Origin of the sequence: Embleya sp. NPDC050493, assembly GCF_044458105.1 — a bacterium.
Classification (GTDB): domain Bacteria; phylum Actinomycetota; class Actinomycetes; order Streptomycetales; family Streptomycetaceae; genus Embleya.
On the sequence record NZ_JBITHP010000004.1, the window covers coordinates 163,241 to 213,597 of the forward strand.

Here is a 50,357-nt window from a genome sequence, read left to right on the forward strand (position 1 = left end):
CGGTCAAGGTGTTACTGAAGCGCTCACTGGATCAGGCGGCGGAAGCGGATGCTGCCTTGAGGGCAATCGTCGGAGGGATCTCATCTTCGCCGAGCAACGCGACGTTGCTGACGTCAACGCCCGCAGAGCCTCGTCAATCGGATGAACCGGGCACATTGACGAGTGCGTGTTACACGCATCAGAACGTGCCGCTCACCGAGGGTGCGACGGGAGATGCGGGAGATCACCTTCCGGGTATAGCGTGCTGCTCAGTCGAAAGTTCTTGCGGAACCTGCAAGTGTTTGCGAAAGGCGCAGCCATGTTCGGACACCAGTTGCTCGAGCTCCTCGGTCGCCCGGAAGCCCTCCCGGCCACCTTCATGATGGGTGCCGGCGAGTTCTGGGCAGCCGTGGGCCCCTGGTTCTTCCCCGGTCTCGTGTAGGTCAGCCTCCGGGGCCGTCGGGGTCGGCGAGCGCGTTGTGCGCCTCCTCGGCCTCGGCGGCGCCCAGTCGTTCGTAGAGGGCCAGTGCCGACGACCAGAACGGGCGGGCGGCGAGGGCGCCGTCGAGGGTCTCGGTGGTCCGGGCCAGGCCGGCGAGCGCGTGGGCTTCCTCCAGCTCGGTGCCCATCTCGTGGGCCAGTTCGGCGCTCGTGCGGTACGCGGCCCGGGCGCCCGCCGGATCGCCCAGGTCGAGGTGGGCCCGGGCGAAGCCGGCGGCGGCACGTTGTCGGTGCAGCACGTCGCCGATGCGCTCGGCGATCGCCCGGCCCTGGACGAAGTGCGAGAGCGCCTCGCGGGGAGCGCCCATCGCCAACCGGGCCAGGCCGCTGTTGATTTGCGTGTCGGCCTCGCAGCGCAGATCGCTGATCTCTCGGTAGATGTCCAGCGCCTGCGCGTAGCGCTCCAGTGCGCCGACGGGATCCCCGCGTGCCAGCAGAACCTGGCCGAGATTGTTCGTGAGTATCGCGAATTCGGCGCGGCTGTTGCTGCGGCGGGCCACCTCGAGGGATTCCAGGTAGTACCGCTCCGCGTTGTCGAAGTCGTTCTGCAGGAAATATAATTCGCCGATATTGTTGAGGATTTTGGCCAGTTCGCGGCGCTCGCCCAGGGATTCGTAGATATCCCGTGCGGTGAACAACCGGCTGGTGGCCTGATCGTATTTCCGCAGGTGCCCGAGGGCGACCGCGAGATGCAACAGAATACCGGCCCGACCGTGTGGATTGTCGATCTCGCGGTGCACCGCGAGCGCACGATCCAGGTGATGCAACGCGGCCGTGAAACGGCCCGCGCGCACGTGCGTGGCACCGAGTTCGGCGAGTGCCTCGGCCTGGCCGCGCAGATCCTTGGCGTCCTCGGCCAGTGCCAGGGCCTCGGCCCCGTCCGCGAAGGCCGCTTCGTGCGCGCCCAGGCGCCACTGGATCGACGCGCGCTCGATCAGCAGATGTGTCTCCGCCCCGGGCTCGCGGGTGCCGGCACGGCGCCACGCCGCCAGCGAGGTGGTGTACAGGTCACGCGCGATCTCCCACGATCCCCATTGCAGCAGCGACCGGGTCAACACCTCCGGCAGGAACCGGATGTGCTCGGGCGACTCGGTGCCGGCCAGTCGCGTGGCGGCCACCAGGTTCGAGCGTTCGCGGCCGAGCCACTCCTCGGCCTCCTCGGCCGTGGTGAACGGGGCCTGCGCCCGATGCGCGGGCACCGGTACCAGCCCCGAGCGTCGCCCGTGCGGATAGGCGAGCCGGTCGGCCTGATCGGCCAGATCCAGATACAGGTCGAGTACCCGCCCTACCGCGTCGGCGCGTTCGCGATCCGGCTCCTCGCGGTGTGCCGTGTGGAGCGCGAAGTCGTGCACCAGGTCGTGGAAGCGGTAGCGGTCGTGGGCGGGTTCGTCCAGGAGATGCGCCTCCACCAACTCGTCGATGCCGCGTCGGGTTTCGTCAGCCCCCAGGCCACACACCGCCACCGCCGCGGGCCAGGACGGGTCGGGGCCGGGATGCAGGGCGAGTCGGCGGAAGACCGATCGGGCGGCCGGTCCCAACTCCGCGTAGGACAGGTCGAACGCCATCGAGATGCCCGGCGGCGCGTCGATCACGTCCAGCCGCCGGGCTGCCTCGGCCAGGCGCGCGGCCAGATCGCGCACTCGCCAGGCACGATGGCGGAAACGATTTGCCGTGAGTTGCACCGCCAACGGGTGATTTCCGCATCGGTTCACGATCTCGTCGACCAGCGCGCGGTCCGCGTCGTCCAGCCTGCGCGACTCCTCCGCGATCCGGGTGAACAGCGCCGCGGCGTCCGCGGTGTCGGGCACGTCCAGGGACAGGGAGCCGGCGCCTTCGAGGTCGGTGAGTCGGCGCCGGCTGGTCACCAGGACCCGGCAACTGGGGCTGCCCGGCAGCAGCAGGCGCACCTGCGCGGCGTCGCGGACGTCGTCGAGCACGATCAACGCCCGTCGGTCGGCCATCTCCCGCCGCCACTGCGCCGCCCGCAGGTCCCGGGTGAGCGCCAGGTGTTGCGCCGGCATGCCCATCGAGATCAGCAGCGACCCGAGCGCCTCGGTCGGTTCGATCGGCGACTCGTGCGGGTCGTGGGCATGCAGGTTCAGATACAACCGGCCGTCGGGATAACTCGCCCGCATCCGGTGCGCGGCGTGGATCGCCAGACAGGTCTTGCCCACCCCGGCCAGACCGGAAATGACCGTGATCGGCAGCGCGGTACCGATGTCGTCCTCGCGGAGCAGCCGGGCCAGTTCGGCGGTACGGCCGATGAAGTGGCGGGTGTCGCGCAACAGTGTGTCGGGCGCCGTCGCGGGCGCCGGCCCCGCCGGCAGCGCCCGGACCCGTGGTTCCCGACGAGCCTGCGCGGGCACCGACAACGCCGGGTCGCGGTGCAGCAATCGGGTGTGCAGTCGCTGCAGGTCCGGGCCCGGATCCGCGCCCAACTCGGTGCTCAGTCGGGCCCGGGTTCGCCGGTAGGTCTCCAGTGCCTCGCTGTAGCGCCCGCACCGATACAGCGCGAGCATCAAATCGGCCACCACCGGCTCGGCGACGGGGTGCCGCGCGGCCAGGTCCCGTAACTCGCCCACGACTTCGGCATGGCGGCCCAGACCGAGTTCGAGGTGGATGCGCCGCTCGCGGATCTGTCTGCGCTGCTCCTTGAGCTTGCCTCGCACGGACTCCAGCCACAGGCCCGGCAACCCCGCGAACGGCTGGCCGCGCCACAGTTGTTCGGCCGCGCGCAACAGGTCGGCCGCCACTGCCGGATCCTCGGTGGCGCCGGCCTGTTCGGACAATCGGCGAACGCGGCGGAAGTCCACCGCATCGGCATCGACCAGCAGCCGATAGGTCCGCGAATCCGAGGACAACCGCACGCCGTCGCCCGCGGCGCGCAGTCGGTTGCGTAATCGGGAAACGTAGCTGCGCAGGGTCTCGACCGAGGTGATCGGCGGCTCGTCGTCCCACACCCGACTGATCATCGTGTCCGTGGAGACCGCGGCGCCTTCCGCGCTCAACAGAACGGCCAGCACGCACCGTTCCTTGACCGATCCCAAGGAGTGCTGTGTGCCGTCCACCCAGAATTCCATCGGGCCCAGCACATGGATCGACAGCACCGCGTCATCCCCCCACCCCAGTTCTCCTGGCCGACGCGCCCCCGGTGCCGAGGTGTCGTCCAACCACTGTGGCACGTTCTGCCACAGCGCCACCAGAAGCGACACCCGCAATTCGACCGGAAATCGCCTATGCGTGACGGCTCATTCCGCTTGGCCGTGGGTGCACCGAGCCATTGCAGAGTCATTGCAGTGGGCCTGCAAGGAATTCATCCGGTGAGTCGGGGATGTCCATGTTGTCGACGGTGATTCACCGTATCGACGGTATCGGCTCGATCCACGGTATCGACCGAACCGACCGAACCGACCGAACCGACCGAACCGGAAGAACCAGCCGAACCAGCCGAACCAGCCGCCCGGCCACGGGGGAACGGGGCCCGTCCGGTGGTGACGACGCTCATGGAGGCATGGATGACGATCATGGCAGGCGACAGGAGACCCGTACCCGTCCGACCGGACGCGGCGCGGTGGACGACCCGATCGGCGGTGCGAGGGGTGCTCGTCGTGGTGCACAACGTCACGTCGGGCCAACGCTTGATCGAGGCCGTTTCGCTCCTGGAAGGGGATTTGCGCGTAGAGGTGTTCTTCACCATGGCGCCCACCGTGTTCTCCGCGGGCGTCGAGGAATTCCTGGACCGGCTCGGGGCCACCACGTTGCCGTGGCAGCGCGCGGTGGACATGCGGTTCGACCTCGCGTTGGCCGCCGGGCACGGTGGCTTGCACGAACTGAACGCGCCGGTGGTGGTGATGGCGCACGGCGCGGGGCACAACAAACTGGTCTCCGCCCCGCGCCGTGGGCGAGCGGTGGCCGCCCGCGGCACCTACGGGCTGTCCGCGCAATGGCTGATCCGGGACGGCCGGTTGGTGCCGGCCACCATCATGCTCGCGCACACCGAGGAGCTGACCCGGCTCGGCACGACCTGCCCGGAGGCGGTGTCCGCGGCCGTGGTCGCCGGCGATCCCAACTACGACTGCCTGGTGGCGAGTCGCCCGGATCGGGCGCGCTATCGCGACGCGCTGCGGATCGGCGCCCGACAACGACACATCGTGGTCACCTCGACCTGGGGCGGCAACTCGCTGCTCGGCCGCACTCCCGAACTGTTGCATCGCATGACCACGGAACTGCCTCGCGACGCCTACCGGGTGACGGCGCTGATGCATCCGAACGTGTGGAGCGGGCACGGCGGCTGGCAGGTGCGCTCCTGGCTCGCCGACTCGTTGCGCGAGGGCCTGACGCTGATCCCGCCGGAGGACGACTGGCGGGGTGTGCTGGTCTCGGCGGACTGCGTGGTCGGCGACCACGGCTCGCTGAGTCTGTACGGAACGGCCACCGGGGCACCGGTGGCGCTGGCGACCTACCCGGAGGCGGACATCGATCCGGCCTCGCCCCTGGGCGAGCTGGCCGAGTTCGCGCCGCGGATCCGGCATCGCCGATCGATGCTCGCGCAACTGGCACGGATCCCGGAGGAGTTCCGCCGGGCGGACTACGCCCGGGTGGCCGCTCGGATCACCTCCCAACCGGGTGCGTTCGCGCGGAACACGCGCGGCCTGATGTACCGCCACCTCAAGCTGAAGGCGCCTGCGAGCCGACCCTTCGCCCGGGTCGCCGATCTGCCCGGACCGCTCCGATGACGCGGCCCGCCGGATGCCCGGGGGAGGCGGGATCGGTCGATCGTGACGTGCTCTCGGTCACCGTGCTGATCCGTTCCGGCGACGGCCGAGTCACCCTGGACGAACACACCCGGACCGAACTGCCCGGTAGCGACGCGGCGTTGGCCGACGTGGTGGTGGTTGCCGAGGACGGCCCGCCATCCTGCACCCGATTGCTCGACCTGGACCGCGAGTTGGCCTCGGCGCATCCCGGCGCCCTGGTCACGGTGATCGCCTGCGGGCCGGATCTGGCCCTGGTGCGGCTCGGCTCCTCGGCACCGGGTGCGGCCCGGCGCACGAACACCGCCGCGGTGTGGCCGGTCTGCGCATCGATCCTGCACGCATTGACCGTATGGGAGGTGGCCCCGCGCTGAATCGCGGATCACCCCGGCGGCCCGAGATCGCGCAGCCGCGCGCGAACGACCTCGGCCGCCGGGGTCCGCACCGTGCCGTACGACTCCAGGGCCTCGGCGTACAACTCCCGTGCCCGATCGAGGCGCTCGCGCCGCTCGGCCGATTCGGCCAGCGCGGACAACACATGGGCCGCCTCCACCCGGGCCCGGTGCCGGCGAAGCACCTCCAGGGCGGCGCTCAGCCGCACCTCCGCCTCGTCGTACCGGGCCGAAGCCGACAGCGCGCGGCCGATCAGCGCCTGCGCCCGAGCGGCGTTGTACTCGTCGCCCACCCGAACCAGTTCGGACCGGGCCGCCTCGGCATACTCCACGGCCCGGTCCGGCAGTCCCGAGCGCAGCGCCACGTCCGCCCGATTGAACCGGGCCAGTGCGGCCGGGCGATCGTCGCCCAGCGCCCGACACCGCTCCTCGGCCTCGCGGAACGCCTCCGCCGCCTCGTCCAGTCGACCCAGGCGAAGCAGCGCCAGACCCGTGTAGTTGCGGGTGCGAGCGGCTCCGACCGCGTCCCCGGAATCCACGCACACCCGGCTCGCCTCGGTGAACATCCGCAGCGCCGCTTCGTGGCCGCCGGCGCTCAGTTCGCACAGTCCCCCCGAGGTCGACATCCGCGACTCGGCCGCCGGATCGGCACACTCGCGCGCCGCGCGCAGACCGATCTCGTGCGCCGTGCGGGCCTCGTCGAAGTACTTGCCGCGCAGGAACAGCGGCCACAGCGCATCGGTCAACTGCCACGCGACGTCCGGAAGGTGCGCGCCCGCGGCGCTGCGAATCGCGGCCAGCAGGGTGACCCGATGCCGCTCCAACCAGAGCAATGCGGCGCTCTGATCGGCGAATTCCACCCGCGGCACGTCGGCGCGGGCATAGGTGCGCGTCAGTGAGGCGTGCTGGGGTTCGAGCAGCACCTCCGCGCCGGTGGCCGTGGCGAGGTAGTGATCGAGTATCGCGCGCAGCGCTTCGGCGCGCTCGGGGGCCGGGCGCTCGCACATCTTGGCGATCGCGTGCAGTCGGATCAGATCGTGGAACCGATAGCGTCCGTCGGCGGCCTCGGTGAGCAGGTTGCGATCGACGAGGGCCTCCAGCACGAGTTCCGCGGCATCGGGGTCGCCGTGCTCGCCGGCGCCGAGCACGGCGGTGGCGACGATCGGCTCGAAGTCCGGCCCGGGATGCACCCCGAGCCCCCGGTAGAGCACGGCCGCGGCCTCGGGCAGATCCCGATAGGAGACATCCAGCGCGGCCCGGACGGTGTGGTCCCCGTCCAACGCGAGCGCGTCCAACCGACCCCGCTCGTCGGCCAGCGCCCGCACCATTGTGGTGATCGGCCGGTTGGGCCGCGCCGCCAGCCGCGCCGCGGCCACCTGGACGGCGAGCGGGAGTCGCGCGCACAGGTCGACCAGCTCACCGGCCTGGACCGGCTCCTCGCCGACCCGGTGGTCGTTCATCGTCGCCGCGAGGAGATCCACCGCGGCCTGCCGATCGAGCGGTTCGAGGTGCACCGGCACGCCGCCGTTCACCAGCAGCCCGGACAGCCTGCTGCGGCTGGTCACCACCGTCACATTGGAACCGGCCGGCAACAGCGGTCTGACCTGGGCCGCGGTGGCCGCGTCGTCCAGCAGTACGCCCAACCGGCGCTGCGCGGTCAACGACCGGTACAGGCCCAACTGTTCGCCGGGATCCCGCGGCACCTCGCCCGCCGGCACACCGAGTCCGCGCAAGAAGCCGCCGACGATCTCGGTCCACTGCGCCGGCGGGCCACCGCCGTGCCCGCGCAGGTCGGCGTACAAGCGGCCGTCGGGGAACTCCTCGCCCAGGTCGCGCAGTCCGGCGAGGGCCAGCGTCGTCTTGCCCACTCCGGGCATGCCGCTGAGCAACACGATCGGGCCGCCGTCGACGCGGAGCAGGCGGCGCAACTCGCCCAGTTCGCGGAGCCGGGCGATCATCGGCGGCCCGGGCGGCAGTTGCCAGGGCACGACCGCGACGTCCGGACGCTGTACCGAGAAGTGAATGCCGCCGTGCACGGTCCGGGCCTGCACACTCGGGCCGTACACGGTGCCGCCGAGTTCGTTGTGACCCGTATCCGAGGGACGAACCGGCCCGCCGGCGCGCCCGTCGTCGATCTCCGACACGTGCGCCCCCGTCCGTCGCGGTCGGAACCGCCCTCGCGCGTGGCCGAACCCGACCCGGTGGCCGCAAGGGCATTTTGGATGTTTGTCGCGTAGGGGGGTCCGCGAAACCTCCCGAGGGTGTGGAGCGGCGCCGGCCCGGCCGAACCGACGCCTACCCGGCCTTACGGGGTTCCCCCGGAACGACCATCGGCGCACCGGTGACCGGGCACGGGATGACCACACACGCCAGACCGAAGACGTCGTGCACCAGGTCGGCCGTGACGATCTCGGCGGGGGCGCCCTGCGCGACGATCGAGCCGTCGCGCATCGCGATCAGGTGGTCCGCGTAGCGGCACGCCTGGTTCAGGTCGTGCAGCACGGCGACCACGGTGCGTTCGCGGGTGACGTTCAGCTCGCGGACCAGGTCCAACACTTCGACCTGGTGTGCGATGTCCAGGAACGTGGTCGGCTCGTCCAGGAGCAGGATGCCGGTGCCCTGCGCGAGCGCCATGGCGATCCACACCCGTTGCCGCTGGCCGCCGGAGAGCTCGTCCACGTAGCGGTCGGCGAGTTCGACCACGTCGGTGCGCCGCATCGCGTCGGCGACCACCTCCTCGTCCTCGTCGGACCACTGCTGCCACCAGCGCTGGTACGGCTGCCGGCCACGCGCCACCAGGTCGGCGACGGTGATGCCCTCCGGCGGTACCGGGCTTTGCGGCAGCACGCCGATCCGCCGGGCGATCTCGCGCGTGGGCAGGTCGCGCAGCGCCGCGCCGTCGAGCAGCACGCTGCCGGAGACCGGCTTGAGCAACCGGCCCAGCGAGCGCAACAGGGTGGACTTGCCGCACGCGTTCGGGCCGACCACGACGGTGACCCGGCCGGCGGGTACCTCCAGGTCCAGATCGCGCACCACGATCCGGTCCTCGTAGCCGAGGGTCAGGTCGCGAGCGGCGAGCCGATGGGTGGTCACGAGGCGCCTCCGGCACGGGAACGGGTCAACATCCACAGCAGGTACGGGCCGCCGACGGCGGCGGTGAGCACGCCCACCGGCAGCTCGGCGTTCGAGATCAGCATGCGTGCGCCGATGTCCGCCGAGACCACGATCAGCGCGCCCAGCAGGGCCGAGCACACCAGCGGCACCTGCGGGGTCCGGGCCAGCCGGCGGGCCACCTGCGGCGCCACCAGGGCGACGAAGTCCACCGGCCCGGCCGCCCCCGTCGCCACCGACGCGAGCAGCACGCCGACCACGACCAGGCCCAGCCGGATCCGGCCGAGCCGCAGCCCGAGGGCGATCGCGGTGTCGTCGTCGAAGCCGGCCGAACGGGCCGCCCGCGCCGCCCACACGATCGCCGGGACGAGCGCGAGCAGCACCCAGAACAGCGGCTCGCCCTGGGACCAGCCGCGCCCGTTCAGGCTGCCCGACATCCACACCTTGGCCTGCTGGGCGAGGGTGATGTCGGCCTTGGTCAGGAGCAGGTTGGTGACCGCGGTCAGGGCCACCGAGATGCCGACGCCGATCAGGACGAACCGCTGCGCGTTCAGGCCGCGGCGCCAGGCCAGTACGTAGACCAGGAAGGCCGCGATGCTGCCGCCGGCGACCGCGGTGAGCGGTGTCGCGGTGGGTCCGCCGAGGCCGAAGACCAGGCCGAACACCACGGCCGCCGCGGCGCCGTGCGAGACGCCGATCACGTCCGGGCTGGCCAGCGGGTTGCGGGCGACGGTCTGGATCAGCGCGCCGGCGATGCCGAAGGCCACCCCGACCAGCAGCCCGACCGTCGTGCGCGGCAGTCGCAGCGTCTCGACCACGATGCTCTCGTCGGCACCCGACAGCACGTCGAGCACCTCGCCGGGCGGGATGAACCGCACCCCCACGCACAGGCTGAGCAGGAAGACGGCCGCGAGCAGGACGGCCAGCACGCCCGCGAGCACCGCGGAGCGGCGATGCACGAGGAACGAGAAGCGCGGGCGGCGAACCAGGAGATGGCCGTACGGGCGGTTGCTCATCCGGACACCACCGGCTTGCGGCGCACCAGCACCACCAGGATCGGCACCCCGATCAGCGCGGTCATCGCGCCCACCTCGACCTCGGCGGGCGGGAAGACGATCCGGCCCAGGACGTCGGCGACCAACAACAGGATCGGCGCGAGCAGCGCCGACATGGCCAGCACCCAGCGGTGATCGGTGCCCACCAGAGCGCGCGCGGCATGCGGGACGGCCAGGCCGACGAAGGAGATCGGGCCGGTCGCGGCCACCGCGACGCCGGTCAGTACGGTCGCCCCCAGGCCGCCGATCACCCGGATCCGGTTCACCTTGTGCCCCAGCCCCTTGGCCACGTCGTCGCCCAGCGCGAGCGCGTCCAGGCCGCGTGCGGTGGAGGCCACCAGGAGCAGGCCCACACCGACGAACGGCAACATCTGCCAGGCCACTTCGTCGGTGCGTCCGGACAACGAGCCGACCAGCCAGAACCGGTACTGGTCCAGCGTGCCCTGGTCGGTGGTGAGCACCAGCGTGATCACCGCGCCGAGCGTGGCCGCCAGGGCCTGCCCGGACAGGGCGAGCTTGACCGGGGTGGCCCCGCCGCGCCCGCGCGCCGCGACCGCGTACACCAGCACTCCCGTGCACAGCGCGCCGACGAAGCCGAACCACACGTATCCGGTCAGGCTGCTCACGCCGAAGACCGAGATCGCGGTCACCACGCCGGTGGCGGCGCCGTTGCTGATGCCCAGGACGCCGGGCTCGGCGATCGGATTGCGGGTCAGCCCCTGCATGCAGGCGCCGGCGATGCCCAGCGATGCGCCGACCAGGAGGGCGACGGCGGTACGCGGCAGGCGCATGGAGTTGACCACGATCGCGTCGGTGGAGTCGCCGCCGTGCACGAGGGCGTCCAGGACGACGCTCGGTGCGATGGCTCGGCTGCCCACGGCGAGGCTGAGCAGACACGCGGCGGCGAGCACGAACAGGGCCGAGACCAGGTAGAGGACTCGGCGCTCGATCGGGCGACCCCGCGTCGGGAGGACATTCACTGGAGAAGGCTAGGCTGGCCTAATATGTCCGGCTCAGCCGGGGGCCCGACGTCACCCAGGGTCGCCGGACGACTGCGCCCGCCGCCGACGCGTCCCCGTCGACCGTGCACGCGGCCTCGACCCGGGTGGCTCGTGCCGTGCTCTTCGGCGAGGGTTCGACACCTTCGGCGGTCCTCGGGTGCATATCAATCGGTGGGCAACTCCGGTCAAGGTGTGCGTATTTGACGGTAGCTCTACCCTTTCGAGTGAATCCGGTAGAGATTCGGGTCAAAGCCATCAATGCTGCCGGATGATCGTTCTCATGAGCGCATGGGGTCGGGCGCGCCGGTGGGGGTGCGTGGTCGGGGCGGGGGCCTTGTTGGCTGCTCCGGCCGGTGTGGCGTGGGCGGGGTCGAGCGCCGGCGGCGGCCACACGCCGGGCACGAGTGTGGATGTGTGCGTCTCGATCGGCAGTTCTCCCGGGGCGAGCGTGCGGGTCGACGTGATTCCGGCCACCGGGCCGCCGACCGGCGGGATCGGGCTGAAGGTCGATTTCCGGCTGGTGCGGGACGGCTCGTGCCGGCCCACGTCCAAGCCCTCGCCGTCGCCGACCAAACCCAGGCCCACGCCGTCCACGCGACCGCCGACCACGGCACCGCCGAAGCCCGCGCCGGTGCGTACGCCGCCGCCCTCGGTCCGGTCCACGCCGGTCGCGGTCGCGGTGCCCGAGTCGACCCCGCCGGTGCGGCCGACCCCGCCGGCCCCGAAGCCGCCGAGTACACCGCCGCCGACGACTCCGCCGGTCGTGACTCCGCCGCCGCTGCAACCGATCGCGGTCCGGCGTCCGGTGGCCCGCCCGCCCGCGGCGGCACCTCCGGTGCGCGGGACGTCGATCGTCACCACGACGCTGCTGATCACCGCGCCCGCGGTCCTGGCGGGCGCCGCGCTCAAGCCGCGTGGACGAGCCGGCGCCCGCGGTTCCGGCGGCGGTTCGCGCTGAGGCCCGGCATACCGAACTCCTGCGGTTTCCGCAGCGGTTCCGCCCGCCCGCTTCGTCGCCGGCGGGCGGCTGCTCGGTTCTCGTCCGGGCGCTGTGGACCGCACTCCTTCCGTCCATGCGCTCGGCTCCATCGGAATCCTCGATCCGGAGGTCACCCATGACCCATTGGGTTGTACTGGCGCTCGCGATGGCCGCGGTGTGCGCGGTCGTCTTGGCGGTCGTCGTGCTCAAGTCGCGCCGGTTGCCGGACGACGACGATCCGTCGGCAACCCCGGACGTACTCGAATACATGACGATGATGATCGGCGTCGTCTACGCGATCGTGCTCGGCCTGGCGATCGCCGGTGTGTGGGAGGGGCGGGGCGCGGCCGAGGACGAGGTGCGGCACGAGGCGCAGGCGCTGCACGAGGTCAGCGAGCGGGTCCGGGTCTATCCGCCGCCGGTGCGCGACCAGATCCGGGCGGACATCGACGCCTATGTGAAGTACGTGGTCCGGAAGGAGTGGTCCTACATGGCCGACCACGGCGAACTCTCCGACCGAGGCTCGCAGTTGTTCGAGACGGTGCGGCACAGGGCCACCGATTTCGTGCCGCAGGGCGACCAGGAAATGCAGATGTACCAGCCGATCCTGGACCAGATCGCGATCGCGGACGACGCCCGTCAGGCGCGGGGCGGGCAAGCCGGTTCATCGATGCCGGGGCTGGTGTGGTTCGGCCTGATCGTCGGTGCCGTGGTCACCGTCGGCATGATCTTCACGCTGCAGATCCGCAGATCCGCACCGGAGTTGATCGTGGCCGGGCTGTTCAGTGCGCTGATCGCGTTCCTGCTGTTCCTGATCTGGGACCTGGATGCGCCGTTCGGCCAGGGCATGACGGCGGCTTCGGACGCGTTCGTATCGCTGTTCCCCGGAGCCGGATAGCGGGCCGCCGGCGGACGCGTGGCGCCGGCCGGGCGCCGACGAGAAGGCGCCGCCCGGCCGGCACTCGGAACATGGAGGGCTCTGATAACGGGCCTGGGAGGATGGCCTCCAGCCGGCAGGCCGGGCCTGGCCGAGTCGGGTCCGTGCCGCAACCGGCGCCGCGGTCGTCCCGTGCGCCGCCGGCTCAGGTGTCGGAGGCGTCGTGCACGAGGAGGGCGATCTGCACGCGGTTGTTCAGGTCGAGCTTGGTCAGCAGGCGGGATACGTATGCCTTGACGGTTGCGATGCTGATCGAGAGTTCCTTGCCGATCTCGGCATTGGTGTGGCCCTTGCCGACGAGCGCGGCCACGGCGCGTTCGCCCTCGCTGAGGCGGTCGAGTGCCGCCCGGGCGCGGGCTCGGCGCGGGTCGAGGCCGGCCGCGGCCACGTAGGTCATCATGCGGCGCATCACGTCGGGGGAGAGCATCGGTTCGCCGCCGGCGACGCGGCGGATCGCCTCGATGATGTCCGGCGGCGGGGTGTGCTTGAGCAGGAAGCCGCTCGCGCCCGCGCGCATCGCCTTGAGGATGTGGTCGTCGGTGTCGAAGGTGGTCATCACGATCACCTCCGGCGCCTCGGGCCTGGCCCGCACCGCGGCGGTGGCGGCCAGGCCGTCCACCCGGGGCATGCGGATGTCCATCAGCACCACGTCGGGGCGATGCGCGTCGACCGCGCCGAGCACGTCGGCACCGTCGGCCACCTCCGCCACCACGCGCACGTCGGGCAGCCCGGAGAGCATCATCGAGAGTCCGGCCCGCACGAGCGCGTCGTCGTCGACGACGAGGACCCGTACACAGCCGTCGGCGGTAGTCATTTGGCCAACGGTAGCCAGACCCGGAGTCGGAAGTCACCGTCACCGGTGCGCCCGTGCTCCAGTCGGCCGCCGATCAGCGCCACCCGCTCGCGCAGCCCGATCAGTCCGGCGCCTGCACCGGGAATGCCGCTGCTCGTGGGGCCGAGCGGCAACCGGTTGACCACTTCGATGGCGAGGCCGTCCTCGGGGGCCGGTGCGACCAGCACGTGCACGTGTGCGCCGGGAGCATGCTTGCGGGCGTTGGTCAGACCCTCCTGGACGATCCGGTAGGCATGCCGGCCGGTGCGCCCGGACACCGAGGGGAGGTCGGCCAGGTCGAGTTGCACGGTCGTACCGGCCTGTCGGGACTCCTCGATCAGCGCGGGCAGGTCGCTGAGCACCGGTTGCGGGCGCTCGGGCTCGTTGCCCTCGGTTTCGTCGGGGTGGGCGCGCAGTACGCCGATCACCTCGCGCAGGTCTTCCAGCGCCTCGAACGCGCACTGGCGGATGACCTCGGCGGCGCGTGCCTCCTCGGGTGTCGCACCGGCCCGGTATTCGAGTGCGCCCGCGTGAATCGCGAGCAGTGAGATCCGGTGCGCGAGCACGTCGTGCATTTCCCGGGCGAGCCGCTCGCGTTCGAGGTGGCGGGCCTCCTCCACGCGCAGCCGCTGGCCCTCCTCGGCCTGCCGGGCGCGCTCGCGCCAGGACGCGGTGAGCTGCCGCTGGGACCGGATGAGCATGCCGGTGACCACGGCGATGGTGATCAGCAGGAGCATCGCCAGGACGCCTGTCCAGTAGGAGCGTACGGAGTCCGCGCCGACCCAGAACGTGCCTGAGATCAGCGCGACCTGGAACGCGGCGACGGACACGCTGATTCGCCATGGTCGATGGATCGCCAGGTTGAGCAGGACCACCGGGCCCGAGCCGGTGACGGCCGCCGAGAAGAATCCGACGACCACCCAGACCACGGCGAGCCGGGTCGGTCGACTGCGGCGATACAGCAGCAGGGCCGCGAACATGATGCCGCCGAGGACCGCCTCGACCCAGACGTTCGGCGCCTGGTCCTCCTCCTCGAGCGCGGTTGCGAGGATCATCGAGCCGAACACGAGCGCGCCGAGGGCGTAGCCGAGGTCGGCGGCCCATTCGCGGCGGGTCCGCGCCGGGCGATCTGCCGGGCGCGTGGGGGCGACCGGCTCGGCTGCCTGGTCGTCGGGGCGGGTGCGGATCTTGAACACGTTCGCAGCCTAGGCAGTGCCACCCCGGCTTCGGCAGTGACCGGGAGTCGACGCCGTCATCGACTTTGGTCTGCGTTCGCGAGCCGGGCGGCGCGTGCTCTCGTGCGCGGGGCGGGGCCGATCCGGGCCACCCGCCAGGCGCACCGGCCCACCACCGGACCGGGCCGACGTAGCGCCCACGCGACGGCCCCGCCCGCCGCGCCGTACCGCGCGTCGCTCAGCCGATCTCGGAGAGGCAGTACGTGCTTCCGTAGGTCGGGACCCCGTTGCGCGTCCAGTAGCTGGAGTACGTGTAGTCCGCGCCGCTGACGTTCTCGCACGGCCTGCCGGCCGTCGTGTAGGGGAACACGCGCAGGACCTTGAAGTTGGCCTTGGGGTCGGAGCACCCGACCGATTGCAGTTGCTCCTGGTTCCCGCTCGTGTTGATCCTGCCGCTGAGGCATTCGCCCTTGTCGTACGCGGTCTTGGTGCTCTCCGGGGTCGCCGGTGACTGGGCGGTCCTGGTGGCCCGGCTCGTGGCCGACGGGTACTCGCCTGCCCGGGTCGTGGTCGAGACGGGCGTCGTCGGCGCGTAGCGCGGGACGAACAGCGCGGACGCGGAAGCGGAAGCCGTACTCGTGGCCGAGGCGGAGACGTGCGCGGTGTTCTTGCCGTCCCCGTCGCAGGCCCCGACCAGGAGGAGTACGGCCGACACGGCCACGATCACCCCGAACGGTGTGCGCCCGCCGATCGACCCGATCCGATGGTTCATGACGATGCCCTTTCCGTGCCGTGCCATCCACTCGGCGACACCGCAGAACCATGGCCGCCCCCGATTCGCCTCGGCAACCGAATCGCGCGCAATCAAGGGGTCTCCCTCAACCGCCACACCCGACGACCACCACCCGGGCGAGGCATCGGAGCAGGCGCGGGTCAGTCCACCGCGACGGTCCTGACGTCGCGCTGCCGCGGCTCCTTGCATACGTCCGCCACCGTCGCGAAGTCGTTGTCGACGTGCAGCACGACGAGGTCATGGTGGACGGCGGTTGCACAGATCAGGAGATCCAACGGTCCCGCCGCACGATGCCGGCCATGCTGGGTGAGTTTGTATTGCGCGGTCTCCACCCAGCGCCAAGCATTCTTCGGGACTTGTACCGGGCTGCACAGGTCGTCGATCAGGTCGGCCAACTCGTCACGATGGGCAGGGCCGATTGCGGAGTACAAGAACTCGACGCGGGTCGGTTCGCAGATGTGCAGCGCTCCCGCCGCGGCGTGGCCCTCCCATGCGCGACCGGCTCCGGGAGTGCGGAACAGGTGCCAAAGTGCGGAAGTGTCAAGGAGATATCGGATCACTCGAAGGCCGCCCGCCGGGCCTTCTTTGCCGCGGCGTGCGCCTCCGCTGCCTGATCGAACTCACCACCCATGCCCCGCTCGACCAGATTCTCCAGCGCTTCGAGGCGCTTGACGCGGGCCACATAGTCGCGAAGCGCAGCGTTGACCGTTTCCTTTTTGGTCGTCGTGCCCATGAGCCGCATTGCCTCGGCAAGAGCTTCGTCATCGAGATCTATCTGGGTGACCGACATCCGTCCCTCCCGATATTGGTTATGTGGGTAATCAGTGTACATGACCCACATCGACCGAGTCAGGGCGTAGTTCCGTGTTGCAGGCGTTGCAGGTCCAGCGGGGGATCAGTGGGTTGTCGCAGGTGACGTGGGTGATGCGGACGCCGGCGAGGCCGTCGGCGGTGAAGCGTTGTTCGGACCAGGCGATCAGGAAGGCGAAGGTCGGGAAGAAGTCGTGGCCCTTGGGGGTCAGTCGGTAACCGGTGCGCCGGGCGCCTTCCTGGAGCGGGACGCGGGTCAGGATGCCCTCGTCGGTGAGCAGGCCCAGGCGGGTGGTCAGGGTATGCGGGGCGGTGTCGGGCAGCAGGCGTTGGAAGTCGCCGAAGCGGTGCACGCCCAGGAACGCGGCGGCCAGGATCGCCGTAGAGGTGCGATCGGCCAGGACGGCCGCCGCGGCGATCGGGGAGTGCTCGCCGGTCGCGGCGGCCGAGCGGTGGTAGCGCCGCCTCGGGTTGGTGGCCGCGGCCGGTACCGCCGGGTCGCGCACCGCGGCGGTGTCCCGTGCGCTCACCCCGATCGCCCCGCACGCGCCGCAGCCGAAGATCGGATCGAAGGCGTGTCCGCAGGTCAGGTGGCGTGGGCGGGCCCGGACCCGAAGCGGCGAGGTGGGCGCCCAGCGGCGGTCCCAGGCGTTGATCGCCACGAACGCCGGCCACAGGTCCTCGCCCGCGTCGGTCAGCCGGTACTCCTGGCGCGGCCCGGCGACGGCCAGTACACCGTCGGCCAGCAGATCGCGCAGCCGTCGGGTGAGCACCGGGTCGGAGATGGCCAGCGCCGACTTGAGGTCGCCGAACCGCACCGGGCCGGCCAGTGCGGCCCGCACGATCAGCAGATTCCACAGGTCGCCCATCACCAGCAGGCCGTGACCCAGCGAGGTGGGGGCGGGGGGCGGGGCGGGGGCAGTCTCCATGGGCGAAGTATTCCTTCGGTCGCATGCACGGGCGCGACGAGGCTCCGGAACCGGCCGCGGCCGGCGATCCCGGGAGCCTCGAATGCTTCGAGAGCACTCGATCCGGCTACTTCCACTCTAGAAGTATTCGATCCCTCGGGTTAGCCTCCCGGCATACGCGCGTCCCCGTCCGGCGAGTTCGAACCGATCTCGGAGTGGCCATGAACGACGAACCCAGCGTGGTGATCAAGCCGGTCGAAGACGGCGAGGAGAATCCCTACCTGCTCGGGGTGTATGCGCCCGTCGTGGACGAGATCTCCGCCGACGATCTGGAAGTGATCGGCTCGATCCCGACCGACCTCAATGGTGTGTACCTGCGCAACGGCCCGAACCGCCGGTTCCCGGTGACCGGCCGGTACCACTGGTTCGACGGCGACGGCATGATTCACGGGCTGCACTTCGAGAACGGTCGGGCGCGGTACGTGAACCGCTGGGTGCGCACCGAGGCGTTCGAGGCGGAGAGCCGGGCCGGCCGCGGGTTGTGGACCGGCGTCATGGAGGACCCCGCAGGCAACCCGTTCGGCAACGGACACGGCCTGGGGCTGAAGGACTCCGCGAACACCGACGTCACCTTCTTCAACGGCCGGCTGCTGGCGAGTTGGTACCTGTGCGGCAGCCCGCGCGCGCTGGATCCGCTGTCGCTGGCCACGCTCGGCCCGGAAACCTTCCTGGGCACGCTCACCGGGGATTTCATGGCCCACCCCAAGGTCGACGAGGCGACCGGGGAACTCTTCTGGTTCGACTACGGCCCCGAACCGCCGTACCTGCGCTATGGCGTGGTCGGCGCGGACGGCAAGGTCGCACACACCACGACCGTCGACCTGCCCGGCCCGCGTCTGCCGCACGACATGGCGATCACCGAGAACCACGCGATCCTGATGGACCTGCCGCTGATCCAGGACCAGGAGGCGCGCCGACAGGGCCGGTACAAGCTGCACTTCGATCGCATGCTGCCGTCCCGGTTCGCCGTTCTGCCCCGGTACGGGGACGGCTCGCGGGTGCGCTGGTTCGAGGCGGCGCCCGGGTACATCTACCACGTCGTCAACTCCTGGGAGGAGCCCGGCGAGATCGTGCTGGACGTGTGCCGGGTCAAGGACCCACAGCACCAGCCGCGGATCGACCACCCGCTCGCCCGGATGCTCGCCTATCTGCGGCTGGACGCCCAACTGTGGCGCTACCGCTTCGACTTGGCCACCGGACGCACCACCGAGGGCCCGCGCGACGACGACAACACCGAGTTCCCCTCTATCGACTCGCGCCTGGTGGGCCGGCGCAACCGCTACGCCTACAACGTGCACATCGCGCGCGAGGACACCCTGCTCTTCGACGGCATCGTGCGCTACGACCTGCATACCGGCGAACGCCTGGACCACCGCTTCGGCCCCGGGCGGTGGGGTTCCGAGGCGCCGTTCGCCGCGCGTGACGGCAGTACCGGCGAGGACGACGGATACCTGGTGTCGTTCGTGACCGACGAGCGCGAAGGCCGATCCGAGGTCGTCGTGTTGGACGCGGCCGACCTGACGGCGGGGCCGGTGTGCCGGATCCTGCTCCCGGTCCGGGTGCCGGTCGGCTTCCACGCCACCTGGGTGCGGGCCGATCAGCTCGGAGGTCGAGGATGAGACTGCACACCGCCGAACAGGCCGCGCGCTACGCGCCGTGGTGGGGCGGTCCGACCTGGGACCGGATCTTCCGCGACCGGGTGGCCGAACACCCGAACCGCACCGCGATCGTCGACCCGCCCAACCGCGACACCCTGATGGACGGCGCGCCGAAACGCCTGACCTGGGCCGAACTCGACGCCTACGTCGACGCGTTGGCCGCCGTCCTGCTCGATCGCGGCGTGGTGCGCGACACCGTGGTCGGCGTGCAACTGCCCAACTCGGTCGAACTCGCCGCCGCCTACCTGGCGATCACCCGGCTCGGCGCGATCGCGACCCCGTTCCCGGTGCAGTACCGCGAGTTCGAGCTGGAGGAGTTGGCCCGACTCGCCGACGTCCGGGTGTTCGTCACCGCCACCCGGGCGGGCTCGTGGCCTGCGGCGGAGGCGATCGTGGGGCTGCCGCTGTCCGGACTGCGGGCGGTGCTGGCCTTCGGCGACGACGTGCCCGAGGGCGTCACCGCGCTCGACGTCGCGTGCGCCACGGCCTCCACCCGGCTGCTCGACCGGTATCCGAACGGCCTGGACACCGACTCCGGCGACTGCGTGACGATCTGTTGGACCTCGGGAACCGAGGCCGTGCCCAAGGGTGTTCCGCGCTGCCCGGACGATTGGGCGCCGATGGCTCTGGGCAGCATCGACGCTGCCGAGCTGACCGACCGGGACGTGTTGCTCAATCCCTTCCCGATGGTCAACATGGCGGGCATCGCCGGGATGTTCCTGCCCTGGCTGATGACCGGCGCGGTGCTCGTGCAGCACCACCCGTTCGATCCGGGCGTGTTCCTGGGCCAACTCGTCGCCGAGCAGGTCACCTACACGGTGGTACCGCCCGCGCTGCTGACGACGATGTTGCGCCGCGACGACCTGCCGATCGGGGCACTCGCGTCGCTGCGCGTGGTCGGTTCGGGATCGGCGCCGCTGACCGAGGAGATGACCGCCGGCTGGGCCGAACGGTTCGGCATCGAGGTGATCAACTACTTCGGCTCCAACGAGGGCGCGAGCCTGGCGGCGGACCCGGGCACGGTGCCCGATCACCGCGACCGTGCGCACTACTTCCCGCGCTTCGGCTCACCCGGGCACACCTGGTCCAACCGCGCCTCGCACGGCATGCGCAGCCGGTTGGTGGACCTCGCCACCGAGCTGGAGATCACCGAGGTCGGGGTGCCGGGGGAGTTGCGCCTGAAGGGGCCCGGGGTGTTCTCCGGATACGTCACACGTGATCCCCAGGCCCGCATGGCCGCCTTCGACGAGGACGGCTGGTTCCGTACCGGGGACATGTTCGCGTATGCGGCCGACGCCTCGGGGGACCCGTGCTGGTTGCGCTACGTCGATCGGGCCAAGGACATCGTGGTGCGCGGCGGGATGAACATCTCCGCGGCCGAGGTGGAGGGCCACCTGGTGGCCCATCCGGCGATCGCCGAGGCCGCGATCGTCGCGCTGCCGGACGCCGTGCTGGGCGAACGGGCGTGCGCGGTCGTGGTGGTCGCACCCGGTGAGCGTACGCCGACCCTGGCCGAACTGACCGCGTTCCTGAGGGGGCGTCACATCGCGGTGTACAAGCTGCCGGAGCGGCTCGAAGCGGTCGAGGCGTTGCCCCGCAACCCGGTCGGCAAGGTCCGCAAGGCGCAATTGCGCGCCCGCTTCGCGGAATCCGCGGCGGGCCCGGCCTCGGCACCTGCCGGCTCGGCGGCGGGTCCGGGTGCGTCCACCGTGCCCGCCGTGGAGGACCGCCCGGAAGGAGGCGACTCATGAGCCCCACGCCCCTCTACATCCTCGGCGGCGCGCAGACCGACTTTGCCCGAAACTGGACCAAGGAGGGCCTGGGCCTGGTCGACATGCTGCGCGAGGTCGCACTCGCCGCGGCGGCGGACGCGCGGGTGGATCCCGGTGCGATCGAGGTCGTGCACGTGGGCAATCTGGCGGGCGAACTGTTCGCGGGGCAGGCGCACCTGGGCGGCCTGATGGTCACCGCCGTACCAGAGTTGGCGGGCCGGCCGAGCATGCGGCACGAGGCGGCCTGCGCGTCGGGAAGTTGTGCGGTGCTCGCGGCGGGCGCCGACCTCCAGGCCGGACGGTACGATCTCGCGCTCGTGGTCGGCGTCGAGCTGATGCGCAATGTGCCCGCGAACGTGGGCGCGAGCCATCTCGGTTCCGCCGCGTGGGTCGGACACGAGGCGCCGGGCGCGGAGTTCCCGTGGCCGACGTTGTTCGCCGAGATCGCCGACGCCTACGCCGCCCGGTACGGCCTGGACCCGGCCCATCCGGGCGCCTTCGCGGCAGGCGCGTTCGCGAACGCCGCACGCAATCCGCTCGCCCAGGCCCGGGACTGGGACTTCGCGCCGGCGGCCTTCACCGCCGACGACACGGCCAATCCGCCGGTCGCCGGCCGGCTGCGGCGCACCGACTGCGGTCGGATCACCGACGGCGCCGCCGCCGTGGTCCTGGCCTCGCCCGCATGGATGGCCGAACACGGCCCGGACCCGGCCGGGGCGGCGTGTGTGCGCGGCTTCGGGCACCGCACCGACACGTTGTCCCTGGCCGCCAAGCTGGCCCGGACCGACGAGGCGGCGATGTTCCCGCAGTTGGCCGGCGCGGTCGCGGACGCCTACCGGCGCGCCGGGCTGCGCGGCGCCGGCGAGGTGGACGTGGCCGAACTGCACGACTGCTTCAGCATCACCGGCCTGGTGGCCCTGGAACACCTGGGCGTGTGTGGCCCGGGGGAAGCCGGACGCCTGGTCGCCGACGGGGTGTTCGGGCCGGGCGGTCGGTTGCCGGTCAACCCGGGCGGCGGACTGCTGGCGCTGGGCCATCCGGTCGGCGCCACCGGAGTGCGGATGGTGCTCGACGCGGCGCGGCAGGTGACCGGTCGGGCCGGGCCGATCCAGGTCGAGGGGGCGCGCACCGCGCTGACCGTCAATGTCGGCGGCTCCTTCACGACGGTCGTCACCACGATCGTGGGCCGGGGCGCGGACGAGTGACCGGGGACGTGTACATCCTCGACGCGGTGCGGACGCCGCGCGGGAAGGCTTCGCCGCGTGGCGGGTTGGCCGGGGTGTCGGCGCCGGCCCTGGTCGAGCACGTGCTGACCGCGTTGGTGGCGCGGACCGGGGTCGATCCGGCGGAGGTGGACGACGTACTGCTGGGCTGCGCGGGGCAGGTGGACGAGCAGGGCGCCAATCCGGCGCGCACCGCCGTGTTGACGCTGGGCTGGCCGGACGTGGTGCCCGGGCAGATGATCAACCGGTTCTGCGCGTCCGGGATCGACGCGGTTTCCTCGGCCGCGGCACTGGTCCGGTCCGGGCAGGCCGATCTGCTGATCGCGGGCGGGGTCGAATCCTCCTCCCGGGTGCCGATGTTCGCGGACCGCGGACCGCTGTGGACGGACGCGGCCGTGATCGAGCGGGTCGGCGGCGTGCACATGGGGATCGCGGCCGACGTGGTGGCGACCGAGGAGGGCTACGACCGCGCCGAATTGGACGCCTACGGAGCGCACACCCAGGAACGCGCGGCGCGGGCCTGGGCGCTGGGCCGGTTCTCCGACGCGGTGGTGCCGCTGCCGGGTGGGTTGGCCCACGACGAGCATGTGCGGCCCGATACGAGTGCGGACGAACTCGGCAGGCTGGAACCGGCGTTCGCCGAACTCGGAGCCGCCGGTCAGGATGCGCTCGCGCTTCGGCACCTGCCGCATCTGGGCCGGATCCGGCATCTGCACACTCGGGGCACCTCGCCGTCGGTGGCCGACGGGGCGTGCGTGTTGTTGCTCGGCACCCTTGCGCAGGCGGAACGGCTGGGGGTGCGGCCGATGGCGCGGGTGGTGTCCTCGGCCGCGGCGGGCGGCGACCCGGTCCGGATGTTGACGGCGGGTCAGCGGGCGATCGGCAAGGCGCTGGTCCGGGCCGGACTGGGTCCGGGGGATCTGGACGTGGTGGAGTTCGCCGAGGCGTTCGCCGCGCTGTGTCTGAAGATCCGTCGCGAACTCGGTTTCGGGGACGACCGGTTCAACGTGAACGGCGGCACGATCGCGATGGGGCACGCGTTCGGTGCCACCGGCGCGATCCTGGTCGGCGCGTGTGCGAGTGAACTCGTGCGTTCGGGTGGGCGGTTCGGAGTGGCGGCGGTCAGCGGGGCGGCGGGGTCGGGGTCGGCCGTGGTGTTGGAGCGGGTGACGTGAACAAGGACGAGGTATCGACCGGGGCGGGCCTGTCGGTCTCGCTCGGCCTGTGGCAGGACCGTCCGGCGGCGGAGGCGCTTGCGACGGCGCGGCTGGCCGACGAACTCGGCTACGACGAACTGTGGCTCGGCGAGATGGCCACCTACGACGTGTTCGCGCTGGCCACCGCGGTCGCCGGGGTCACCGAGCGGATCCCGTTGACCGTGGGGCCGTTGGCGGTGACCGTACGCGATCCGGCGACCATCGCGATGGGCGTGGCCTCGGTCCGGGCGCTGACCGGGCGGCGGGTGACGGTGGCGTTGGGGACGTCCTCGACGGTGGTGGTCGAGGAGTGGCACGGGCGCTCACGGGCCCGGGCGGGCGTTGCCTTGGCGGAATCGGCCCGGCAGACGCGGGAGTTGTTGGACGGAGCCAGGTCGGATGGGCGGGGGTCGGTGCTGCGTTCGCGCGGGTACCGGCTGCGGTTGCCGGCGCCGGGCGGATCGGGTTTGACGGTCGCCGCGTTCGGGCCTGCGGCGATCCGGACGGCGGCGCGGTATGCGGATCGGCTGGTGCTGAACCTGGTGTCGGTGGAGACGGCGGGGGAGTTGATCGGTTCGCTGGAGCGCGCCGCAGAGGGGGCCGGGCGGCCGCGCCCCCGGGTCGCCGCGTGGGTGTGTGCGGCGGTGGAGGCGAAGCCGGGGGCTGCCGTGGCGGAGGGGACGGAGCAGTTGCGGCGCGGGTTGGTGGGGTATCTGGCGGCACCCGGGTATGCGGAGATGTTCGCCCGCGCGGGCTTCGCGGAGCTGGTCGCGTATGCGCGCACGCGGCCGCGTCCGCGGGAGTTGTGGGCCGCGATTCCGCCTTCGGCGGTTTCGGCGGTGGGGGTCGTGGGGTCGGTGGCGCATGCGCGGGAGCGGATCGCGGCGTATCGGGGGGTGGGGGTGGACGAGGTGGTGCTTGTGCCTGCGGCTACGGCGGGGGATCCGGCTGGGGCGGCGACGTTGTCGGCGCTTTCCGGTGGGTGACGCATTGTCCTCATGGCCGGACGGGCTGGGGTGGCCTGGTTCGTTTGTCCTCAAGCGCCGGACGGGCTGGGGTGGCCTGGTTCGTTTGTCCTCAAGCGCCGGACGGGCTGGGGCGGCCCGGTCCGCTTGTCCTCAAACGCCGGACGGGCTGAAGGGGTTGCTCGGACGGGCTGGAGGGGTTGCTTGGACGGGCTGGGGCGCTCGGACCGGCTGTGCGGACTGTCCGGGCGGGCCGGAGGGTGGGCCGGGTCGGCCCGGGTGGGTTGGGTTTGCGGGCGTGCGGATTGTGGGCCGGGCCTTGGGGTGTCCTCAAACGCCGGACGGGCTGAGGGGGGCTGTCCGGGCGTGGGGGTTGCGGGTCTCGGGTGTTCTCGAACGTCGGACGGGCTGAGGGGGCTGTCCGGGCGTGAGGGTTGCGGGTCTCGGGTGTTTTCGAGTGCCGGGCGGGCTGGGGGTGCCCGGGTGGGCTGGTGGGATTCGGGTGGGCGGGCTGGGGGTTCGGGTGGAGTGGGGGCGGCTTGGGGTGTTATGTGTGTGTTGCGTCCAGATCGGTTGCGTAGAGTTCGATGGCTTTGCGGTAGGGGGTTACCTGGGGGTCGGTGCTGGTTGTGGCGATGACGCGGAGGAGGGATTCGACCGCGGTTTTGGCGTCGCCGGCGTTGTACAGGGCCATGGCCAGGAACGTGGTCAGGCCCGCGTCGTCGGGGAATTCGGCGAGGCCGCGGCGCAGGATCGCCACCGCCTTGTCGTGTGCGCCGAACGCACGGTACGTGCTGCCCAGGCCCAGGAACGCGCCCAGCCGGTCCTCCGATGCCAGGCCGTCCCCGATCAGGGCCCATTCGTAGAACGGCACGGCCTCGCGCTCCAGGCCGAGCACGTCGTGCGCCCACGCCGCCTGGTAGGCGATCTGCGCGTCGCCGGGGTGTTGTTCGACCAGCGGCACCAGCCGCGCCCGTGCCTCCTCGGCCCGACCCGCCTCGCGCAGCGCGATCGCCTCGGCCAGGGCGGTGTCTCGTTCGTTCCCGATCATCCGGGCAGTCTTCCCTATCGGGTCGCCTGCACACGGTCGGGTTCGGCCGCCACCCGCACCGGTTGCGCCGTTCGGTGCGCGCTCGGGATCGACCATGCGAGCAGCGCCGCGACCAGGCAGCCGATGCCCAGCATGCCGAAGCAGATCAGGTACCCGGTCAGTTCCGGCGCCTGAGCCACACCCGCGGCGCGCGCGGTGCCCCCGTCGACCAGGGATGCGCTCAGGATCGCGCCGAGCACGGCCGTACCGGTCGCCCCGCCCACCGTGCGCAGCACCGCGTTCATTCCGTTGGCCACGCCGGTCATGTCCGCGGGCACGTGGTCGTTGATCAGCGCGGGCATCGCGGAGAACGCGAGGCCGAGACCGAAGCCGAACAGCACGCCGACCATCGAGAACGCCCACCAGTGCCCGTGCAGCGGCATCAGCAGGGCGAACGCCGCGCCGCTGAGCAGCGGTCCGAGCACCAGGGCGGGCTTGGGTCCGTAGCGGTTGGTCATCCGGGCCGCGACCGGTGCCGCCGCCAGGTTGCCGATCGTGCCGGGCAGCATGATCAGCCCGGCGATCAGCACCGATTTGCCGAAGCCGTAGCCGAGCGCAGACGGGGCCTGGATGAACGGCGCGAACAGCAGCGAGGAGCCGTACATCGCCATGCCGGTGAACACCCCGGACAGGTTGGCCAGCAGCACCGGCCGGCGGGCCATCACCCGCAGGTCGACCAGGGGTTCGGGGTGGTGCAGCGCCCAGCCGATCCAGGCGGCGAACATCACCACGGCGGTGATCAGCCCGCCGATCACCAGCGGCGCGCCCCACCCGGAGCGGCTGCCCATGCTCACCGCGGCGAGCAGCGCGGCCAGCCAGCCGGACAGGGTCAGCGCGCCGACCAGGTCCACGTGACCCGAGCGCCGTTCGGCGGTGTCCGGCACCACGCGCCACACCATCAGCATGGACAGCAGCGCAACGAGTGCGGAGAGCCAGAACAGCAGGTGGTAGTCCCAGCGGTCGGCGATCAGCCCGGTCATCACCGAGCCGAAGGTGGCGCCGACGCTGATCGTGGCGCCGATGGTGGCGATGCTGCCCGCCGAGCGCTCCTTGGGGAATTCGTCCCGGACCACGCTGAGCGCGAGCGGGACCACGCCGCCGCCCATGCCCTGGAGTACCCGGCCGGCGATCAACATCACGTAGGAGGTGGTGCACGCGGCCAGTACCGAGCCGAGCGCGACCGCCGCCAGCGCGTACAGCAGGAATCGTTTGCGTCCGCGCAGGTCGCCGAGCCGGCCGAGCAGCGGGGTGGCCACCGCCGAGGCGAGCAGGTTGCCGGTGAGCACCCAGGCGATCGCCGAGCTGGACACGCCGAGACGGTTCTGCAGTTGCGGCAGGATCGGCGAGACCACGGTCTGCATGACCGCCATCGTGGTCGCGGCGAAGGACAGGGCGACCAGGATCATCGTCGGGCCGTGGCGCCTGGTCGGCGTGCGCGCGGCCCCCTTCGTGCCGGTACTCATGCCGTCAGCGGCCGGTCCTCGACCCAGTCACAGTGCAGGGTGCGGGTCTCGATGCGCCAGCCCTCGTCCGTGCGCACGAACGTGTCGAGGTAGCGGATCGACATCACCCGGTCGCGGCGCACTCCGCACGATTCGTAGATGTGGTGCGCCGTGCAGTACGTCTCGGCGTTCGCCCGGTCGCCGCCCGGCTCGAAGGCGACGAGCTGATTGGCGATCAGATGCGTGGTGGCCAGGTAGCGGTCCAGGCTCGTCAGCGCCTTGGCGATCTCGGCCCGGCCCGTCCGTACCGCCGGCGGTTCGGTGGAGCCGGGGTCGCGGTGGATCACCAGGCGGCCCTCCGGGGTGAACATCGAGGCGACGAGGTCGGGCTTGCGGCGGTCCGCGCCGTGGGCGTAGATCTGCACCACGTCCCGGAGTTCGCTGCGGTCGCGCAGTTCGCCCGAAGTGTACAGAGCGGGCGAATCCGCCTCGTCGTCGTGCATGTCCACCCTTTCACCAGCCGTCGATCGCATGCTGACAGCAGTTGGATGACACACGCAAGTTTCTCTGACGTCGCGTCAGTTACATTCCCCGCACGACGCACACCACCACGTCGCCGCAGGCCGGCCGGTTGCGCGGGAGGACTCGGACCGCTCGGTGGCCGCCGCCCCGTCGGTTCATGCGCGCGGCGCGCCCCGCCCCGTTGCCTTCGGCCCGTCGGTTCGCGCGCACGACGCGTGCCCCGCCCCGCTGCCACCGGCCCCTCGGTTCTTGCGCACGACGCGCGCGGCCCGGTCCGCCCGGCCGGCCCGGCTCTCCTGCGCGACCCGGGCCGCCTTGCCTCGCTGCCGCCGACCGCCCGCTACAGCTCGTGTGCGACGAACACCACGTCCGGTTCGCCGCGCGGGACCGGCACCCGATGCACGCTCACCCGGGTGAAGTGTTGCCGCAGCCGCTCGGCGAAGGCGGGGCTCGCGGTCGCGCTCCACACGGTCAGCACGCCGCCCGGCAACAATCGGGCCCGCAGTGCGGCAAGTCCCGCGTCGTCGTAGAGCGAGGCGTTGCCGTCGGTCACCGTCCAGTCCGGCCCGTTGTCGATGTCCAGGCACAGCGCGTGGAAGCGCTCCGGCGACTCCTCCTCGGCGGCGGCCTCGGCACCCGGCCCGCCACCAGCCTCGGCGGCGGCCTCGACACCCCGCTCGCCACCAGCCTCGGCGGCGGCCTCGACACCCCGCTCGCCACCCGCTTCGCCGCCGGGTCCGCCCGCCGCCCCCGCGACCGCGACCGGCCCGCCGGCACCCGAGTGCACCCAGGCCACCAGGTCCGATGTGACCACCCTCACTCGGGGGTCGGCCAGGGCGTGTCCGGAGAACGGCGCGAGCGGGCCGGTGCCCCAGCGCACGACGGCGGGTTCGCGTTCGATCACCGTCACCTGCGCGACCCGGGCGTCGGTCAGCGCCTCGCGCAGAGTGAAGCCGACGCCCAGGCCGCCGACCAGGATCCGCAGATCCGTGCCGTCACCGAGCGCGTCGAGCGCGGTGCGCACCAAAAGCCGCTCCGAGGCGCCCGCGCGCGTGTCCATCAGAAAGCAGCCGTTGCTGATGATCTCGTAGTGCTCACCCGCACGTCGCAGGACGAGTTCGCCGTCCGCCGCCGGAACGCGTTCGATCTCTTGTGCGTCGGTGGTCGGATCGATCGTGTGCATCGGTTCACTGACTCCTTGTCGCTTTGTGGAGAACGCTTGTCACTGTGTCGTCTTTTTGCTTCGCACGTGCTTCGCGGACCTCGCGAGAGCGATCGCCGACACCTCATAACAGTGCCATCACGAAGCCGATGAATTCCGATCCTGAGGGCCCAAACGGTGACACGTGTGTAGTCGCGCGCCTCGCCCTGCAAGGAACTGTTCTCGGCCTGCCGGCCAGCGGTTTTCGCCGGTTCGGTGACTCTTGCACCCTGTGGAACACCCCGTTAAGGTCCCGGCCATTGCTTCATGGCCCATTGACTGATGGCATGTCAGATCCAGTCGCAGGGACGCCTCGCAGGCGGAGCCCGGGGCAGGGCGAGAACAAGACGAGAACGACGCGAGCACAGCGCAGGAGAAGTACGTGAGAGCGCACCGGGCATCTCGGCCCGGCCCGCGGAAACGAAGTGTCGGGAGGGCTGATGGCATCAACTTCCGCCGGGCGGCGTGGGACGCGCCGCCGAGCGGCGGCCGGCTTGCTGGTCGTGCCGCTCCTGTTGGCGGTCGGCTGTGGCCGCTCGGGTGACGACGCGGTGGCCAAGGGTCCGCAGGGCGGGAATCCGGTGGGAACCGCTTCGACCAAGCCCAAGGGCACCGGCGCGGCCGGTGACTTCGGCACGCTCAAGGACGTCTGCGGCAAGGGCGACGGCAAGCCGCTCACCAAGAAGGCCGATCGAGGCGTCACGGACAAGGAAATCTCCGTCAGCGTGACCGGCGACCCCGGCGCTCCCGCCCAACCGGGTCTGGGCAAAGAGTTCTTCGAGATGGCCGACGGCTTCACCAAGTGGTGCAACGAACTCGGTGGCATCAACGGCCGCACGATCAAGCTGACCAAGCGCGATGCCGCACTCAGCAACGTCGGCACGGTCATGACGGCGGCCTGCCAGAGCGACTTCATGGTGGTCGGCGGCGGCAACCCGTTCGACAACGACGGGGTCAAGGCCCGTACCGGGTGCAAGCTCGGCGCCTTCCCGGCCTACGTGGTCGGCGAGGAATCGGCCAAGGCCGACCTTCAGGACCTCGCGGTCGGCCTGCCGGTCTCCACCACGGTCGTGGGCGCGTACAAGGCGGTCTTCGCCGCGCACCCCGAGGTCAAGGCCAAGGTCGGCCTGCTGGGCCAGAACATGGCCTCGCTGCGGCCCTCGATGGTCCGCTACAAGGCCGGTGTCGAGGCGGCCGGCGGCACGGTCGTCTACAAGGAAGACGTCCCGGTCATGCCGCCGCCCGGGCGCACGACGCTGGAGAAGATGAAGAGCGCCGGCGTCGAGATGCTGATCACCACGTGGCTCGCGGTGGACTCGGCGTCGATGTTCCGCGAGATGGACGCGATGAACTGGCACCCCAAGGTCATCGTCAGCGACGCGTCGGCGTACAACCGCTACACGCTCGCCGCCGCCAAGAACTCGAAGATCCCCGACACCTACATCTACCCGACGTTCGTGCCGCAGTCGCTCGGCGACAAGAACCCCGCCGTGCAGAAGGCACTGGAGATCCTGCACCTCGCCGAACCCGGCAAGGACCTGGAGTTCTTCCACATGTCCGGGATCAACTCCTGGCTGCTGTGGGCGAGCGCGGTCAAGGAGTGCGGCACGGAACTCACCACGGAGTGCGTGCTGGCCAAGGGCAAGCGCGCCAACTGGGACGCGGGCGGCCTGTTCGCCCCCGGACCGATCGTGGAGACCAAGGACGTGCGCGCCTCGGACTGCTTCACCATGGTCAAGGCGACCGCCAAGGGCTTCGAGTACGACGCGGCGCTGACCAAGCCGAACAAGGCCGAGTTCTTCAACTGCGACCCGGGCAACGTGGTCGCCGTCGCACCCGGTGCGCCCGTCGCACCGACGTCGGCACCACCGTCCGCTCCGCCCGCCGACACACCGCCACCGGCCGGCGCGCCCGAATCGAACACCGCGCCGCCCGCCGACGGAGGCGAGCCGCCGCCGGCGCTGCCGCCGGAGGAGAGCTCCTGAGCCGCTCGCCGGCCCGAGCGACACCGCACCACCGCACCACCGTGTGACATCGAAGCAGTGGACCGCAGCGCCCAGCTGCACCGCATCACCGCCGACCCGTCGGCCGCCGACTCCGCTCGGTCCGACCAGGCGACACCCGTCGTCCTCCCGCCCCGCACCGGGCGGGAGGGCGGCCCAGCGGCCCTGACGACCTGTCAGGAGCCGTGCCGCACCAGTCTCCGAGACCGATCGCCCCGCGACACGGCCCGGCCCGAACGGAGGGCGCGTGCACGAGTTCATCATCCTCACCATCAGCGGCCTGGTCACCGGCGGCATCTATGCCATCACCGCCGGCGGCCTGACCCTGACCTACACCACCACGGGCATCTTCAACTTCGCCCACGGCGTCACCGGCGCGCTCGCCGCCTTCACCTACTGGCAACTGCACTTCGACTGGGGCTGGCCGGTCTGGCTGTCCATCCTGCTGGTGCTCGGCATCCTCGCCCCGGCATTCGGGGTGTTCCTGCACTTCGCCATCATGCGCCGCCTGGAGGGCACGTCGGAGACGACGCGCCTGATGGTCACCGTCGCCGTGCTGCTGAGCCTGCTCGCCACGGTGATGTGGGTCTGGGATCCGCAGACCCCGCGCAACGTGGTCAACTTCTTCCCCGGCGAGTCCGTGGACATGGCCGGCACGCGCGTGTCCTACCACGACCTGATCACCCTGGCCGTGGCGCTGATCGTGGCGATCGGCCTGTGGGTGCTGCTGCGCTCCACCCGCGCGGGCGTGGCCATGCGCGCCACCGTCGACGACCGCAACCTCGCGGTGCTCAACGGCTCGCGTCCCGAGGTGCCCGGCATGCTGGCCTGGGCGACCGGCACCATGCTGGCCGCCGTCGCAGGCATCCTGATCGCGCCCAAACTCTCCTTCGCCGCGCTGCCGCTGACCCTGCTGATCGTCAACGCCTACGCAGCGGCGGTGATCGGCCGGCTCAAGAGCCTGCCGTGGACCTTCGTCGGCGCGCTGATCATCGGCCTGGTCACCGAGTACGGCAAGGGCTACCTCACCGAGACCAGGTTCCCCACCGCGGGCCCCTACCTGTCCGGCCTCACCGACTCGATGCCGGTGCTGGTGCTGTTCGTGGCGATCATGCTGCTGCCCACGTCCCGGCTGCGCGGCCACGCCTCCTCCCGCACCCGGGAGATCGCCCACCGCCCGACCTGGACCGGCTCGCTCGTCTTCGCCGCCCTGGTGATCGCGGGCGCGGTGGTCGCGGCCAACACCCTGGGCGCCGCCGACCTGTTCGCCAGCACCAAGATGTGGGGCTTCGCGATCATCGCCCTGTCGGTGATCCCGCTGGTGGGCTACGCCGGGAAGATGTCGCTGGCCCAGTTGGGCTTCGCGGGCATCGGCGCGATCTGCGTGTCGCACCTGGGCTCCGGCGGCAACCCGCTGGGCCTGCTGTGGGCCGCGCTGATCTGCGCGGGCATCGGCGTGCTGGTCGCGCTGCCGGCGCTGCGCCTGTCCGGGATCTACCTGGCCCTGGCCACCGCCGCGTTCGCGGTCATGCTGGACCGCTGGATCTTCCAACTGCCCGCGTTCACCTGGGGCGACACCAAAATCGACCTGTTCAACAGCGGCACGCTCAACTTCGAGCGGTTCGACTGGCCGGGCGTGGACATCTCCTCCGACCGGGCCTACTTCATCTTCGGCGCGGTCTTCTTCGCGCTGTCCTCGCTCGTGGTGGTGTGGATCCGGCGCGGCGAGTTCGGCCGCAGGCTGCTGGCGATGAAGGACAGCCCGGCGGCGTGCGCGACGATCGGGATGAACCACAAGCTGACCACGCTCACCGTCTTCGGCCTGTCCGCCGCGATGGCGGGCGTCGGCGGCGGCATCCTGGGCGGCGCGCTGGGCACCCTGTCGCCGGTCAACTTCGACTTCACCGCCGGGCTTTCGGTGCTGATGCTGATGGTGATCGCCGGCCTGACCTCGCCGGGCGCCGCACTGTTCGCGGGCATCTTCCTGGGCACGCCGCTGATCACCAACCTCTTCCCCGACTACGCCCAGCTCACCACGATCCTGATCGGCCTCAACGGCATCGCACTGGGCAAGAACCCGAACGGGTTCATCGCCGCCAAGATCCGTCCGGAATGGGAGCCCGCGCTGCGCCGGCCGTTCATCCTGGCCGGCAGCGCGGCGGCCCAACTGGTGCTGGTCGTCCTGCGGTTCACCGACGTGATCGGGAACTGGGTCTTCGTCGTCGGCATCCTGCTCGCGGTGATCGGCATCCCGGCCGCGGTCAAGGCCGAGCTGATGCTCAAGGCGCCGCGGACCGAACAGGAGTTGCCGCCGGGCCTGTCCGAGCAGCCCGAGGGACTGGGCCTGAACGGCAACCGGTTCAAGTCCGCGGACATCGAGGCCCTGGACAAGCTGATCGCGATGCCTTCGCTGCCGGCGGTCGCGATGGCCGAAACATCGTCACCCACCCTGCCTGGAGCGCGTCATGGGGCTTGAGGTCGAGGGCGTCACGGTCCGCTTCGGCGGCCACACCGCCCTGAACAACGTCAACATCTGGGCCCACGAGGGCAAGGTCACCGGTCTGATCGGGCCCAACGGCGCGGGCAAGACCACGATCTTCAACGTGATCACCGGCCTCCAGCCGCCGTCCTCGGGTCGGGTCAGGATGGACGGGCGCGACGTCAGCAAACTCGCGCCCTACCGCCGGGCCCGCCTGGGCATGGCCCGTACCTTCCAACGCCTGGAGCTGTTCGGGTCGTTGACGGTCCGGGAGAACATCCAGATCGCCGCCGCCCAGTACCGGCGGCTGCACCGCGGTACCAAGGAAACCCCGCAGGACACCTCCGCGCGCCTGCTGCTCCGGCTCAACCTGACCGAGATCGCGCACGTGCGCGCCGACCAACTGCCCACCGGGCAGGGCCGCGTGGTCGAACTGGCGCGCTCGCTGGCGTCCCGGCCCAAGATCCTGCTCCTGGACGAGCCCGCGTCCGGCCAGGACGACGAGGAAACGCGCGGCTTCGGCCAGTTGTTGCGCGAGATCGCCGCCGACGGGGTCGCGGTGCTGCTGGTCGAGCACGACATGGACCTGGTGATGAACACCTGCGACGAACTGCACGTGCTTGACTTCGGCAAAAAAATCGCCAACGGTACGTGCGACGAGATCCGCACCAACGCCGCCGTACAGGCGGCATACCTCGGTACCGCCGACGCCGCGGAGGCCGACGAAGTCCTGCAGGAGACCGTATGACGCCGAACATGGCCGACGCGCGGCCGACCGGCCCGGCCGGCGCCCCGCCGCTGCTCGAACTGCGCGGCATCAGCGCCGGGTACGAGCAGGTCGAGGTGCTGCACAAGGTGAACCTCGCGGTGCCCACCGGCAAGGTCATGGCGGTCCTGGGCCCCAACGGCGCCGGCAAGACCACGATGCTCAAGGTGATCACCGGGCTGCATCAGCCCACCGGCGGGGACATCTTCCTCGCCGGGCGGTGCGTCACCGGGGCCGCACCCGTGGACCTGGCCCGGATCGGCCTGTGCAGCATCCCGGAAGGCCGAGGGGTCTTCCCCAATCTCACCGTGTCCGAAAACCTGTGGATGGCGACCTACCGAGGAGTCTCCCGCAAGGAGATCGAGGAGAAGGTCTTCCCGATCTTCCCCCGCCTCAAGGAACGCCGGACCCAGGCCGCGGGCACGATGTCGGGCGGCGAACAGCAGATGCTGGCCGTCGCCCGGGCGATCGCCACCAACCCGGCCCTCATCCTGCTCGACGAGTTGTCGATGGGCCTCGCGCCCCTCGTCGTCGACCAGCTGTACGACGTGGTCGGCAAGATCGCCGAGACCGGTGTCACCGTGCTCCTGGTCGAGCAGTTCGCGCGCACGGCCCTGGCCGTCGCCGACCTCGCCGCGGTCATGAGCGGTGGCCGGATCCTTCAGGTCGGCACTCCGGACGAGATCGCCGGCGACCTGCACAGCGCGTACCTGGGCGGCTGATCGCACATGGCCGTCCTCGGGTACGTACCAACCTCACGGCGACCCACGAGGTGACCACTTAATGAGTATGAACAGCGTGAACGCCGACGGGCAGCCCGCACCCGCGAGGCCCGCCGGCGAGCCGCCGACGGTTCCGCAGGGGGTGCCGACGGCCGGGCCACCACCGGCGTTCGCCCCGCGCCATGCGGCGATCCCGGCGGCCACTCAGGATCGGACCCGACAGTTCACCGCCGACGTCGGCGCCCTGAAACTGCGTGCGCCCAAGAGCATGCTCGACACCCAGCTGATGTGGCTGGGCGTGGGGCTGATGCTGGTCGGGATCGGCATGGGCATCGGCGCCTACTTCATGTCGCACGGCACGACGCTGATCCTGACCCAGAACGACGCGATCACCCTGGGCCTGTCGGCGATCCCGGTCTCACTGCTCGGGTTCGCCCTCTTCATCCGCTACTCGTTGTCCACGTTCATGCGGTTCTGGCTGGCCCGGCTGATTGCCGCGCAGCAGGTACCGCAGGCCGCCCCGGCGGTCGCGGGGCCGAGCGCGGACGCCACGGCGGTGCTGCCCACCACCCCGGCGGGGCACTGAGACACATTCCGGGGCGAGGGCTCCTCAACGGGCCGCGCGCGGTGTCATCCTGAACGGGACGGACGCCGCGCGCAGCACCCGTGGAGGGCAGCGAGGACATGAGCGACAACCCGCAACCGGCGGACCCCGGTCCGACCGACACCCCCGCCGGCCGGGACCCGAAGCGCCTTCGTCTCGTCACGGCGGTGTGGGCCGTGCTCATGGCGATCGCGATGGTGATGATCATTGTGATGCTGCGTAGCTAGGCCGTGTCCGGTTGCGCAGGTGAGGGACGTGAGTGTGGCCGGCCTCCGTGCGGAGGCCGGCCACACCCGTGTCGGGGCGCTCAGATCGCCGGCGGCAGGTCCACCAGTGTGCCCAGCGTGGCCCGATGCCGATCCGCGGTGCCCAGGAGCAGCGCCGAGGCCATCGCCCGCTTGAGGTACAGGTGCGCCGGGTGCTCCCAGGTGAAGCCGATCCCGCCGTGCATCTGCACGCACTCCTCCGCCGCGCGCACCGCCACGTCGCCGCAGTACGCCTTCGCCAACGCGGTGGCCACCGGCGCGTCCGCCGCGTCCTCGGCCAGGCATGCCGCCGCGTAGCGCGCCGCCGCCCGGGCCGCGGCGATGTCCGACCACAGGTCGGCCGCGCGATGCCGCAGCGCCTGGAAGGACCCGATCGGCCGGCCGAACTGGTGCCGGACCTTCAGGTACGCCACCGCCTCGGCCAACGCCTGCTCGGCCACGCCCAACTGCTCCGAGGCCAACAGCGCCGCGCCCTGACACAGCGCCTGCACGAGCGCCGCCTCGGCGTGCTCCGGCCCGGCCAGCACCCGCCCGCGGACCTGATCCAGCGTCAACTCGCCCACCGGGCGGGTCGCGTCCAGCGAGGTCACCGCGCGCCGGGACAGATTCGCCGCGTCGCCCGCCACCAGAGCCAGCTGCGACTCGCCGGCCACGATCACCGGAACCACCAGCAACTCGGCCCGATCCGCGGCCAGCACCCCGGTCACCGCGCCGGTCAGCACCAACCCGTCCGCATCCTGCGCACCGGTCACCGACAGCGGGAAGCCCGCCCCCGGCCACGTGCTCGCGGTCACCGCGAGAGTCGCGGTCCGGGTGCCGTCCGCGAGCGCGCGCAGGGCCGCGTCGCGCGCCTCGCCGGCCGGGCAGGCCAGCAGCGCCGAGGTGGCCAGCACCGCACTGGCCAGGAACGGTACCGGCGCCACCGCGCGGCCCAACTCCTCCAGCGCCACCGCGGCCTCCCGCGGCCCGGCCCCGGCCCCGCCGAACTCCTCCGGGATCAGCAGCCCGGCCAGGCCCAGCTCGGCCGCGACCGCCTTCCACAGGCCGTCGTCGTACGCCTCGTCGGTGTCGATCCGCGCCAACACCTCGTGCCACGCGCAGCGATCCCGCAACAGCTCGCGCAACGTCGCGCGCAGGTCCTCCTCGACCTCGTCGTACAGCAGCGAGGGAATTCCGGGTTCGCTCACCGGGGCATCTCCTTCCACGGCACCTTGGTGTCGCCACGCGGCTCGCGCGGCAGGTCCAGCACCCGGTCCGCGATCACGTTGCGCAGCACCTCGGACGTGCCGCCCTCGATCGAATTTCCCTTGGCCCGCAGGTAGTAGTAGCCCGGCACCCGCGCCCCGAGCGTGGCCTGGCCCAACTCGCTGCGCCGCATCGCCCAGTCGTCGTAGCCCAACCCCTCCTCGCCGGCCAGCTCCAGCCACAACCGGGTGACGTCCTGGTTCAGCCGGGCGTAGGCGATCTTGGCCGCCGATCCCTCCGGACCCGGCGTACCGGCGGCGAGTTGCTGGCGGATGCGCTCGTTGCCCAACCGGGCCACCTCGCACTCCACCCAGGCCCGCAGCAGCCGGTCGTGCAAGCCGGGCGTGCGCAGCTCCGGTCGGTCGCGCCACATCCGTGCCACCGCGCCGATCGCGTCCGCCTCGCGTGCGGACGCCGCGCCGCCGATGGCGACCCGCTCGTTCATCAGCGTCGTGTTCGACACCGCCCAGCCCTGACCCACCTCGCCCGCCCGGTGCGTGTCCGGGATCCGCACGTCGGTCAGGAACACCTCGTTGAACTCGGCCTGTCCGGTGGCCTGCCGCAGCGGCCGCACCTCGACTCCGGGCGAGGTCATGTCCAGGAAGAAGTAGGTCAGCCCCTGGTGCTTGGGCAGGTCCGGATCGGTCCGGGCGAGCAGCATCGCCCAGCGCGCCTTGTGGGCGAGCGAGGTCCACACCTTCTGGCCGTTGACGATCCAATCCCCGTCACCCTCGCGGACCGCGCGGGTGGCGAGACCCGCCAGGTCCGATCCCGCGCCGGGCTCGCTGAAGAGCTGGCACCAGATCTCCTCACCGGTCCACAGCGGGCGCAACAACTCGGTCCGCAGCCGGGCACTCGCGTGTGCGACGACGGTGGGCGCGCCCATCCCGAGGCCGATCGGATTGCGGTACCCACTGGCCGCCTTCGCCCCCGCCGCGATCAACGCGCTCTCGACCACCTGCTGCAACGCGCGCGAGGCGCCCAGGCCGCCGCACCCGACCGGGAAGTGCACCCAGGCCAGGCCCGCGTCGAAGCGGTGGCCCAGGAACTCGACCGAGGACATCGTGGTCGGATCGTGCGCCGCGACCAGATCGGCCACCCGGCGCCGGATCTCCGCCGCGTCGATCGCGGGCGCACCCGATCCCCGGGCAAGGTCGCGGTCCGGCTCGCCGGCGGGCTCGTGGGTGGGCTCGTTGTCCGTATCGCTCACGTCGCCCCGCTCTCGCACAAGAGATGCCTCCGTCCTGCGTCATGACGCCCTGTTCATCGCCCCCGACACACTGTCGACGGTCGGGCCACCTGGATGCTAGGCGCTGAACTCACCGGTAGGAAGCCTGCTCCCGGGCCCCCAACCGATGCGCTCAGGCGATATGTTCGTCTCCCCGTGTGAGCGAGTACACGCACGGACTCCAGCCGGGACCTTCCGGGATTCCGCGCGTCGCAGGGGGTGCTGTACAGCCATGACCGCCGAAGAACTCGAGGCGGGTCTCGCCGCCGAACTCGCCGCGGACGGGGAGTCGGTCACCGAAGCACTGGACAAATGGTCGGTGCGAACCCCGATGCGGGTCTTCATCCACTACGGCGAGCACGGTCTGGACCTGAGCTACGCCGAGGCCAAGCGGGCCACCGACACGATCGCCGGAAACCTGGCCCGGGCGGGCATCCGGCGCGGCGATCGCATCGCGGTGCACTGCCGCAGCGCATACGCCGCCGCGCTGTGGATGTTCGGCATCTGGAAGGCCGGCGCGGTGTACTGCCCGGTGGACCCGGACGCGATCGGCGACCTGCTGGTCGAGCAACTCGACGCCGGCCAGCCGGTGCTCGTGGTCACCGAACGCGCCCTGGTGCACGCGTTGGAGGCGGTCCGGCCACACCTGAACCGGCTGCCGCGGCTGACCGTGCACGACGCGGTCGGGCCCCGGCCGCCGCACGGCTACCCGGAGATCGCCTACGCCAACTTCCTGGCCCGCGCGGTGCCGCCGGCCGTGACGATCGATCCGGGCGACGTCGGGATGATCGTGCACACCGCGGGGGTGACCGGCCGGCCCAAGGCGGCGGTGTTGCCGCACCGTTGGCTCGCCTCGTACACGCTGCTGCTGCGCCGACTCACCACGCCCGAGGACGTGGTGCACGTGGACCTGCCGCTGCACTCGATCCAGGGCGCGTTCGCGGGCCTGGCCCGGGCCGCCTGGGCGGGCGCCGGCGTGGCGTTGTGGGACCGCTTCCACCCGGTCGACTTCTGGCGCCGCGTGGTGTCGGCGGGGGCCACCGGCGCGGTGCTCACCGAGACGATGGTGGGCTGGCTGGCCGGCGCGCCCGAACTGCGCGGCGAGCGCAACAACCCGCTGAGCACGGTGCTCATGCAGCCGCTGCCGCCGACCCATCGCGCGTTCGCCCGCCGGTACGGGATCGACACCGTGGTCGCCGGTTACGGGCAGGTCGAGACCGGGCTGCCGATCGCGGCCGTCCTGGTCGGCTTGGACCCGAGCGAGGCCACGCCGCCGTCGCTGCGGCGCGGACTGGCACCGGCGGCGGTCGCGAAGGCGTGCGCCCGACTGGGCGTGCCGGTGCTCGACGGTGCCCGGATCGTGCGCAAGGGCTGCCTGGGCGCCCCACTGCCGTTCGCCCGGGTGGCGATCCTGGACGAGCACGACCGGCCGGTGCCGCGCGGCGTGGTCGGGCACCTGGCGATCCGACCGCATCTGCCGGGGCTGTTGGTGCAGGAGTACGTGGACGATCCGCTGAGCATCGCGGAGGCCACCCGCAACCTGTGGTTCCACACCGGCGACGCGGCGGTGTTCGACGAGGAGGACGGGCTGCTGCACTTCGTCGACCGGGTCGTGGACCGGATCCGGATCCGCGGCGAGAACGTGTCGGCGTACCACATCGAGGACCTGGTCAACCAGCATCCCGACATCGCGGTCGGCGCGGTGTTCGGGGTGCCCGCGGACCGGGAGGACGAGGACGAGGTGGTCCTGTACGCCGAGCCCGAGCCGGGCCGGCCGCTGGATCCCGACGAACTACGCGCGTGGTGCGCGCAGTCGTTGCCCGCGTACATGCGGCCGGCACACGTGCGGATCGTCGCGCGGATGCCTCGGACGCCGAACGGGCGGGTGGAGAAGTACCGGCTGCGCCGGCACTTCCTGGGCCTGACGGATCGTCCGGGCCCGGCGGTGCGGGGTGTGCCGGTGCCGACCCCGATGCCTTCGACCCGGCCGGCGCTGGCGCCGGCACTGTCCCCGGTACGGTCCGCGCTGCCGCCGTCGTTGCCGCCGGGGGCGCGGCGCTGATCGGTACGAGTGGCCGGCGCGGCTGTTGCGGGGCCGGCCGTCGAGGGTGGGACGGCCGATCGTACGCACGCCGGATCGGGCGGATAGCTGATCATGCGGATATGTCGCTTTCCAAGGGGAAGGCGTACCACGCACGCGATTCTGCGGGCGTGGGCAGATCCGAGGAGCGGCACCCATGGACAGCACGAACGGCGTCACGGGACCGACCGCCGAATCCGGCGCGGGGCGGCATCGGCGCAGCGGCAAGGGATTCGGTTTCGGTTTGCTGGTCGTGCTCGGCACCGTGCTGGTGCTCGGCGGGATCGTCGGCCTGGTCTACACGGGCGTTGCCACGCTGACCACGATGGTGCTGTTCGGCTGGCTGCTGCTGATCGGCGGCGTGGTCGGTTTCGTCCAGGCCATCCAGGCGCGCAAGGAGAACGCGTTCTGGCTCGTGGTCGCGGTCTCCGCGCTCAACATCGCGGCGGGTGTGGTGCTGCTGCGCCGGCCCGATGTGGCGGCCGAGGCACTGACCCTGTTCGTGGCGCTCCTGCTGCTCGGCGCGGGCATGTTCCGCATCGTGGGCGGCGTCGCGAGCATGTCCGCCAAGATGATCTGGACCATCGTGGTCGGCGTGATCGACCTGGTCCTGGGCCTGTTGGTACTGGCCGAATGGCCCAGCAGCAGCCGCTATGCGATCGGCACGTTCATCTCGCTGGCCCTGCTCTTCGACGGACTCAGCCTGGTCAGCCTGGGCCTGACGGGCCGTCGGATCGTCGGCATGGTCCGCGAGGCGGAGGTCCCGGAAACCACCTCGGCCGGACCGGACGAGGCGTCCCCCGACGCGCCCACCACGGAGTGGAAGGCCCAACAGGGGACGTCCAGGGAAGGCACTTTCAAGGGCCCGGACACCATGACGAAGCGCACGGACGACGAGCGGTAGGGCCGGCGGCTTCGACGGCGGGCGGCTCGGGGTCTGCGACGGCTTCGACGTCTGCAACGCTTTCAAAGTCTGCAACGCCCGCAACGCCGAACGCCGGGCGGGCTGTGCACAGCCCGCCCGGCGTTCGCGGACATTCAGTCCGTCCGGCGCTTCATCAGCAGCGCCGGCAGGAACGCCAGTGCCATGAAGCCGACCGCCCACCAGTACGTCCCCTGGAACGCATCCGCCAACCGAGGCCCGATCTCGTGTACCGCGGCCGGCGACAACGCGTGCAGCTCACCGAGGCCACCGGCCCCCTGCCCGGCCGGCAGGCCGTCCCGCATCGCACCGGCCAACAGCACCGACATCAGCGCCCCACCGATCGCGGCGGCGACCTGCTGGATGATGGTCAAGGTGGTACCGGCGACCGCGACCTGCTCGTGCGACATGGTGCGCAGCGCCGAGGCGGTGGTCGGCATCAGCGTCATGCCGACCCCGACACCCGTCACCGACATGCAGGACATCAGCACCCAGTAGGGCGTGTCCGCGGCGACCTGCGTGGTGAAGGCGAGGAAGCCGGAGGCGGCGACCACGATCCCGACCGACACGATCCGGCCCGGCGCAATCCGGTCGCTGAGCCGGCTGGCGATCTGCATGGACACCGCGGTGAACAGGGCCTGCGGCGCGCCCAGCATGCCGGAGGCGGTGGCGCTCTCGCCGCGGACCAGTTGGTAGTACAGCGGGGCCAACATCATCGAACCGAAGTACGCGCAGACGAAGAGCACCATGGTGCCCGCGGCGGCCACGAACGGGCGGCTGCGGAACAGTCGCAGGTCGATCAACGCGTGCTCGATCCGCAACGCCCGGACCACGAAGCCGATCACCAGGACTGCGCCGAGCACGGCCGGGACCACCGCCCCGGTGGCGCCGAAGTCGCCCTTCTCGCCGCCGGTGGCCAGACCGTAGATCAGCAGCGCCAGACCGGGGGAGAGCATCAGCAGTCCGGGTACGTCCAGCGGCTTGGTCGGCTGCGGCGTATCGCGGGGGAAGACCCTGGCGGCCAGGATCAGTGCGACGGCGCCGATCGGCACGTTGATGAAGAAGATCCAGCGCCACGAGACGTCGTCCACCAGCCACCCGCCCAGGATCGGGCCGGCAAGTGGGCCGATCAGGATCGGGATGCCCAGGATGGCCATCGTGCGGCCCATCCGGCTCGGGTCCGAGGCACGGGCCAGGATGGTCATCCCGACCGGCATGATCAGGCCGCCGCCGAGCCCCTGCAGGACCCGGAAGGCGATCAGCGACTCGGCCGACCAGGCCAGCCCGGCCAGTACGGAGCCGGCGGCGAAGGTGCCGATCGAGAACATGTACAGCCGCTTGGTGCCGAACCGGCCCATCGCCCAGGCGGCCACCGGGATGACGGTGGCCAGGGCCAGCGTGTACCCCGTCGCGACCCACTGGATGGTGGCCAGCGGGGCGTCGAAGTCCTGCGCGAGGTGGTTGAGCGCGACGTTGACGACGGTGACGTCGAGCACGGACATCACCGAACCGAGGACGACCACGAGGGCGATCATCGCGACGCTGCGGGAAGGGGTGGGGACGGCGGCCGCGGGCATGCTCGCGGCCGGGGCGGTGGTCGATGCCATCACGGGCTCCTGGCGTTCGGCGGGGGAATGGCTGCGGCTGCTTCGGGAGTCGGCGCTCAGACGCCGTACGGGCGGCGCACGCGCGTCGACCGGGTGGCCTCGGTCCACCAGGCGAGCTGATCGAGCATCACCTTGGCGGCGGCCTCGGTGCCCGCGACGTCGACCGGCCGACCCTCGGCGTCGAACTTCTCCCAGGCCATCGGGAAGGCGAGCCCGTCCCGGGTGGTGACCATGTGCTGCTCGGCGAAGACCAGACGCAGCTGTTCGACGGCCCGCAGGCCGCCGGAGATGCCGCCGTAGGAGACGAACCCGACCGGCTTGCCCTGCCATTCGCTGCGGAACAGGTCGATCATGTTCTTCAGCCCGGCCGGGAAGCTGTGGTTGTACTCGGGCGTGACCACCACGAACGCGTCCGCGGCGGCCAGCCGACCGCCCACCGCCGCGACCACGGCGGCGGGTTCGCTGCCCATCGGCGCCCACACGTCGGGCAGCCGGTCGTGGGCGAGGTCGATGATGTCCACCTCGAAGTCCCCGTGCTGCTCGGCCGTGGCGGCGAACCAGTTGGACACCACGGGGGCGAAACGCCCTTCGCGGGTGCTGCCGACGATGACGGCCAGCCGGAAGGGGTCGGTGTTCGGGTGGGCGCTCGTGCCTGCGGTCGTGTGCGTGGCGATGCTCATGGAAGCCCCCAAGGAGAGAAGTGCGAACTGTCGTGCGCGGCCCCGGAAGTGCTTCCTCCGAGCGCCTGGGGAAGACGCTAGAAGTTGAAGTCGACTTGAAGTCAAGCCCGGTCGCGCGCTTCGCCCCTCGCGGCGGGATCCGGGCGCGATCGCGGCGGCGGCGGCGACGAGCCCGTGCGCTGCGCCTTCCGCGCGCCGCGTCGGACGTCCGAGGGCCCGTGCGGGCGGGGTGGACGCACTCGGGGAAGGCGGGTGCGGCCGTTGATCAGGGGGTGTGCCGAGGCGCTTCGGCGGGGCCGCCGACGGTGGAGATCGTGGCGACCGTCGTGAGGGCGACGGCGCCGGCGCACAGCATGACCGTCGACGGGGACGTCGCGTCCACGACGGCTCCGCCGAGGAGCGCACCGACGGCGAAGGTGAGTTGGAAGGAGGACGTGAATACGACCATGGCGGCTTCCCGAGCCTGCGGGGCGGAGCGGGCGAACCAGGTCTGGGAGCAGGCGGGCACGGCGCCGTAGGCCAGACCCCACACCACGAGCAGGCCGATCGCGCCGGCATCCCACCGACCCAGGAGCGGGAACAGCAGCGTGGCCGCGGCGATCAGGACCGCACACGTGAGGAACGTCGCGCGCAGGCCGCGCGCCATGGTCACGCCCGCGACGAAGTTGCCGACGATGCCGGCCACGCCGAAGATCAGCAGGTAGACGCCGATCAGCCCGCGATCCACGTGGGTGACCTGCTCCAGGAACGGAGTCACGTACGTGTAGGCGCCGAAGTGCGTGATCACGATCAGGGCGGTCAGCGCGAGTGCGATCCGGATGTCGGTGCCGCGCAACAGCCCACGCAACACCGCGGCGCGGGTCACCTGAAGCGCGGGCAGCGGCGGCAGCAGTACGAGCAGCGCGATCGACACGCCCAGCGCGATGACGCCCATGACCGCGAACGAGGCGCGCCAGCCGATGTGTTCGCCCAGTTGGGTACCGGCCGGCAGGCCCAACACCGAACCGGCCGGCACAGCCGCGAAGATCACGGCGGTCGCCGTACCCACCACCTTCGCGCGCACCAACCGAGGCGCCAACCCCGCCCCGATCGACCAGAACCCGCCGATGGTGACCCCGACCAACGACCGTGCCACCAGCATCACCCAGAACGCGGGCGCGGCCGCCGCGAGGAAGTTCGCCACCGCCAGGAGCACGATCAGGGCGACCAACATCGTCCGCCGATCCAGCCGTCCGGTGCACACGGTCACCAGCGGCGCGCAGATCGCCGCCAGCAGGCCCGGCACGGTCATCAGCCACCCCGCCGTCCCGTCCGAGACGCCGAAGTCACCCCCGATCGGCGTCAACAACCCGATCGGCAGGATCTCGCTGGTCACGATCGCGAAGATCCCGAGCGACAGACACACGACGGCCGGCCAGTACTGCCGGGATTCCTGTTCCTGTTTGTGTGTTTGCTCCTGGGAAGACGGATCGGTCCGACCGGTCGTGTGCTCGGCGGATCCGGTGGTGACGGACATGACGTCCCTTTCGGCGATGCGGGTGGGTGGGACCCCGACGCGGGGTGTGTCCCAGTACAACCACCCGCACCACACCGGGTCTGGCGGTATCCCGCCGTCAACCCTTCCGCCGTGCCGTTGGCCTTCGGCCCGCTTCGGGCGTACGGCCGCTCTTACGGCAATTCGCGCCCACCACCGTCGAGTTGCACACCACCGCCACAACCGTCGATCGGCCCCACCGGCGTGGCGGCATCAGGGCCGATCGGCGGCCCGGCGTGGCGGCCCTTCCTACAGGTCGGCCGGGATCTGCGAGTACAGGACGACGTCGACCCGGCCGGCGTGCAGGCGGCCGGCGTTGCGCAGGATGCCCTCTCGATGGAGGCCGGCCTTGATTGCCGTCTTGCGCGAGGGGATGTTCCCTACGGCGGCCTTGAGTTCGAGGCGCTCGAAGCCCTGCTCGGTCAGCAGCCAGTGCCCGAGTGCGCGGGTGGCCTGGGCGGCGATCCCGCGTCCGCGCGCCCACGGAGCGATCCAATAGCCCACCTCGCTGACCAGTTCGTGCCAGTCGGTCCGCTTGAGCCCGACGGCGCCGAGGAGCCGCCCGTCGGCAGGATCGGAGATCGCGAAGTGGATGCCGTCGCCCGACTCGCGCAGGGTGTGGGCCGTTTTCGTACACCAGTCGACGGATGCCTCGACGGTGTAGGGCCGCGGCAGCGGTATCCATCGTTGGACCACCTCGTCCGCGCAGGCGGTTCGGTTGTCCTCGACATCATCGGCGCCGAACGGCCGGAGTGTGATCGAGCCTGCATGCAGGACACGTTCGGGAAAGACGTCGCTCACTGACAGGATTCGCCCCCTCGTATCAAGTCGCCCGATTCTTCCGCCTCACCGGCCGTGACGTAAGAGCCACGGGCCGAATTCACCCACTGCGCCCAACGTCCGGGCAACGCCGGAGCGCACACAACCGGATCGCACGGAGTCGCGGGACGGCTCCACGCTTCGGTGGTGAGCCTGAGCCGAGACGACGCACCCCGACGCCAACTCCCCGGTCGGCCGGCCGCCCGGTGGGCGGGGCGCGCCCCGGCCTGGTCGAACATCGCGCCTGGCTGAATGACGGACGAGGGTCGTACCCCCGGCATAGGCTTTTGGATGATCCGCTGAACTGACAATCTGTGGTGCTGGTCGTCGCTTCGGGTGAGTGCGCTGTGCTCCCTTTACACGCAGGGGAGTCAACGCATCGGATCGGGGGGTGCACGTGGAACTGACGAAGACGCTCGTGTGTCTGGCGAATTCCCGCAAGCATTCGGGTCGGTGTGTGGCGGGCATGGTCGGCGACGGCTCGGGAGAGTGGGTACGCCCGGTCAGCGCCCGCCCGGGTCACGAGGTTTCCGCTCGCGAACGACAGTACGAAGACGGAACGGAACCGAATGTCCTCGATGTCGTCTTGGTGCCGCTTCTTCGGCCGCAGCCGCACGACTTCCAGAGTGAGAACTGGCTCCTCGACCCCGGCTGCCGTTGGCAGAAGGCCGGCAGGGTCGGGTGGAGTGGATTACTGGCGCTGGAGCAGCGCCCCGGCAGGCTGTGGATCAACGGATCCAGCACCTTCCACGGCAGCAATGATCGCGTCCCGACCGAACAGGCGGTCACTCTGCCGGACTCGCTCAAGCTGATACGCGTCACCGACCTGACGTTACGGGTGCACGCCCCCGGGGCGAAGTTCGGAGATCAGCGGCCGGTTCTGCGCGCCTGCTTCTCGCATGCAGGACACGCATATATATTACGGGTGACCGATCCCAGGTACGAGCTGGAATATCTGGCCGGGTCGGAGGGGATCTACGAACTGGGCGAATCCTTCCTCACAGTGAGTCTCGGTGAACCATTCGAAGGCTACGTCTACAAATTGGCGGCAGCCATTATCGAACGAGCGAAGATCAAAGCAGGCAGCAGGTCATGACACCTCGTACAGTATTTACTGTCGGCCACTCCACGCACAGCATCTCAGATTTCCTGGGCCTGCTGCAGAAGCATGGAATCACGGCGGTCGCCGATGTGCGGTCGATGCCCGTCAGCCGATTCACGCCCCAGTTCAACCGGTACGCCGTGGAGCGCAGCCTGCTCGACGTCGATATCAAGTACGTCTTCCTGGGGAAGGAACTGGGTGCGCGCACCGATGACCCCACCTGCTATGTCGACGGACGGGTGAGGTACGACCTTCTTGCCCGGACCTCGGATTTCGTCCGCGGCATCGAACGTCTACGGAACGGTTCGCGGAGCGAGCGAATCGCCGTCATGTGCGCCGAACAAGAGCCGCTCGACTGCCATCGTTGCGTGCTCGTCGCGCGAGTCCTCGATGAGTACGAGATTACCGTCGAACACATTCATGGCGACGGGCACGTCGAGGACCACGCCTCGGCAATGCGACGCCTGATGGCCAAATTCAAACTGGATCAGGAAGATCTTTTCCGGACCGCGGCCATGCGCCTCCAAGAAGCTCTCGACCGTCAGGAACGACGGATCGCGTATGTCAACGAGGAACTTCGCATCGACGGGACGCCGGAAACATGAAACTGTACACAATCGGGTTCACGAAGAAGTCTGCCGAGAAGTTCTTCGGGCTATTGCGTGAAGCCGGAGTGACGGCGCTGGTCGATGTTCGACTCAACAATGTCTCGCAGCTGTCCGGTTTCGCCAAGCGTGATGATCTGAGGTACTTCCTGGGTGAGATCTGCGGTGCGCAGTACAGCCATCGCACCGAGCTGGCCCCGACCCAGGACATGCTCGACGCCTACAAGAAGCAGGGCGTCGGCTGGGCGGCCTACGAAGAACGTTTCCTCGAATTGATGAAGGTTCGTCGGATCGAGGACGTCATCCGGCGGGAAGCGCTCGACAACGCGGTTCTGCTCTGCAGTGAGGAAGATGCGCGGCATTGTCACCGCCGGCTGGTCGCGGAATATCTCGCACAGCATTGGGATGACGTCGCGATCGAGCACCTGGCCTGAGCGCCGGCGCGCTGCGGCCGTGCGCGTCCTCCGACCGTTGCACGCGGCCGGCCGCTCCGGGACGACGAAGCGGTGGAGCCCGCGGGACGGTTCGCGTGCGGTAACGCGGGTCCACCCTGACCCATGCGCCACCCGATGCCGTCTCCGACCCATGCGCCACCCGATGCGCCCCCCCCACCGACCCATGCGGCCTTCACGGCCACGGGAACGACTTCGCTCACGGCGAACAGGGACTCGGGAGGGTGGGGGAACAAAGAGGGGCTCTTGTTTCTTGAGTCAGTGCAGCGCAACTTTTTCGACTGTGGCTACCTGAGGGGCATGACATGAGCGAGACCATCGGGACCCTGACCCTGCCGGTTCTTCCGCTGGACGACGTGGTCGTCCTCCCCGGCATGGTGGTCCCGCTCGAACTCGATGACGCGGAGACCCGAGCCGCCGTGGATGCCGCGCGGGCCGCCGCGGGGCGGTCCGGTGGACCCGGCATCCGTAGTGAGAGCAAGGCGCGGGTGCTGCTTGTTCCGCGCGACGACGGTCAGTACCCGGCGGTGGGCACGCTCGGCGTGATCGAGCAGGTCGGGCGGCTGCCCGGGGGTGAGTCGGTCGTGGTGGTGCGCGGCGAGGGCCGGGTGCGGATCGGCAGCGGTACCACCGGGCCCGGCGCGGCGCTGTGGGTCGAGGCGACCCGGGTGGCCGACGCCGAGACGGACGAGCACACCGACGAGCTGGCCCGGGAGTACAAGGCCCTGGTCACCACCGTGCTGGGCAAGCGCGGTGCGTGGCAGGTGGTCGACCACGTACAGGCCCTGGAGGACCCCAGTGACCTGGCGGACAACTCCGGCTACGCCCCCTACCTGACGCTCCAGCAGAAGATCGAGGTGCTCCAGACCGTCGACGTCCGGGAGCGGCTGACCAAGGTCGTCGGCTGGACCCGGGACCACCTCGCCGAGCTGGACGTGGCCGAGACGATCCGCAAGGACGTCCAGGAGGGGATGGACAAGCAGCAGCGCGAGTTCCTGCTCAAGCAGCAGCTGGCCGCGGTGCGCAAGGAGCTCAACGAGCTCAACGGCACCCCGGACAGCGAGGAGGAGGACTACCGGGCCCGGGTCGAGGCGGCGAATCTGCCGGAGAAGGTGCTGGCCGCCGCGCTCAAGGAGGTCGACAAGCTGGAGCACGCCTCCGACGCGTCGCCCGAGGGCGGCTGGATCCGCACCTGGCTGGACACCGTCCTGGAGATGCCCTGGAACGACCGCAGCGAGGACGCGTACGACATCGCCGAAGCACGCGCGATCCTGGACGCGGACCACTCCGGCCTGGTCGACGTCAAGGAGCGCATCGTCGAGTACCTGGCGGTTCGCAAGCGCCGCGAGGAGCGCGGGCTCGGTGTGGTCGGCGGTCGCCGTTCCGGCGCGGTGCTGGCCCTGGTCGGCCCGCCCGGGGTCGGCAAGACCTCGCTCGGCGAGTCGGTGGCCCGCGCGATGGGACGCTCGTTCGTCCGGGTCGCGCTCGGCGGTGTGCGGGACGAGGCCGAGATCCGCGGCCACCGCCGCACCTACGTCGGCGCGCTGCCCGGCCGGATCGTCCGGGCGATCAAGGAGGCGGGCAGCATGAACCCCGTCGTCCTGCTCGACGAGATCGACAAGGTCGGCTCGGACTACCGGGGCGACCCGACCGCGGCCCTGCTCGAAGTGCTCGACCCGGCGCAGAACCACACCTTCCGCGACCACTACCTGGAGGTCGAACTCGACCTGTCCGACGTGGTGTTCCTGGCCACGGCCAACGTCCTGGAGACGATTCCCGAGCCGCTGCTGGACCGGATGGAACTGGTTCGCCTCGACGGCTACACCGAGGACGAGAAGGTCGTCATCGCCCGGGACCACCTGATCAAGCGTCAGCTGGACAAGGCGGGCCTGGACGACACCGAGGTGTCCTTCACCGAGGAGGCACTGCGGCTGCTGGCGGGCGAGTACACCCGCGAGGCGGGCGTGCGCACCCTGGAGCGGTCGATCGCCCGCGTGCTGCGCAAGGTCGCGGCCCGGCAGGCGCTGGACGCCGAGGCGCACCCGCTGCCGATCACGGTGGACGCCGGCGACCTGCGCGACTACCTCGGCCGACCCCGGCACACCCCGGAGTCGCTGCTGAGCAAGGCCGAACAGCGCACGGCGGTACCGGGGGTGGCCACCGGGCTCGCGGTCACCGGCGCCGGTGGCGACGTGCTCTACATCGAGGCGTCGCTCGCGGACGCGGAGACGGGCGGTACGGGACTGACCCTGACCGGCCAACTCGGCGACGTGATGAAGGAGTCCGCGCAGATCGCGCTGTCCTACCTGCGCTCGCGCGGAGCGGAGCTGGAGGTGCCGGTGGGCGACCTCAAGGACCGTGGCGTGCACATCCACGTCCCGGCCGGAGCGGTGCCCAAGGACGGCCCGAGCGCCGGCGTCACGATGACCACGGCGTTGGTGTCGCTGCTGACCGGGCGACCGGTCCGCTCGGACGTGGCGATGACCGGTGAGGTCTCGCTCACCGGCCGGGTGCTGCCGATCGGCGGCGTCAAGCAGAAGCTGCTCGCCGCGGAGCGGGCCGGCGTCACCACGGTGCTGATCCCCAAGCGCAACGAGGCCGACCTGGACGACGTGCCCGAGGAGGTCCTGAGCCGACTCACCGTGCACGCGGTGGCCGACGTGCGCGAGGTACTGGAATTGGCCCTGGAGCCGGCCACCGCCAAGCACACCGTGGCCGCCTGATTCTGCGCCTGCCGACCCGCGGACACCTGCCGCGGGGGGCGCCCCCCCCCCGGCGCCCCCCGCCCCCCCCCCCTCCGGCCCCCCGCGGCGGGCCACCCCGCCGCCGGCCGCTTGCCGGGGGGCCACGACCCGCGCCCCCCACGTGTTCCACCCGCACCCCCACC

43 protein-coding genes are annotated in these 50,357 nt (G+C 71.0%); 21 read left to right on the forward strand and 22 right to left on the reverse strand.

All coding sequences use genetic code 11. The features are described 5' to 3' along the window. Nucleotides 1-298: 298 nt before the first annotated feature. Nucleotides 299-421, forward strand: a complete 123-nt coding sequence (locus ACIBM5_RS10805; protein ID WP_396006779.1) for a hypothetical protein — start codon at nucleotides 299-301, stop codon at nucleotides 419-421. A 1-nt stretch (nucleotide 422) separates the two neighbouring features. Here the strand turns inward: ACIBM5_RS10805 and ACIBM5_RS10810 are convergent, their stop codons facing one another. Further along, complete coding sequence (locus ACIBM5_RS10810) at nucleotides 423-3,692, reverse strand: BTAD domain-containing putative transcriptional regulator (protein ID WP_396006509.1); 3,270 nt, start codon at nucleotides 3,690-3,692, stop codon at nucleotides 423-425. A gap of 303 nt (nucleotides 3,693-3,995) precedes the next feature. On the opposite strand from ACIBM5_RS10810, the gene ACIBM5_RS10815 reads away from it, so the two are divergent. Further along, the gene (locus tag ACIBM5_RS10815) at nucleotides 3,996-5,216 is read left to right on the forward strand and encodes a hypothetical protein (protein ID WP_396006510.1); all 1,221 of its coding nucleotides are present in this window, start codon (nucleotides 3,996-3,998) and stop codon (nucleotides 5,214-5,216) included. 47 nt (nucleotides 5,217-5,263) lie between these two features. Continuing rightward, nucleotides 5,264-5,608 carry a hypothetical protein gene (locus ACIBM5_RS10820; protein WP_396006511.1) on the forward strand — a complete coding sequence of 115 codons (345 nt, stop codon included), beginning with the start codon at nucleotides 5,264-5,266 and terminating at the stop codon, nucleotides 5,606-5,608. Between the two features lie 8 nt (nucleotides 5,609-5,616). Here ACIBM5_RS10820 and ACIBM5_RS10825 read toward each other — a convergent pair whose 3' ends face one another. The 5 genes from ACIBM5_RS10825 to ACIBM5_RS10845 all read right to left on the reverse strand — a co-directional run bounded on the left by ACIBM5_RS10825 (nucleotide 5,617) and on the right by ACIBM5_RS10845 (nucleotide 11,669). After that, entirely contained in the window at nucleotides 5,617-7,770 is a 2,154-nt protein-coding gene (locus ACIBM5_RS10825; protein WP_396006512.1) for an ATP-binding protein, read from the reverse strand. Between the two features lie 151 nt (nucleotides 7,771-7,921). Continuing rightward, the gene (locus ACIBM5_RS10830; RefSeq protein WP_391584973.1) at nucleotides 7,922-8,719 is read right to left on the reverse strand and encodes an ABC transporter ATP-binding protein; all 798 of its coding nucleotides are present in this window, start codon (nucleotides 8,717-8,719) and stop codon (nucleotides 7,922-7,924) included. Next, nucleotides 8,716-9,753 (reverse strand): FecCD family ABC transporter permease, encoded by a 1,038-nt coding sequence (locus tag ACIBM5_RS10835; protein ID WP_396006513.1) that lies wholly within the window; start codon nucleotides 9,751-9,753, stop codon nucleotides 8,716-8,718. Before ACIBM5_RS10835 ends, ACIBM5_RS10830 begins: the two co-directional genes overlap by 4 nt. Then, nucleotides 9,750-10,772: a FecCD family ABC transporter permease gene (locus ACIBM5_RS10840; RefSeq protein ID WP_396006514.1), complete on the reverse strand. Its 1,023-nt coding sequence runs from the start codon at nucleotides 10,770-10,772 to the stop codon at nucleotides 9,750-9,752. The genes ACIBM5_RS10835 and ACIBM5_RS10840 overlap by 4 nt, the downstream gene beginning before the upstream one ends. A gap of 276 nt (nucleotides 10,773-11,048) precedes the next feature. After that, the gene (locus ACIBM5_RS10845) at nucleotides 11,049-11,669 is read right to left on the reverse strand and encodes a hypothetical protein (protein WP_396006515.1); all 621 of its coding nucleotides are present in this window, start codon (nucleotides 11,667-11,669) and stop codon (nucleotides 11,049-11,051) included. Between the two features lie 239 nt (nucleotides 11,670-11,908). On the opposite strand from ACIBM5_RS10845, the gene ACIBM5_RS10850 reads away from it, so the two are divergent. Further along, nucleotides 11,909-12,670, forward strand: a complete 762-nt coding sequence (locus ACIBM5_RS10850) for a hypothetical protein (RefSeq protein ID WP_396006516.1) — start codon at nucleotides 11,909-11,911, stop codon at nucleotides 12,668-12,670. A gap of 184 nt (nucleotides 12,671-12,854) precedes the next feature. Here the strand turns inward: ACIBM5_RS10850 and ACIBM5_RS10855 are convergent, their stop codons facing one another. The 6 genes from ACIBM5_RS10855 to ACIBM5_RS10880 form a co-directional block, all read right to left on the reverse strand. Continuing rightward, on the reverse strand, nucleotides 12,855-13,523 hold the full coding sequence (locus ACIBM5_RS10855; RefSeq protein ID WP_391584978.1) for a response regulator: 669 nt from the start codon (nucleotides 13,521-13,523) through the stop codon (nucleotides 12,855-12,857). Further along, on the reverse strand, nucleotides 13,520-14,737 hold the full coding sequence (locus tag ACIBM5_RS10860) for a sensor histidine kinase (RefSeq protein WP_396006517.1): 1,218 nt from the start codon (nucleotides 14,735-14,737) through the stop codon (nucleotides 13,520-13,522). The genes ACIBM5_RS10855 and ACIBM5_RS10860 overlap by 4 nt, the downstream gene beginning before the upstream one ends. Nucleotides 14,738-14,954: 217 nt before the next feature. Beyond that, nucleotides 14,955-15,488 carry a hypothetical protein gene (locus ACIBM5_RS10865; RefSeq protein WP_396006518.1) on the reverse strand — a complete coding sequence of 178 codons (534 nt, stop codon included), beginning with the start codon at nucleotides 15,486-15,488 and terminating at the stop codon, nucleotides 14,955-14,957. 161 nt (nucleotides 15,489-15,649) lie between these two features. Then, nucleotides 15,650-16,069 (reverse strand): PIN domain-containing protein, encoded by a 420-nt coding sequence (locus ACIBM5_RS10870; protein ID WP_396006519.1) that lies wholly within the window; start codon nucleotides 16,067-16,069, stop codon nucleotides 15,650-15,652. Further along, a complete protein-coding gene (locus ACIBM5_RS10875; protein WP_396006520.1) occupies nucleotides 16,066-16,299 on the reverse strand; it encodes a type II toxin-antitoxin system VapB family antitoxin in 234 nt (77 codons plus the stop codon). Before ACIBM5_RS10875 ends, ACIBM5_RS10870 begins: the two co-directional genes overlap by 4 nt. Before the next feature lie 31 nt (nucleotides 16,300-16,330). After that, nucleotides 16,331-17,248, reverse strand: a complete 918-nt coding sequence (locus ACIBM5_RS10880) for a winged helix-turn-helix transcriptional regulator (RefSeq protein ID WP_396006521.1) — start codon at nucleotides 17,246-17,248, stop codon at nucleotides 16,331-16,333. A gap of 200 nt (nucleotides 17,249-17,448) precedes the next feature. On the opposite strand from ACIBM5_RS10880, the gene ACIBM5_RS10885 reads away from it, so the two are divergent. From ACIBM5_RS10885 to ACIBM5_RS10905, 5 genes are read left to right on the forward strand one after another with little or no spacing between them, the layout of a single operon-like run. After that, the gene (locus ACIBM5_RS10885; RefSeq protein ID WP_396006522.1) at nucleotides 17,449-18,906 is read left to right on the forward strand and encodes a carotenoid oxygenase family protein; all 1,458 of its coding nucleotides are present in this window, start codon (nucleotides 17,449-17,451) and stop codon (nucleotides 18,904-18,906) included. Then, a complete protein-coding gene (locus tag ACIBM5_RS10890; protein WP_396006523.1) occupies nucleotides 18,903-20,696 on the forward strand; it encodes a class I adenylate-forming enzyme family protein in 1,794 nt (597 codons plus the stop codon). Before ACIBM5_RS10885 ends, ACIBM5_RS10890 begins: the two co-directional genes overlap by 4 nt. Beyond that, complete coding sequence (locus tag ACIBM5_RS10895) at nucleotides 20,693-21,922, forward strand: acetyl-CoA acetyltransferase (protein WP_396006524.1); 1,230 nt, start codon at nucleotides 20,693-20,695, stop codon at nucleotides 21,920-21,922. The genes ACIBM5_RS10890 and ACIBM5_RS10895 overlap by 4 nt, the downstream gene beginning before the upstream one ends. Further along, nucleotides 21,919-23,115 carry an acetyl-CoA C-acyltransferase gene (locus ACIBM5_RS10900; RefSeq protein WP_396006525.1) on the forward strand — a complete coding sequence of 399 codons (1,197 nt, stop codon included), beginning with the start codon at nucleotides 21,919-21,921 and terminating at the stop codon, nucleotides 23,113-23,115. The genes ACIBM5_RS10895 and ACIBM5_RS10900 overlap by 4 nt, the downstream gene beginning before the upstream one ends. Beyond that, a complete protein-coding gene (locus tag ACIBM5_RS10905) occupies nucleotides 23,112-24,122 on the forward strand; it encodes an LLM class F420-dependent oxidoreductase (RefSeq protein ID WP_396006526.1) in 1,011 nt (336 codons plus the stop codon). The genes ACIBM5_RS10900 and ACIBM5_RS10905 overlap by 4 nt, the downstream gene beginning before the upstream one ends. Before the next feature lie 526 nt (nucleotides 24,123-24,648). Here ACIBM5_RS10905 and ACIBM5_RS10910 read toward each other — a convergent pair. From ACIBM5_RS10910 to ACIBM5_RS10925, 4 genes are all read right to left on the reverse strand, one after another. Then, a complete protein-coding gene (locus tag ACIBM5_RS10910; protein ID WP_396006527.1) occupies nucleotides 24,649-25,152 on the reverse strand; it encodes a tetratricopeptide repeat protein in 504 nt (167 codons plus the stop codon). A gap of 14 nt (nucleotides 25,153-25,166) precedes the next feature. Further along, the gene (locus ACIBM5_RS10915; protein ID WP_396006528.1) at nucleotides 25,167-26,654 is read right to left on the reverse strand and encodes an MFS transporter; all 1,488 of its coding nucleotides are present in this window, start codon (nucleotides 26,652-26,654) and stop codon (nucleotides 25,167-25,169) included. Beyond that, complete coding sequence (locus ACIBM5_RS10920; RefSeq protein WP_396006529.1) at nucleotides 26,651-27,136, reverse strand: nuclear transport factor 2 family protein; 486 nt, start codon at nucleotides 27,134-27,136, stop codon at nucleotides 26,651-26,653. Before ACIBM5_RS10920 ends, ACIBM5_RS10915 begins: the two co-directional genes overlap by 4 nt. A 359-nt stretch (nucleotides 27,137-27,495) precedes the next feature. Next, nucleotides 27,496-28,338 (reverse strand): spermidine synthase, encoded by an 843-nt coding sequence (locus ACIBM5_RS10925; protein WP_396006530.1) that lies wholly within the window; start codon nucleotides 28,336-28,338, stop codon nucleotides 27,496-27,498. A 458-nt stretch (nucleotides 28,339-28,796) separates the two neighbouring features. Between ACIBM5_RS10925 and ACIBM5_RS10930 the strand changes: the two genes are divergently transcribed. The 6 genes from ACIBM5_RS10930 to ACIBM5_RS10955 all read left to right on the forward strand — a co-directional run bounded on the left by ACIBM5_RS10930 (nucleotide 28,797) and on the right by ACIBM5_RS10955 (nucleotide 35,157). Continuing rightward, nucleotides 28,797-30,341: an ABC transporter substrate-binding protein gene (locus ACIBM5_RS10930; RefSeq protein WP_396006531.1), complete on the forward strand. Its 1,545-nt coding sequence runs from the start codon at nucleotides 28,797-28,799 to the stop codon at nucleotides 30,339-30,341. 265 nt (nucleotides 30,342-30,606) lie between these two features. After that, entirely contained in the window at nucleotides 30,607-32,835 is a 2,229-nt protein-coding gene (locus ACIBM5_RS10935; protein ID WP_396006533.1) for an ABC transporter permease, read from the forward strand. Beyond that, a complete protein-coding gene (locus ACIBM5_RS10940) occupies nucleotides 32,825-33,586 on the forward strand; it encodes an ABC transporter ATP-binding protein (RefSeq protein WP_391584995.1) in 762 nt (253 codons plus the stop codon). Before ACIBM5_RS10935 ends, ACIBM5_RS10940 begins: the two co-directional genes overlap by 11 nt. Continuing rightward, nucleotides 33,583-34,326: an ABC transporter ATP-binding protein gene (locus tag ACIBM5_RS10945; protein ID WP_391584996.1), complete on the forward strand. Its 744-nt coding sequence runs from the start codon at nucleotides 33,583-33,585 to the stop codon at nucleotides 34,324-34,326. The genes ACIBM5_RS10940 and ACIBM5_RS10945 overlap by 4 nt, the downstream gene beginning before the upstream one ends. Before the next feature lie 61 nt (nucleotides 34,327-34,387). Continuing rightward, nucleotides 34,388-34,912, forward strand: a complete 525-nt coding sequence (locus ACIBM5_RS10950) for a hypothetical protein (protein ID WP_391584997.1) — start codon at nucleotides 34,388-34,390, stop codon at nucleotides 34,910-34,912. A 98-nt stretch (nucleotides 34,913-35,010) separates the two neighbouring features. Then, a complete protein-coding gene (locus tag ACIBM5_RS10955) occupies nucleotides 35,011-35,157 on the forward strand; it encodes a hypothetical protein (protein WP_396006534.1) in 147 nt (48 codons plus the stop codon). Between the two features lie 80 nt (nucleotides 35,158-35,237). Here the strand turns inward: ACIBM5_RS10955 and ACIBM5_RS10960 are convergent, their stop codons facing one another. After that, nucleotides 35,238-36,383, reverse strand: coding sequence for an acyl-CoA dehydrogenase family protein (locus tag ACIBM5_RS10960; protein ID WP_396006535.1), 1,146 nt, complete (start codon nucleotides 36,381-36,383; stop codon nucleotides 35,238-35,240). Next, nucleotides 36,380-37,567, reverse strand: coding sequence for an acyl-CoA dehydrogenase family protein (locus tag ACIBM5_RS10965; protein WP_391585145.1), 1,188 nt, complete (start codon nucleotides 37,565-37,567; stop codon nucleotides 36,380-36,382). Before ACIBM5_RS10965 ends, ACIBM5_RS10960 begins: the two co-directional genes overlap by 4 nt. A 334-nt stretch (nucleotides 37,568-37,901) precedes the next feature. Between ACIBM5_RS10965 and ACIBM5_RS10970 the strand changes: the two genes are divergently transcribed. Both ACIBM5_RS10970 and ACIBM5_RS10975 read left to right on the forward strand, forming a co-directional pair. After that, a complete protein-coding gene (locus tag ACIBM5_RS10970; RefSeq protein WP_396006536.1) occupies nucleotides 37,902-39,731 on the forward strand; it encodes an AMP-binding protein in 1,830 nt (609 codons plus the stop codon). A 175-nt stretch (nucleotides 39,732-39,906) separates the two neighbouring features. Further along, nucleotides 39,907-40,653, forward strand: a complete 747-nt coding sequence (locus tag ACIBM5_RS10975; RefSeq protein ID WP_396006537.1) for an HdeD family acid-resistance protein — start codon at nucleotides 39,907-39,909, stop codon at nucleotides 40,651-40,653. Nucleotides 40,654-40,787: 134 nt separating this feature from the next. On the opposite strand, the gene ACIBM5_RS10980 is transcribed toward ACIBM5_RS10975, so the two are convergent. From ACIBM5_RS10980 to ACIBM5_RS10995, 4 genes are all read right to left on the reverse strand, one after another. After that, nucleotides 40,788-42,278: a DHA2 family efflux MFS transporter permease subunit gene (locus ACIBM5_RS10980; protein ID WP_396006538.1), complete on the reverse strand. Its 1,491-nt coding sequence runs from the start codon at nucleotides 42,276-42,278 to the stop codon at nucleotides 40,788-40,790. A gap of 56 nt (nucleotides 42,279-42,334) precedes the next feature. Further along, entirely contained in the window at nucleotides 42,335-42,958 is a 624-nt protein-coding gene (locus ACIBM5_RS10985) for an NADPH-dependent FMN reductase (RefSeq protein ID WP_396006539.1), read from the reverse strand. 265 nt (nucleotides 42,959-43,223) lie between these two features. Further along, the gene (locus tag ACIBM5_RS10990; protein ID WP_396006540.1) at nucleotides 43,224-44,474 is read right to left on the reverse strand and encodes an MFS transporter; all 1,251 of its coding nucleotides are present in this window, start codon (nucleotides 44,472-44,474) and stop codon (nucleotides 43,224-43,226) included. Between the two features lie 267 nt (nucleotides 44,475-44,741). Continuing rightward, nucleotides 44,742-45,293 (reverse strand): GNAT family N-acetyltransferase, encoded by a 552-nt coding sequence (locus tag ACIBM5_RS10995; protein WP_396006541.1) that lies wholly within the window; start codon nucleotides 45,291-45,293, stop codon nucleotides 44,742-44,744. A 415-nt stretch (nucleotides 45,294-45,708) separates the two neighbouring features. Here ACIBM5_RS10995 and ACIBM5_RS11000 point away from each other — a divergent pair, with 415 nt between their 5' ends. From ACIBM5_RS11000 to lon, 4 genes are all read left to right on the forward strand, one after another. Further along, nucleotides 45,709-46,407, forward strand: coding sequence for a dual OB domain-containing protein (locus ACIBM5_RS11000; protein WP_396006542.1), 699 nt, complete (start codon nucleotides 45,709-45,711; stop codon nucleotides 46,405-46,407). Then, entirely contained in the window at nucleotides 46,404-47,018 is a 615-nt protein-coding gene (locus tag ACIBM5_RS11005; RefSeq protein WP_396006543.1) for a DUF488 family protein, read from the forward strand. Before ACIBM5_RS11000 ends, ACIBM5_RS11005 begins: the two co-directional genes overlap by 4 nt. Continuing rightward, the gene (locus ACIBM5_RS11010) at nucleotides 47,015-47,452 is read left to right on the forward strand and encodes a DUF488 family protein (RefSeq protein WP_396006544.1); all 438 of its coding nucleotides are present in this window, start codon (nucleotides 47,015-47,017) and stop codon (nucleotides 47,450-47,452) included. Before ACIBM5_RS11005 ends, ACIBM5_RS11010 begins: the two co-directional genes overlap by 4 nt. Before the next feature lie 323 nt (nucleotides 47,453-47,775). Continuing rightward, nucleotides 47,776-50,193 carry an endopeptidase La gene (gene lon, locus ACIBM5_RS11015; protein WP_391585006.1) on the forward strand — a complete coding sequence of 806 codons (2,418 nt, stop codon included), beginning with the start codon at nucleotides 47,776-47,778 and terminating at the stop codon, nucleotides 50,191-50,193. The last annotated feature ends 164 nt before the right edge of the window (nucleotides 50,194-50,357 follow it).

Coding starts and splice junctions, on each gene's coding strand:
- ACIBM5_RS10885 (WP_396006522.1), top strand. CDS start 17,449: ATGAACGACGAACCCAGCGTGGTGATCAAGCCGGTCGAAGACGGCGAG.
- ACIBM5_RS10920 (WP_396006529.1), bottom strand. CDS start 27,136: ATGCACGACGACGAGGCGGATTCGCCCGCTCTGTACACTTCGGGCGAA.
- ACIBM5_RS10980 (WP_396006538.1), bottom strand. CDS start 42,278: ATGGCATCGACCACCGCCCCGGCCGCGAGCATGCCCGCGGCCGCCGTC.
- ACIBM5_RS10805 (WP_396006779.1), top strand. CDS start 299: ATGTTCGGACACCAGTTGCTCGAGCTCCTCGGTCGCCCGGAAGCCCTC.
- ACIBM5_RS10925 (WP_396006530.1), bottom strand. CDS start 28,338: ATGCACACGATCGATCCGACCACCGACGCACAAGAGATCGAACGCGTT.
- ACIBM5_RS10940 (WP_391584995.1), top strand. CDS start 32,825: ATGGGGCTTGAGGTCGAGGGCGTCACGGTCCGCTTCGGCGGCCACACC.
- ACIBM5_RS10865 (WP_396006518.1), bottom strand. CDS start 15,488: ATGAACCATCGGATCGGGTCGATCGGCGGGCGCACACCGTTCGGGGTG.
- ACIBM5_RS10850 (WP_396006516.1), top strand. CDS start 11,909: ATGACCCATTGGGTTGTACTGGCGCTCGCGATGGCCGCGGTGTGCGCG.
- ACIBM5_RS10815 (WP_396006510.1), top strand. CDS start 3,996: ATGACGATCATGGCAGGCGACAGGAGACCCGTACCCGTCCGACCGGAC.
- ACIBM5_RS10915 (WP_396006528.1), bottom strand. CDS start 26,654: ATGAGTACCGGCACGAAGGGGGCCGCGCGCACGCCGACCAGGCGCCAC.
- ACIBM5_RS10975 (WP_396006537.1), top strand. CDS start 39,907: ATGGACAGCACGAACGGCGTCACGGGACCGACCGCCGAATCCGGCGCG.
- ACIBM5_RS10950 (WP_391584997.1), top strand. CDS start 34,388: ATGAGTATGAACAGCGTGAACGCCGACGGGCAGCCCGCACCCGCGAGG.
- ACIBM5_RS10890 (WP_396006523.1), top strand. CDS start 18,903: ATGAGACTGCACACCGCCGAACAGGCCGCGCGCTACGCGCCGTGGTGG.
- ACIBM5_RS10985 (WP_396006539.1), bottom strand. CDS start 42,958: ATGAGCATCGCCACGCACACGACCGCAGGCACGAGCGCCCACCCGAAC.
- ACIBM5_RS10880 (WP_396006521.1), bottom strand. CDS start 17,248: ATGGAGACTGCCCCCGCCCCGCCCCCCGCCCCCACCTCGCTGGGTCAC.
- ACIBM5_RS10990 (WP_396006540.1), bottom strand. CDS start 44,474: ATGTCCGTCACCACCGGATCCGCCGAGCACACGACCGGTCGGACCGAT.
- ACIBM5_RS10895 (WP_396006524.1), top strand. CDS start 20,693: ATGAGCCCCACGCCCCTCTACATCCTCGGCGGCGCGCAGACCGACTTT.
- ACIBM5_RS10970 (WP_396006536.1), top strand. CDS start 37,902: ATGACCGCCGAAGAACTCGAGGCGGGTCTCGCCGCCGAACTCGCCGCG.
- ACIBM5_RS10855 (WP_391584978.1), bottom strand. CDS start 13,523: ATGACTACCGCCGACGGCTGTGTACGGGTCCTCGTCGTCGACGACGAC.
- lon (WP_391585006.1), top strand. CDS start 47,776: ATGAGCGAGACCATCGGGACCCTGACCCTGCCGGTTCTTCCGCTGGAC.
- ACIBM5_RS10875 (WP_396006520.1), bottom strand. CDS start 16,299: ATGTCGGTCACCCAGATAGATCTCGATGACGAAGCTCTTGCCGAGGCA.
- ACIBM5_RS11010 (WP_396006544.1), top strand. CDS start 47,015: ATGAAACTGTACACAATCGGGTTCACGAAGAAGTCTGCCGAGAAGTTC.
- ACIBM5_RS10910 (WP_396006527.1), bottom strand. CDS start 25,152: ATGATCGGGAACGAACGAGACACCGCCCTGGCCGAGGCGATCGCGCTG.
- ACIBM5_RS10930 (WP_396006531.1), top strand. CDS start 28,797: ATGGCATCAACTTCCGCCGGGCGGCGTGGGACGCGCCGCCGAGCGGCG.
- ACIBM5_RS11005 (WP_396006543.1), top strand. CDS start 46,404: ATGACACCTCGTACAGTATTTACTGTCGGCCACTCCACGCACAGCATC.
- ACIBM5_RS10835 (WP_396006513.1), bottom strand. CDS start 9,753: ATGAGCAACCGCCCGTACGGCCATCTCCTGGTTCGCCGCCCGCGCTTC.
- ACIBM5_RS10945 (WP_391584996.1), top strand. CDS start 33,583: ATGACGCCGAACATGGCCGACGCGCGGCCGACCGGCCCGGCCGGCGCC.
- ACIBM5_RS10955 (WP_396006534.1), top strand. CDS start 35,011: ATGAGCGACAACCCGCAACCGGCGGACCCCGGTCCGACCGACACCCCC.